Raw genomic sequence first — 48,080 nt, forward strand, 5'->3', positions numbered from 1 at the left:
TGACGAGATTATAAAATCTCATTGTTGATCTCACCCGAAGGCAAGATCGCTTTAACTCACTCGTTGTTCAGTTTTCAAAGATCAATTCTCTTCATTCTTCATCGTCGCATCTCTCAGCGGCGACTTTAATAATGTATCACACTTGCTTGCTTTAGGTCAAGAGCTTTTTTTAACTTTTTTTTCAGAAGCTTTTCTCTCAACCGGTTTCTTACTCATTCCCCGTTCAAACGGGCGAGAATTAATGTATCATATTTCCGCCCTCTAAGTCAACACCTAAATAACTATTAATTTTAATGCAACTAATAAGGCAACACCAGGGAGACCCAGCATCATGACTGTACCAACTGTCATCGGGTTTAACGGAATATACACTTCGCTGATGAGACCCGAGAAATTGATCACATATACCCCTAATGCGGACAGCACCAGGTGGGTCCCAAACAGAGTCAGCCATTGAAATCCGAGCTTTTTCCTAAAAATAATAAAAAGCAGTGCTGTCAGGGACAGCACCATAACCGCTGCTATAATGAGCTTCATTCTCCATCCTCCTTCTTAATAGTCCGACTTGTAACGCCGGATCTCCTCCCTGTACATCGCGGCTCCGTTCATATTCAGCTCTTTTGCCTGCTTCAGGTTGATCTGATATTTACGCTCGGCAGCTTCCAGCATGTATATCGCATAATCGATCTGGTCCTGCCCGGCCGCCTCCTGAAACAGCAGATGTGCGCGTTCCCACTCCAGCTGTGAATGCCGGACATCAAGATATGTCTCCCACATCTTTTCTTGTTCTGCTTCTGGATGTTCGGCCCTTTTCTCCTCTTGCCTGCTCCATTTATTCCACCACATTAACGACACGCCCCCTCGATTCTGATCTGTACCGCCTGTACCATACATATCAGCTCAGGGACAAACTTAGAACTAAACGACACTTGCCGTAGCCAAAAAACCATCAAAAAAAGGAGACTTCTCAACTGCCATTGTCACACGGCTGCGGAACACTCCTTAAAACAAAGAAGGGAGCCTCTCGGCCCCCCCTACTCTACAGCTTCCATATTACAGCTCTCGTCTGCCTTCCAGCGCTTTAGACAGCGTGATCTCATCTGCGTACTCCAGATCTCCGCCTACCGGCAGGCCTGCTGCAATACGCGTCACCCGCAGCTCGAAAGGACGAACCAGCCGGGAGATGTACATTGCTGTCGCTTCGCCTTCGATATTCGGATTCGTCGCGAGAATGAGCTCCTTGACCCGCTCGTCGCTAAGCCGCGTCAGCAGCTCCTTTAACCGGATCTCGTCCGGTCCGATGCCCTCCATCGGCGAGATGGCGCCATGCAGCACATGATAATAGCCGTCAAATTCCTTCGTGCGCTCCATGGCTACCAAGTCCTTGGCGTCCTGGACCACACAGATCACGGAAGCATCCCGCTTCTTATCCTGACAAATTCGGCAGGGGTCCGTATCCGTAATGTTACAGCACACGGAGCAGTAGTGCAGATTCCGCTTCACGCTGACCAGCGCTTTTGCGAAATCGATCACATCGTCTTCTTTCATATTTAGGACATGAAAAGCCAGGCGGGCGGCCGTTTTGGGCCCCACACCCGGCAAGCGAGTAAACGCCTCGATCAGCTTGGCGATCGGTTCGGGATAATACAAAGTCGCAACGACTCCTTTTGGACCTAGTAATTAAAACAAGCCCGGGATTTTCATACCGTTCGTGAATTTGCCCATATCATTGTTCGCCAGCTCATCTGCTTTAGATAGCGCATCATTCACCGCAGTCAACACCAGGTCCTGCAGCATTTCTACATCATCAGGATCGACCGCTTCCGGTTTGATGGAAATGGATTGAACCTGCTTGTGACCAGAGACGGTTACGGTAACTACACCGCCGCCTGAAGTGCCTTCAACGGTTTTGGACGCGAGCTCCTCCTGGGCTTTCATCATTTGCTCCTGCATTTTTTTCACTTGCTTCATCATTTGGTTCATATTATTCATGATCATCTCTCCTTCAAATATAATTCCTAATCTTTTATGACAATGAGGTCTTCGCCAAAAAGCTGAATCGCCTCATCGATCCACGGGGTTTCTTGCGCTCCATCCTCTTCATGCTCCAGCTTCAGCTCTTCCGCCTGCGGCTTGCCTGCTCCCTCAACTGCTTCGCTCCAGTCACGCAGCATCATGGTCACCAAGCGGTGCGGTTTGCCCAGCTGTGATTCGAATACCCCTTCAATAACCTGCTTGTTCGCCGGCTTCTCAGTGGTTTCGCGATGAATGTTGTTCTTAAATGCAACGAGAATGTTGTCTTCCCATACGGATACCGGTTCTCCATCCATAAACCAGGCATGGACGGTAACCTTTTCCTCCTTCACACGCTGCAGAATTTGAGCCCACTGTCGCTGAACGGCGTTGAAGCTCTCCTGAGTGCGTGAAGCAATATACTGATCCATGTGCTGCGGGGTTTTCGCGGCTGAAGAGGCCCGGGGCGCGGGTGTTCGGACTGCAGGCTTGGACACTTCCCGTCCACCCTGTGCAGAAATTCCTTGCTGAAGCAGCTGCTCCAGCTTCTTCTCCACAGCAGCCAGCTGCCCTTTCAGACGCTCTACTTCTCCCGAAGGAGCCGCACCAGCCTCCTGAGCGCCTTGCCCACGACGGTCTGACACACTGCAGAGCTTCAGCAGCGCCACCTCAAACAGTGTCTGCGGCTGGGAAGCATACTTCATATCGCTCTGATAGCGATTTAGAGTATCGATGACCGCAAAAAGCTCCTCTTTAGAGAATGCATCGGCCATTTCCTTGAAATCCTCCGGATTCAGGATCCGGTCTGTCATCTGGTCCGCCTGAGGGACCATCTTAATCATGAGCAAATCGCGGAAATAGTATAGCAAATTCTCCATGCACTTGTCCGCACTCTTGCCCTCCTGCATAAGTTGCTCCACCTGCTCCAGCACAGCCCCGGGCTCATTATTACGAACAGCACGGGCCAGACGCCCAAACTGCTCCGAGGCCATACCGCCGGTCATCTCCATAACCTGCTGATAGGATACATGTCCCCCGGTAAAAGATGCAATCTGGTCCAAAATGCTCAGCGCATCGCGCATACCACCATCCGAAAGACGCGCAATGTATTGAAGGGCCTCAGCATCCGCTGTAATGCCTTCTTCTTTACTGATCTGCGCCAGACGTTCCTTCTGTTCCTCCAGGGAAACACGCCGAAAATCAAACCGCTGGCACCTTGAAATAATAGTCGCCGGCAGTTTGTGGGGCTCTGTGGTGGCCAGAATGAACATAACATGCTCCGGAGGCTCCTCCAGCGTCTTCAGCAAAGCGTTAAATGCCTCTGTTGTGAGCATGTGTACTTCATCAATAATATAAACCTTGCGGCGAACCTCAGTGGGAGCATATTTCACTTTTTCCCTGAGGTCCCTGATCTCTTCAACTCCCCGGTTGGAAGCAGCATCGATCTCCTGTACGTCCATTACCGCACCGGACGTAATCCGCCGGCAGGCTTCACATTGGTTACAAGGCTCCTCCGCCGGACCTTTTTCACAGTTCACGGCTTTGGCCAGAATCTTGGCGGCACTGGTCTTCCCCGTACCCCGCGGACCGCTGAACAGGTAGGCATGGGAGACCCGCTGTTCACGGATCGCGTTCTGTAGAGTCTGGATAATATGCTGCTGTCCCACCATGTCTCCAAAAGACTGCGGTCTCCAGGCACGATATAACGCAATATGTTCCACTACGCTTAACCTTCTTTCAACTTCCGCCTTCTACGGTGTGCAGGCCGTTTATCACCTGCATCCCTGTACTTATTATACTACATTTCCATCCAATTTCCTTCGCTTTCCGCAAAACCTTTAGGGCTTCTTGACTTTCAAGCCATCAAAAAAAGCGCCCCTGTCACATCGACAGAAACGCTTCTCGCAGTCGGTATTATGTATACCGTGCACCTGTTATTGATAATTGCGATCCGAGCGGCCACCCTGAGCTACAACTCGGGCTAGGCTACCCTCCGGCACAAGAGCGCTCCTGCTTATGGCTGCTTCCTTCCGGACCTGACCAGGTTCACAGGTGCTCATTGCGGAGGACCCAGCCGTCAACATCGAGCTCAGGGACCAGCCTCACATCGACAATACCTCTAACAGGAATTCAACCTCGCTACAGCGGATTGCGAGTTACAGGGCACCGCTACCTCCCCGTCTAGCACGGCGAAATTAAGTATAGCGCATGCCTGTCCAAAATGCAACCGAAGGCAAAATTTGCACTTCCGTCCGCCGTCTCTTGGGCGAACAGCCTTCATTTATGACATTGACCTGACATGAAGACTGTACAGCAGCTATCGGAGACACCCGCCCCATTCCACCACGCGCCAGAAGCTGTGCGCGGTGGCCATATAAAAACGGCTGTTTCCGAAGGAGAGAATGGACTCTCTTCAGAAACAGCCGTTGAATAATTACATACCGTATTTCTTCTTGAAGCGATCGACACGGCCGCCGGCATCCAGGAATTTCTGCTTTCCTGTGAAGAATGGATGGCAGCTGGAGCAGATCTCTACGCGAAGGTCAGGCTTAACAGAACCTGTTTCAAACGTATTACCGCAAGCGCAAGTTACCGTAGTAACATGATATTTCGGTTGAATATCTTGTTTCATTAGACTTTCACCTTCTTTCCGCCCTGAGCCTCATGCGGGCACAGAGTAAATGGACACATAATCGGATTATAGCATACTACTCGTCTATATGCAATACATCTAATCCATTCATGTGGTATGTGATGAGAGCATCGTCCTCAGAGATCAGCGGGAGGATAAATGACGCTTGGCACGGCGCAGGTTCTCCGGCGGCACATGAGTATACGACCCGATCACAACATCCGGCAGTTCCTCTTGAAAAATCTCGATCGCCTGCTTCATCCCCAAAGTATCTCCGCGAGCAGGAGGAATCAGCTCCAGATAGCTCTCTGGATCAATATTCAGATTGCGCAGCTGAATCAAGCGCAGCCCGGTACGGCGCGCAAATTCCACCATCGCCTCCACCTCTTCCTCCCGATCTGTGACTCCCGGGAATATAAGGTAGTTGATCGAGGTGTATACTCCTTGGTCTGTAGCATATTTCAAGGACTTCTCTACATGGGACAGATTGTAGCCGCGCGGTTTGTAGTACGCATTATAATGATCATCCAGCGCACTGATCGTGCTGACCCGCATCAAATCAAGGCCAGCATCTACGATTCCCCGGATATGGTCTGTAAGCCCGGCATTTGTATTGATATTAATGTAGCCCATATCCGTTATTGAGCGCACCTCGCGCATGGCTTCAATAATAATCTTGGCTTGAGTGGAAGGCTCTCCCTCGCACCCTTGGCCAAAGCTGATGATCGACTCCGGCGTCTTCAGATGCTCCAGCATGATCTGCACCAGCTCATCGGTACGGGGACGGAAGTTCATCCGCGTCTGCGGAGCTACGAACCCGCTGTCATCCGGCTGCTCCGAAATACACCCGAAGCATCCGGCATTGCAGGAATACGAAACCGGCACCGCGCCCTCCCATCGGTTCAGGAAGGTATTCGAGGCAGTGAGACACTCATAGCCCAGCGCGCAATTGGAGAGATGCTGATATAAACGGTTCTCGGGGTATTTCTCCGTCAGCTTCTTTACCCCCAGCTCCAGTTCCTCCACATCACAGTTCATAGGATTCCATTTCTCAGGGTCATCGCTTAACCTGGCCGCGGTATAGAATGCTCCGTCTTTCCACACTACCGCAGAGTATCCGAACAGAGGCAGCTTATATTCCTTATCTGTCTTCATATAGCCGGGAATACACAGCCGGGTAAACCCTTGCGGCAAAAGGGCGCCGACCGCCGTTTGTCCAATTGGCAGAGCCTTCATGTCTCCCGTAGCCGGATCCATGCCAATGGCACGGGTATTCGGCAGTCCGACCAGCGTAGCTCCTTCCGGCAACGGAATCAGCTCTTCTTCTAGAATTTCTACATACATCTCGCCGCTGCGGGCAAGTCCAAACCACTCTTGATGATCAAAGACGTTGCCCTGTTCATCTGCATACACCAAATACATGTTGTTCTCCTGTTCTTTTCGTGAATTTGGGATTATAGCAAAAGGGCCTTAGCTTTGGGAAGCTGATGCTGCGGACGGACGGGAGGTCCGTCTCGGCGCCGAGGTGCCGGAGGAAGAGCTGCCGCTACCGCCGGAGGAAGCTCCCGAAGCACTGACATCAAAGGAAGCCAAGAATTCGGCATTGGTTTTGCTGTCCCGCATTTTTTTGAGGAAGCCTTCCACAAAGTCTGCACTATCATTCATATTCTTGCGAATCGACCAGATCGTATCAAGCTCCTCTTTGCTCAGGAGCACTTCCTCCCGGCGCGTTCCGGAGCGACGAATGTCGATCGCTGGAAAAATGCGGCGTTCTGCAAATTTACGGTCCAGATGCAGCTCCATATTACCGGTGCCCTTAAATTCTTCGTAAATAATATCATCCATTCTGGAGCCGGTATCCACCAGCGCAGTAGCCAGGATCGTCAGGCTGCCGCCTTCCTCCACGTTACGGGCTGAGCCAAAAAACCGCTTCGGCCGATGAAAGGCCGCCGGATCAATACCACCGCTCAATGTACGTCCCGATGGAGGAATGACCAGATTGTAGGCACGCGCCAATCGTGTGATGCTGTCCAGCAAAATCACTACGTCTTTTTTGTGCTCGACCAGTCTTAATGCCCGCTCAAGCACCAGCTCAGCCACCTTGATATGGTTCTCAGGCAGCTCATCAAAGGTGGAGGCTACGACTTCACCCTTCACCGAGCGCTGCATGTCCGTCACCTCTTCAGGACGTTCATCGATCAGGAGCACAAACAGTTCAATATCGGGATGGTTGGTTGAGATGCTGTTAGCCAATTCTTTCAAGAGGAGAGTCTTTCCTGCTTTAGGCGGAGCCACAATCAAACCGCGTTGTCCAAGGCCTACAGGCGCCAGCAAATCCATAATTCGGGTGGACAACTGATTAGGGGATGTTTCCAGAACCAGCTTATCTTGCGGATAAAGAGGAGTTAAGGCTGGGAAGTGCAGCCGTTCTGAGGCAACTGCCGGGTTCTCGCCATTGACCGCGTTAACCTGCAGCAGCCCGAAATATCTTTCATTCTCTTTCGGCGTCCGGCATTTGCCGGATACCAGGTCTCCGGTTCTCAGATCAAATTTGCGGATCTGCGAGGCTGAAATATAAATATCCTCGGTGCTTGGAAGATAGTTGATAGGCCGCAGAAAGCCATAGCCCTCCGACAGCACCTCGAGTACGCCTTCCATAAACATCAGGCCGCTTTGTTCAGCCTGCGCGCGGAGTATTGCAAAAATCAGTTCTTTTTTCTTCAGTTGACCGTAGTACGGGATTTGATGCTTCTTGGCCAGCTTGTAAAGGTCGGTCAGCTTCATTCCTTCCAAGTCGGATATCTGTAGATCCATTCCATAACCACCTATTCCATTGTGTTCTCAATATACATTGCTTCTATACTAACTCTATCATTCTATGAGGATATCACTAGATAAGGATTACCCAATCTGGAGGGAGATATGCAGACATAAAAGGTTTTTATGGAATATATTTCATTCCTCCTTCCACGATGCCTGCTGCTCTCAGCCTCTGAGGGTAATCCTTGCCATGAACCCGCTATTCAGTTTCCCGCCATACGTCAGCGCCAAGCTGCCGGAGATTGGTGACCAAATGGTCATACCCCCGGTCGATAAACTCAACACCGGTAATTTCTGTTACCCCTTCGGGCACCGTGAGTCCGGCAATGACTAGCGCTGCACCGGCACGCAAATCAGCAGCCTTCACCTTTGCTGCGTTCAAAGCAGCGCCTTCCACGATGGCAGAGCGGCCTTCAACGCGAATCTTCGCGCCCATGCGAATCAGCTCCGGCACATGCTTGAACCGGCTGCTATATATAAAATCACTGAGGACGCTTACGCCGTCAGCCTGTGTCAGCAGGCTCGTCATCGGTGACTGCAAATCCGTAGGAAATCCGGGATACACAAGAGCCTTGACGTCTACATGCTCATAACGATCCTTGCCGATGACCCGGATGCTTTCATCATGCTCCTGAATGCCGACGCCCATCTCGATCAGCTTCGCGGTTAGAGCCTCCAGATGCTTTGGAATGACGTTATCCACCAGCACGTTTCCGCGCGTGGCCGCTGCTGCAATCATATAGGTCCCTGCTTGAATCCGGTCCGGGATAATAGAATGCCTGCAGCCATGCAGAGAGGACACGCCTTCAATCCGGATTGTCTCTGTGCCCGCTCCTTTAATGACGGCTCCCATGGAATTTAACAATGTTGCTACGTCTATAATTTCAGGCTCTTTCGCCGCATTTTCAATCGTTGTGGAGCCTTTGGCCTTAGCAGCCGCCAGCATGATATTTATGGTTGCCCCAACACTGCTCACGTCCAGGTAAATCTTAGCGCCGCGCAGCTCCTTGGCGTGCAGGTGAATGGCACCGTGCTCATTCGTTACGGTTGCACCCAGCGCTTCAAAGCCCTTGATATGCTGGTCAATAGGACGGGGCTCAAAATTACAGCCGCCCGGCAGGCCGATGACAGCCTCATTGAAACGACCCAGCATCGCACCCATCATGTAATAGGAAGCTCTCAGCTTCTTGACAGGCCCGTTGGGCATCGGTATGGACTTAATATCAGAAGGGTTGATGTTCATCTGTTGACCGTCCCAGGATACCTGTCCGCCCAAGGCTTCCAGAATTTCCGCATAAACGGCAACATCACTAAGTAAAGGCAGATTATCCAGCACGACTTCACTATCCGCCAGGATGGCGGCAGGAATCAAAGCAATTGCACTGTTCTTGGCACCACTGATGGTTACAGTGCCCTGCAGCGGGCGTCCACCGCTGATCATCAATTTTTCCATATGCTTAAGGGTCCCCCTAGATCACATTGCTGCATAAATGGGTCTGATCGCCAACCAGCATGGCGTAAATTGCAGAAGATTGTCACACCTGATTAAAATGGAAAAACACCGGCAAGCGGTGTGAGATTCCAATAAAGACAAGTATTAAAGCAGACGGCCCGGTGGGCCGCCGCTTGATATTACTAAAGCTTACTCATTAAGCCTTGTTGTTGGATCCAAACTCACGCATTTTGCCAATGACGGTTTGCTTGATTGCTTCACGACCTGGCTTCAGGAATACGCGTGGGTCATAAGCTTCCGGCTTGTCGGCAAGCACCTCACGAACGACCTTGCTGAAGGAGATCTGGTTCTCGGTGTTTACGTTGATCTTGGACGTACCCAGGGAGATGGCCTTCTTGATGTCATGAGTAGGAATGCCTGTCCCGCCATGAAGCACGAGCGGAAGGTTCACAGCATCACGAATTTCTTCCATCTCTTTAAAGCCCAGGTTAGGCTCGCCTTTGTAAGGTCCGTGTACAGATCCAAGAGCCGGCGCCAGCGTGTCGATACCCGTTTCGTTAACGATCCGTACGCAGTCGTCCAGCTTCGCATACATAACGTCACCAATAACGTCATCTTCTTGACCGCCAACCATGCCGACTTCTGCTTCAACAGAAACACCTTTGGCATGTGCGTACTCTACAACTTCCTTCGTAGTAGCAATGTTCTGGTCAATCGGGCTGTGGGAATCGTCAATCATAACGGAAGTGAAGCCAGCATCAATCGCTGCTTTACACTTCTCCACACTGGAGCCGTGGTCGAGGTGAATGGCAACCGGAACGGTAACCTTCAGGTCCTCCATCAAACCTTGAACCATCTTCACGACGGTGTTGAACCCGCCCATATAACGTGCCGCACCTTCAGAAACACCCAGAATGACCGGGGATTGCTCTTCCTGTGCTGCCTCGAGAATAGCATGAGTCCACTCCAGATTGTTAATGTTGTACTGGCCCACGGCGTACTTTCCTTCAAGGGCGTTGTTAAGCATGTCTTTCATTGATACTAATGGCATGGTCCATCCTCCTATTGTGGGTATATCTAATATATAGCCGAAGTTCGCATACACATCGTATTATACCACATTGAAGAATAAATACTAACTCCCCAAATGGTGAAAATCGGGCCTGCATGATGGTAAAAATAATGCTGTCCGCGCGCCTCGCTCCAAACCACCTGAGGAAAGCAAGCATTCTGCTACATCGCATTGGTGCGCAGCTGCATATTCACAGCCATTCGCATTTCATCAATATCAAAAGGCTTCGTAAAATGCATTAAAGCGCCAAGATCGGTCGCTTCCTTGATCATATCCAGTTCCCCATAGGCGGTCATCATAATGACCTTGATCTCGGGATTCATCTGCTTGATGTGCTTCAGTATTTCAAGACCGTCCATGCCGGGAATTTTCATATCCAGCAGCACCAGGTCAGGAACCTGACTCTTCACAATGTCGAGCGCAATGCGGCCATTGGCAGCCTGAAAGGTCTCATACCCTTCGCTGCTGAACACCTCCATTAAAAGAATACGGATTCCATTTTGATCATCGACGATCAGGACCTTGTGTTTAATCATGTAACACCTTCCCATTCTGTTTCATGTTTGGCTTATCGACGAACCGGCACTCCCCCTGAACTTTCCGGAACATACTGCATGGTCCTAACAGTATTCGCCCGGAGAAGGTGGAAATCCTGCATTTTAACCAAAAAACACCAAGAAAAATAAGATCTCGCAGAAGGAATGCTCTCATGAACAATATAAGCCGGGGGCAGATCTATATATAAAAAAGCCCCCCATAGGTGGGAGGCTTAAACGTTATGCCAGATGCTTCAAGGATGCTTTAACAAATTCACGGAACAGCGGCTGTGGACGATTCGGACGGGAGGTAAACTCCGGATGGAACTGAACAGCCAGGAACCATGGATGGTCTGGAAGCTCAACAATCTCCACCAATCTTCCGTCCGGTGACGTACCAGAGAAACGGAAGCCCGCCTTTTCCATAGCCTCGCGATATTGATTATTGAACTCATACCGGTGACGGTGTCTCTCATAGACGAGCTCATCCTGGTAGCAGGCTTCAGCCAGCGAGCCGGGAACCAGCTTGCAAGGGTACAGTCCCAAACGCATGGTGCCGCCAAGATCCTCAATATCCTTCTGCTCTGGAAGCAGGTCAATGACCGGATATTCCGAAGCCGGGTTAATCTCGGAGCTGTTCGCGCCTTCCATGCCTGCCATCGAGCGAGCATATTCGATGACCGACACCTGCATACCCAGGCAGATGCCGAAGAACGGAATATGGTTCTCCCGCGCATAGCGGATGGCTGAGATTTTGCCCTCGATGCCGCGGTCACCGAAACCGCCGGGAACGAGAATACCGCCTATGCCGCCCAGCATGTCCTTCACATTCTGATCGGTAATCTCCTCGGCGTTCACCCAGCGGATCTTCACTTCCGCGTTGGCGTCAAAGCCAGCATGGGACAGAGATTCAACCACACTCAAGTAAGCATCATGAAGCGCGACATACTTGCCGACAATCGCAATTTCCACGGTCTTCTCCAGCTTGGACACGCGGTCAACCAAGGCCTCCCACTCCGTCATATCGGGCTCTGGAGTATCCAGCTTCAGATGGTTGACTACGATTTCGTCGAGGCCTTCCTGACGAAGGTTCAGCGGAACCTCATACAGGGTTGAGGCATCGCGGCATTCCACGACTGCATTGGCATCAATGTCACAGAACAGGGCAATCTTCGCCTTCATTTCAGTGGAGAGCTCGTGCTCGGTACGGCATACAATCACATTCGGCTGGATGCCGATGCTGCGCAGCTCCTTCACGCTGTGCTGGGTCGGCTTGGTCTTCACCTCGCCGGCAGCCTTGATGTAAGGAATGAGCGTTACATGAATGTACATAACATTATCGCGCCCTACCTCGCTCTTGATCTGACGAATCGCTTCCAGGAAAGGAAGGCTTTCGATGTCGCCTACCGTGCCGCCGATTTCAGTAATGACAACGTCAGAGCCCGCTTCACGGCCGGCGCGGAATACGCGCTCCTTAATTTCATTCGTAATATGAGGGATAACCTGCACCGTGCCGCCCAAATATTCTCCGCGCCGTTCCTTGCTGATCACAGAGGAATACACTTTACCGGTGGTCACATTGCTGTTCTTCGACAGGTTAATGTCAATGAACCGCTCGTAGTGACCCAGATCGAGGTCCGTTTCGGCGCCGTCATCCGTAACAAACACCTCACCGTGCTGGTAAGGGCTCATGGTGCCGGGATCTATGTTAATGTAAGGATCAAATTTCTGGATCGTCACCTTCAGCCCTCGGTTCTTCAGCAGTCTGCCTAGCGAAGCGGCCGTAATTCCTTTGCCCAGGGAAGACACGACCCCGCCCGTTACGAAAATGTACTTTGTCACAGTAATACCCTCCTAAATAAATTCGAAAAATCAGGCGACATATGATGTTTATGGTAACCCTATTCCTAGAGATTCATCATCAAAAGGACATAAAAATAAACGGTGCCCGCTTTACGGATAAAGCGAGCCGACCGATTTCTCATCTCATCATTTCTTCGTGAAATGACCTCTTTCACCACTAAAAAAACCCAATAAAAACAAAAAAAGTGACCCGCAGTACGGGGCACTTCAATTCTCACTTATAAACCTTGATCATAAGCCCAAGCAATAGTTTACTCTGCGGCTGCTCTCCTTGTCAAGAGAGGAAGAAGCCTTAAATCTCTGAACAAGCGCAGGGCGCAGCGAGGGAGAAAGGACGAGGCTGCAGGCAGCCCTACAGGTCGTCCTCGTCCAGGTCGTCGTCCTCGGAATCGCTCTCTTCCTCTTCGTCCTGGGAATCGTCATCGTCCAGATCCTCATCGTCCAGCTCGACGTCCTCATCCACCTCATCCTCGGAATGATCCTCATCGCCGTACATATCATCCTCGTCATCATCGTGGTCATCTTCATCCGCGCTATCGTAATCTTCATCAGATTCATCACCGCTGTAGGTATCTTCCTCCTCGGTGAAATCATCCTCCAGATCATCATCTTCATCATTGATAATACGCGGACGCTTCGCATTGGCTACTGGATCATCAGAACGCTCCAGCGGATACCAGCGCTTCAAGCCCCACAGGTTCGTGCCCACACAAGCAAAACGACCATCAATGTTAATTTCTGTATATAACTGGGCAATCGTTTCGTTAATTTCTTCTTCGGTGAAGCCGCGAAGCTTAGCGACCTCATTCATTAAGTCACGGTAATAGTACGGCGTATTTGCCGCCTTTAATACCATAAAAGCCAGGTCAACCATGGGAACCTCATGGATTTTTTCCGGGTCGATTTTTAAATTGAGCGGATTACTCACTAACGACACTTCCTCTCATGCAATCTTCGCTTTGCACTGCCATGATTTCAAACATATCCATAACAAACCTAAGTAAAACCTATTTGCTGTCAAAAATCAAGTTTTTATCATGCTGCTCAGCACAGGCTTTTACGAAAAAAGAGAAAGCATCCTCCGCGATGAAGCCATAAGAAAAAGCGAAGAGCAGGCTGCTCTCCGCCTTCCGACTGTATCCGCCCCAAGGATGAACTCCTTGCTGGATGGTGAGAGAGCGCGCGAGCTCTCTCCACTTATCTTATGTTTCAGGTCAGCATTTGACACGGCCTACACGCCTATTTGAAACAAAAAAGGCTCTCTCCCATTCGGGCTAACGGGATAGCTCATACAATACTGAAGCAACGGTTGATCCGAAAAGGGGGATGCCTGGCATGAATTTCACCCGGATCGTACACACACTGCACCCGCCGTGTCATGGCGACAGGCTTCAGCAGCAAGACACCCGGCATATCCTGACGTTTCATGACCCCGGGCTGTATGCAGCACTACGGCAGCAATGGCTCACCTCAGCACGTGCGGGAGCTGCCTCGCAGGTCCTCTGGGCTCCACTTGCCCAATGTATCATCGCTCCTTCACCACTAGCAGAGCAAATCGAGAAAAAGTGGCGTCATGAGGCTGTCACGGAAGAAGACAGCACTATTCATCTCAGCGGCTTATCCAGCCGTACGGGAGGAGGACCCGGCATTCCATGGGGCGTAAAAGCCATCAAAGCTCCACAGGCCTGGTCTATATCGACGGGATACGGCATCAAGGTCGGCGTCATCGATACCGGCATTGATGTTGGCCATCCCGATTTGCAGCACTCTCTCGGACGGGGGATCAATCTCGTTCACCGGGGCCTGCCGCCCTTTGATGATAACGGGCACGGAACCCATATCTCCGGAACGATCGCTGCCGCAAACAGCACTCGGGGCATGATAGGCGTTGCCCCCAGATCCATCATCTATCCGGTTAAGGCATTCGATGCCAATGGCTCGGCCTATGTATCAGACATCATCGCCGGAATTGACTGGTGTGTCCGGTCAGGGGCAGATCTGATTAATATGAGCTTCGGAATGCAGACCCGCAGCCGGTCTCTGCTGGATATTGTCAACCGAGCAGGCCAGGCTGGCATCGTCGTGGTCGCTTCCTCCGGCAATGACGGCAAACGCCGCGCCATCGACTACCCTGCACGCTACCCCCAGACGATCTCCGTAGGTGCCACAGACCGCAAGCGAAAAATCGCCTCCTTCAGCAACCGCGGCCAGTACGTCGACATCTATGCTCCCGGAGACAAGATTATGTCTGCCTGGCTGCATGGCAAGTACCATGAAATGAGCGGCACCTCCATGGCAACCTCTCATGTGAGCGGTACCATAGCCCTCTTGCTCGCCCAAAGGCCTGGCCTGAAGCCGGCCGCGATTAAAGCGCTGCTCCAGCGAACCGCGGTTCCGCTCCGTCTGCAGCGAGGCATTTCCTCCTCTGAAGGAGAGATCAATACACTAAAATTCATACGCGAAGGCCTGAGGGGCTGAGCCGCTGATGTTCCATGAAGCCATAAGGCATGAAGCAGCATATTGTGACACCCTAACCCAAACAGCCGCCTCTACCGAAAGAGAGGGCGGCTGTGATTTCAAATCTTGTGATCCATCTGTGCAGCAGTGACTACATACGCTCCGGCGCCGAAACACCCATCAAGCGCAGTACGTTTGCAATTGTAATGCGGACCGCTGACAGCAGGGCAAACCGGGCCTGCGTCTGATCCTGCTCCTCTGTAATGACACGCTCTGCCTTGTAGTAGCTGTGGAACAGGGAGGAGAGCTCGTAGACATAACGGATCAGCCGATGCGGCGCATAATGGTCAGCAGCGGCAGCTACCTCCTGCGGGAGCTCACCGATTTTGCGAAGCAGATCATACTCATGCTCGGTCGTAAGCAGGCTCAGGTTCACCTCAGACAGCGGCAGCAGTGCAATAGCCTGCTCCTCTGCCTGACGGAAGACGCTGCAAATCCGCGCATGGGCGTACTGGACATAGAACACCGGGTTCTCATTCGAAGTGGAAACCGCAAGGTCCATGTCAAAGTCGAGATGGGAATCCATGCTTCGCATGGTGAAGAAGTAGCGGATCGCATCCACGCCGACCTCATCCATCAAATCCTCCATGGTCACGGCTTTGCCGGTACGCTTGGACATCTTGACCTTCTCGCCGTTCTGGAACAGGCTGACCATCTGGGCAATCAGCACGGTCAGCTTGGCAGGATCATTGCCAAGAGCCTCCATTGCGGCCTTCATGCGGGGTACATACCCGTGATGATCCGCTCCCCAGATGTTAATCATCTCATCGTAGCCGCGCTCATATTTGTTGAGGTGGTAGGCGATATCCGGGGTCAGATAGGTGTAGGAGCCGTCATTTTTCACCAAAACGCGGTCCTTGTCGTCACCATAATCCGTGGTGCGCAGCCAGGTTGCTCCCTCCTGCTCATAGCTTTGTCCCTTCTGATCCAGCGCTTCCAGCGCTTTAATAACGAGACCGTTCTCGTACAGGGAGGTTTCGCTGAACCATTCGTCAAAATTCACCCGGAAACGAGCCAGGTCGCGCTTGATCTTGCCAAGCTCCTTCTGAAGGCCGTAGGTCCGGAAAAAGGCAGTCCGCTCGCCTGGTGTCAGGGACAGCAGAGAGTCTCCTTTTTCAGCTACCAGCTCCTTGGCGAAGCCCTTGATGTCCTCGCCGTGGTATCCGTCCTCCGGCATTTCAGCCGGTTGGCCCAGCTCCTGAAGATAACGGGCCTCAATAGATTTGCACAGATTCATAACCTGATTGCCCGCATCATTAATGTAGTACTCCCGGGTCACTTCATGTCCGGCAAAATCCAGCACGTTACAGAGCGCATCGCCCACAGCAGCTCCCCGGGCATGTCCAAGGTGAAGGCTTCCGGTGGGATTGGCGCTTACAAACTCCATCTGAATGCGGCGGCTGTCGCCGCGGCTCACGCGGCCATAATTCTCGCCCTGCTCCTGCACGAGGCCAATGACCGGATACAGATAGCTCTTGTTGAGCGTGAAGTTGATGAAGCCGGGTCCGGCAATCTCTGCCTTTTCAATGGATGCCTTGCCTGTCTCCAGATGGGCTACAATATCCTCGGCAATCTGACGCGGGTTCTTCTTGGCAATACGGGTCAGCTGCATCGCTGCGTTCGTGGCGAGATCGCCATGGGATTTATCCTTCGGCACCTCCAGCGTAATCGCCGGCAGCTCCTCGCGGGTAACCAGGCCGGCCGTGACTGCCGCATCCGCGACCGCCTCTGCAACGAGCTGGTGAATGTGGTCAAGTGGATTCATATTCATGCTTCCTGTGCCTCCTGAATAGTCAAACTGATTGCAAAATGTCCTGAGCATTCTTCAAATACATATAAATCATATTCCCAGGCTGCGCGGCCGGACATTCCCTCCAGCTGAAGCTCCATGCGCTGGGTATGCGTTGAAAGCTGAAAGGAAGTGAACGGAGATCGGTAATACCCGGGCATCTGCTGCCCGAGCCGAAACGCCTGCTCCGACTGCACTTCACCGTGGCGGATAATCTTGAACTCGTCCGGCGACAGCTTCACGGTCGCCCGTGTACTGCCCTGGTGCGGACCGAGCTTCGGCTCCTCGTAACGGACGTATAGAGCCTGTCCTTTGGCAAACACCTCTGCCGACAGCTCCTGCACCGTACGCTCTCCCTCATGCTGACTGGAAAGCGTAATGACGGTTTGTATGCGGTGTGACATGATGCGCCCCTTTCCTTACCTATTGTACTACTATATCCAGTATAGAGCGCCAATTCAATTCTCATTTTCAAAAGCAGCCTGATCCGTGGTCAAGGATCAGGCTGCTGTCGTTTACAGCGGCAAAAGCGCTACAGTATCCCGCTTCTCCAGCTCGGCCACCATGTCACTCCAGGCCTGCGGCTTCTGCGGCAGCACCGCATAGTACCGCTTCAGGAAGCTTGCGATCAGCTCTGCCGGGAGCGTGTCCAGTGCATCGTCCGTCGGCATGAAGCAGAAGTCCAGCCCGCTGACGGCCTCCCCGTCGTTATTCCAGGACGGATGCACATACGCCAGATCTGTCCGCTTGTATCCCAGATGTGAGAGCACCTCGCGGCGCACGAACGGATCCATCGGCTTGACGCCGCCAAATGCATGATCCTCTACGCGGTACGGATCGTATATTTCTGCGAACATGCCCAGCAGCTCCTGACCGCCGTTTCCTTGGGCCAATGACATCAGGTCCTTCATCCGATTCTGTGCCAGGAAGCGGCCAATGGACAGCCCTTCGCGGCCGATAATGGTGAAGTCTGTCATAGCGACATTCCAGTCCTCGTAGTAGCGGTACTCTGTCGTGCCTACGACCTCCCCTTCATGCAGCGCCACGAATACGCGAATGCCAGGATCCTCCAGCGGCTCCTTCCACAGGCTGTATTCCAGCACCTCCTCCGGTGGGAATACCTCCTTCATCAGGTCGTGCATTTTGCGAAACAGCGGGTCCTCAATATGGGTAATACGGATATATTCCATCATGCGTTAAGCCTCCTCTATAGATGGTTTATGTATCTTATGCCTTCAGCCCGTCAGCTCTTAAACGGGTTCTTCCATTCCATTAACACGGCGTACCCGCAGGATTCCTCATCCTCCAGATAATCTGCAGCAATGCCGGCCGGAGTCCGTCCGCACCGCAGCAAAAAGGTGATGACCGGGTCCTTGATTCGCCCCGACACCACTTCATCGACGTACTGGGCAGCCGTCAAGTCTGCGGCATGCTCCTGATAGCCCGGCATCCGCCCGCCGCCGAGCAGGCGGTCCAGGTCCAGCTCCACGGTAACATGATACAGCGCCTGCAGCAGCCATTTGCCGAGACCGAGCTTGCGAAATCTGGGCCGTACACAAATGTCGGCGATATACAGTGTATTGCCTTCACGGCAATGGGTCCGGATATATCCATGATCCGTGACCTGGCTCCAGGAGCGAGGAGCTTCCCCGGGCTTCTCGTTCACAATGAGGGACGTGATGGACCCCGCCAGAACGCCGTCCACCTCTACACAAAGCGCCCCTTCGGGAAAGAGCTCCACATGGTTGTGGAGCTGCTCCTCATTCCACCACTGCTCCGCCGGATACGGCGGCGGAAAGGCCTCAGACTGGATCACAATCAGTTCTTCAAAATCCTCCGGCGTATAGCTTCGGATCAAAGCCGGAACGGGTGTACTGCCGTCAAACACATAAAAGGCTTGACGGTAAGCTGGTTGTGGCATCGTACACTGCACCTCCTGAGCGTGATGAGTATGAGCTTACTATCATGCAATAAAAGCTATTCCCAATCCGGGTAAAGATCCGTTCGGCGATCGCGCCAGGTCGTCACCGACCCTTTTTCCCGCACCTGGTACAGCAGCTCCAGATCCAGATCTGCGGTAATGATCATATCGTTGTTTAGCTCGCCCTCGGCCAGCAGACCCTGCGGCGGGAACGGAATATCATTCGGCGTAATCACGGCAGCCTGGCCGAAATTGGCACGCATTAAATCTACCGTAGGCAGTGATCCCACCGTGCCTGTCAGCACGACATAGACCTGGTTCTCGATCGCGCGGGCGTGGCTCGTATAGCGAACACGGTGGAAGCCATGCCGATCATCAGTACAGGACGGACAGAAGATGACATCAGCCCCCTTCGCTTTCGCCATCCGTACAATTTCCGGGAATTCAATGTCGTAGCAGGTCAGCATCGCAATGGTTCCTTTTTCCGTCTGAAATACCTGCAGTCCCTCGCCTGCACCCATATTCCAGCCCGTCACCTCGGACGGAGTAATATGAAGCTTCGCCTGCTCAGCCACCCTGCCATCAGGGTAGAACAGGTGAGCGACATTGTACAGCCTGCCCTCGCGGCGGATGACATGGGTTCCTCCGATAATGTGGATTCCATATTTCTGCGCGAAGCCCTGAAACAGCTCCCGATAGCGCTCCGTGAAGCCTGGCAGGTCATTGATGCTCAGTGCCTGGCCCTGCATATCGCCAATGGACATCAGCTGCGTGGTAAAGAATTCGGGAAACAGGACAAAATCAGCCTCAAATTCCTCAGCAGTCCGTATATAATGCTCGCATTGGGCAGCAAACTCCTCAAAGGAAGAGATGGTATGTAAATGATATTGAACGGCGGATACACGAAATTTCATAGTGCGCCTCCTTGGGTCTAATGGATTCAGATGTCTTCATTATAGCAATTTCCGCCCTGACCCACGCAAGTTTCCTATCAATGAAAAAAACCAGGCCCCTTCCTTATTCAGCTTGAATCGCTGAATAAGGAAAGGCTTGGTTTTATGAATAAAAGCCTGCGCCTAGCGCACGAATCCGAGCAGCATTTCGCGGATCAGCTTCGCGGCCACAATCTGCGTCTGCTCGCTAGGATCATAAATCGGAGCGACCTCCACCAGGTCACAGCCCACAACGTTCACATCGGAGTTCGCGATCAGGTGCACGGCCTCCAGCAGCTCCTTGGAGGTGATGCCGCCCGCTTCAGCCGTACCGGTGCCCGGCGCAGCCGATGGATCGAGCACGTCAATATCAATGGTCACGTACACGGGACGATTGCCCATGGAAGGCAATGCTTCCTTCAAGGGCTTGGCCACCTCGAACGGATGGAAGTGAATATGCTCACGTCCGTACTGAAACTCTTCACGCGATCCGGAACGAATGCCGAATTGATAAATGCTGCTGCCGCCCATCATCTCGGCCGCCTTACGTACCGGTGTGGAGTGAGACAGCGGCTCACCCTCATAATGCTCGCGCAGGTCTGCGTGGGCATCAATATGGATGAGAATCAGGTCGGGATATTTCGCGTACATCTTCTGGATGATTGGCCAGGTTACGAGATGCTCGCCGCCGAGACCGACCGGAAACTTGCCGTCATCCAGCAGCTTGCCAATGTAATCTCCAATGACGTCAAGGCTGCGTGCTGCATTGCCGAAGGGCAGCATCAGGTCCCCTGCGTCAAAATAGGTCATGTCCTCGATGCTCTTGTCCAGATAAGGGCTGTACTCCTCCAGGCCGACCGAGGCCTGACGGATTCGCGCCGGGCCGAAGCGGGAGCCGGGACGGTAGCTGACGGTAAAGTCCATCGGCATCCCGTAGATCACCGCTTTGGAGGCCTCATAGTTATCGGAGCTCAAAATAAACACATTGCCGGAATATCCTTGTTCCAGTTTCATTCGCTGTGTGCTCCTCTCCTATTTCACCAGGTCTTCCACGAACTTAGGCAGAACGAATGCCGCCTTGTGCAGGCGAGGTGAATAGTACTTGGTATCCAGGTCAGCAATACTGGACTCGTCCACTTCCAGCGGATCATGCTTCTTGCTGCCCATCGTGAAGGTCCATAGACCGCTTGGGTAGGTTGGAATGTTCGCGCCGTACACCCGTACGATCGGGAAAATTTCCTTGACGTCGTTGTTCACCTTTTGGATCAGGTCTGCTTTGAACCAAGGGTTGTCGGTTTGGGCTACAAAAATGCCATCTTCCTTCAACGCCTCATAAATCCCTTGATAAAAGCCGCGCTCAAACAGCGGAGCAGCAGGGCCTACCGGCTCGGTGGAGTCCACCATAATGACATCATATTCATTCTTGTGCTCATGGATATGCATGAAGCCGTCATTGACCAGCACCTCGACCTTTGGGTCGTCCAGCTTGCCGGCAATTTCCGGCAGGTACTGCTTGGAGTATTCGATAACCTTGCCGTCAATTTCGACGAGCACCGCTTTCTCAACGTCCGGATGCTTGATGACTTCCCGAATGACGCCGCCGTCTCCGCCGCCCACAACGAGCACCTTTTTCGGATTCGGATGCGTATTCAGAGCGGGGTGAGCGACCATCTCATGATAGACGAATTCATCCTTTACCGTCGTCATGACCATACCGTCCAGTACGAGCATCCGCCCGAATTCCTCCGTGTCGATCATATCCAGCTGTTGAAACTCCGTCTTCTCATGTACAAACGTTTCCCGAATCTTCGCTGTAATGCCGAACGTCGGGGTTTGCTTCTCCGTAAACCATAATTCCATCGTCTCTACCTTCTTTCCGCTAGAATAAATGTTCAGCCGTCCAGATCCAGGCCGCAAAACTTGATGCCGGCAGGTGCCGCGTATTGTTGTTTCACATCTTTTTCTATTGTACCAAACAAATTGTATTATATTAAATCAAGCCCAAAATGCAACCAAATTATCTAGCCTTTTCCCCGTCTGCCTCAATGCACTCACGTCCCCATGAATATCCTGCCAAGAGAAGCCCCATAATGAATAACAGGATCGGCCTGGAAAAAGCAGTGAACAAACGATAAGTGCACTGAAGTCACACCCAGTCACCGTCCGCAAAAATAACGAAGGAGCTTCCGCGATGAACGGTTCGCAGCCTTTTTCCCGTAAACGCCGCAAGCCCTGGCCCCTCCGGCTCGCCATAAGCTTGGCTGTTGTCTGCCTGCTGGCCGTCCTCGCCGGCGCTGGAGTGCTCGGCTATTTGTATATTACACCCTTGCCAGTTGCCAAGACGGAGCGCGCCTCCCGGCTGCTGGACAGCCAGGGTGAGGTCATTGCCACGTTCTCGCCCGATGGACGCACCTCGGACCGGGTAGAGCTGTCTCACATCTCCCCGCTGCTAATTCAGGCCACGCTCGCCGTGGAGGACCGGAAGTTCTACCAGCATCCCGGGTTCGACCTGAAGGGCATGGCCCGTGCCGTGCTGGTGAATCTCCAGCACTGGAACAGCAAGCAGGGAGCCAGCACGCTGACCCAGCAGCTCGCGCGCAATCTGTATCTCTCCCACGAGAAGACGCTGGAGCGCAAGCTAAAAGAAGCTCGTTATACCGTGCAGCTAGAAATGAAATATTCGAAGGACGACATTCTGGAGATGTACCTGAACGAAATTTACTACGGACACGGCGCCTACGGCATTGAATCGGCTGCCCGTCTGTATTTTGACAAGTCCGCGAAGGAGCTGAATCTGGCCGAAAGCGCGATGCTGGCAGGCATTCCGAAAGGGCCTACGTATTACTCTCCATACAATCACCTGGAGAACGCAATGAACCGGCAGAAGCTGGTGCTGCAGGCGATGGTAGAGTCCGGAGACATTACACAGCAGGAAGCAGAGAAGGCTTCTTCCGCACAGCTTGCCCTGCTGCCTCAGGACCGTCAAGAGAATAAGGCGGTCGCCTCTTACTTTCGGGATTATGTCAAAGGCCTGCTGACCAGCACCTTTCAAATTACGGAGCAGCAGCTCCAGCAGGGCGGACTGGATATTTATACGACACTCGATCCCCGCGCTCAGGCAGCCGCAGAGGCGGCGGTGGCAGCGGAGCTGAAGGGAGACACCGAGCTGGAGACCGCCCTGGTGTCGGTCGATCCGCGGAACGGCCACCTGAAAGCGATGGTCGGCGGCCGGAATTACCGCCAGAATCAGTACAACCATGCCCTGGCTCAAACCCGCCAGCCCGGCTCTGCCTTTAAGCCGATTATGTATCTGGCCGCGCTATCCTCGCGGCAGATGACCAGTGTCACCTTGTTCAACAGCCAGCCCACCCTGTTTCATTATGATGATAACCGCAAAACCTACCAGCCCAGCAATTTCGGGGGCAAATATTGGGGCGAGATCAATATGAAGCAGGCGATCGCGGCCTCGGACAATATTTATGCCGTGAATACGATTATGCAGATCGGTACAGATCAAGTGACGGACATGGCGCGCCGGATGGGCATTACGAGCAGCCTGGAAGAGGTGCCCTCGCTCGCTCTGGGCACCTCTCCAGTCAGCCCGTTGGAGATGGCTTCCGCCTTCTCTACGCTGGCCGGCGGCGGGCGGCGCATGCCGGTGACCGCCATCCTGAGCATTACGGATGCCGCCGGACGCAAGCTGTACACGGCTCCAGAGGCAGCCGGAGAGCAGGTCGTAGAGCCGGCGGCAGCTTATATACTGACCCGCATGATGGAGAGCGTCTTTGAGGATGGCGGAACCGGCCGAAGAGTATCGGCGCTGATGAAGCGTCCCGTTGCTGGCAAAACCGGCACCACCGACACGGACGCCTGGCTGGTCGGGTACACGCCGGAGCTTGCAACGGCCGTTTGGGTCGGTTATGACAAGGGGCGCGAAATTTCAACGAGTGAGGCGCGGCATGCTGCCCCTATTTTTGCCCAGTTTACGGAAGAGGTGCTGGAGAACGTGCCCCCGAAGATTTTTCCGATCCCGGAAGGAGTCGTCAGCTTGTATATCGATCCCACTACCGGTTTGCGGGCCGGACCGGACTGTCCTGCCAAGACGCTCGAGGTATTTCTGCCCGGCACGGAGCCGTCCGAGTATTGCAGCCATGGCGGTGAGCCGGCTTCTGCAGAGAAAGAGGATACCCTTGGAGATGCCGAGAAACAGAAGCAGCAGGAGCATTCCTGGTGGTCTCATTTCAAGCGGTGGTGGGTAGAGTAAAGCGTACAATGGATTGTCAAAAAGGAGCTTCCCTCGGGTTCGGGGAGCTCCTTTTTGGGCGGTGCTATGAGATCAATCAGAATCCTAGTCCGTTACCGATCATGCTCATCAGCGACCTGCCGATAAGCATGATGGTAACGAGCAGGGCCGCATAGACCAGCAGGATACTGTACAGCACATCCATTTTGCCTCGCCCTGCCTGATTGAAGTACACTGTGATGATCAGGGCAGGGACCGTGAAATATGCACCGACCAGACCGATGATGAGCAGCATGCTGCCCAGGCTGGTTCCCATGGAAATCAGCAGTGATGAGATCATCATGAGGGCGATAAACGGCACGAGCAGCGTTCCGTAACGCGCAATGACTTCTTTAATATGTACGTTTGCAGAGCTGGACAGCTTCACCGCGCCCGCAGTGTACACCGCGCTCAACCCCGTTAGCACGAGCAGCCAGAACCATGGCTTGAGGACAATTTCTGTAAAAGGGCTGCGGCCTATGGAGTATTCGATCAAATTCCGTCCGTTACTGCCGATCATAATATAAACCAGCAACGGAATGAGCAGGGTAAATAAAACGATAGAAATGATCCCGTTGACCAGCTGCTCGCTGCCGGTTCTTTGTGCAGCGGCTAAAGGACTTTTCAGAACGTCCAGGGCATAGCTTATGTATATTCGAGAGCCGTCCTTGGCCTGATCCAGGTAAGCAGCCGCCTTGGACGGCTCTGGCTCCTGTTTCGACGAGGAAGAAGTATGTACAACGGGCGCTGGCACCGATGAAGAGGGTGAATAATAGGTCTGGCCTGCCGACAGTTCCCGCTCCGGATGCTCGCTGTGCTCCACGCTGGCAGCCTCCTCCCGGAGCTCAGGCGCTTCAGCTTGTACCGTTTCAGGCTGCACTGCCTCATCCCTGCTGTTCTCCACCTCCGGCGCTGTGCTCAGCATCGCCCCGCATTTCTCACAATACGCTCCTCTGACCAGCTGTTCTTGTCCGCAAATTGGACAATTCATGGTATGCCTCCTTTACCAATTTCTTTGCCCCTCCCTCCAGGCTGTAACCTGACGCTTTGACACGCCGGGCTTTACTTGAAAGCGTAAATTGGGGACGATTCAGGTAATAGTATATAGATGCTTTTCCGGGATGAAAAGTATTTTCTGCCCGGTAAACGATACTTCATTTTATAGGAAAGGAAGGATATTCGTTGATGGACACATTACGCTACAGCAGCCCTGACGGGCCTGAAGATCATGAGCGCGCAGGCAGCGGGACAGCTGCAAACTCCTCAGCTCCCCATGCCCCGGCCTCCCCGCAAGCCTTGTCTCCGGAGCTATACAGCCTTCCGGCATTAAAAGCCGCCCCGCGGCTGCTGAATCAAATTCTGGTGCGGCACACGGAGGACGGTGAAATCCGCTGCCGTATTGTCGAAACCGAGAGCTACGGCGGGGTGGAGGATAAAGGCTCGCATGCTTATGCCGCCCGCCGAACCCCCCGGACAGAAACGATGTTTCATCCGGGGGGAGAAGCCTACGTGTATTTGATATACGGCATGTACCACTGCCTGAATCTTGTGACGGGGCCAGCGGATGATCCTCAGGCCGTTCTGATCCGTGCGGTGGAGCCACTCACCCCGCATGATGCTGCCCTGATGCAGTGCTACCGCGCCCGGATTCCCGGCGGTAAAGCCGTGAATGTAAGCAACGGCCCCGGCAAGCTGTGTCTTGCGCTCCGCATTGATAAGAGCCTGAACGGCTGCTCTCTGATACAGCCTGGCGGTCCCTTGCACCTGGAGCAGGGCGGCGACGTATCCTCCCTGAATATTGTGCAGGCACCGCGCATTAACATTCCTTATGCGGAGGAGTATGCGGAAGAGCCATGGCGTTTTTATATCCAGGACCATCCCTATGTTTCGATCCGGGACAAGAACGCCCGTCCGTTTCATTTTTAACCGCACTTCTCCTTCTCCTGCCCTTTGCGCCCCTGGCGGTCCTGTGATATGTTTAGCTTCAAATGGTTCAAACATTGAACTCAAGGCTGGAGGGGCATGAACGTTGAAGCAATGGATGAAGGATTTTAAGAAATTTGCACTGAAGGGCAATATACTGGAGCTGGCGATCGGGGTCATCATCGGCGGAGCTTTTGGCAAAATTGTAACCTCGCTCGTCAATGACCTGCTGATGCCGGTGCTGGGCTTGCTGCTTGGCGGCCTCGACTTGTCGGCACTGCAGTACACGTTTAATGGCGTGGAGCTGAAATACGGAGCTTTTTTACAGACCGTGCTGGATTTCGTCATCGTGGCGTTCTCCATCTTTATGTTCATTAAAGGACTGAGCATGCTGAAACGCAAAGAGGAGGAAGAGGAAGCGAAGCCTCCTGCACCGCCAGAGCCATCCAAGGAGGAGCTGCTGCTGGCCGAAATCCGCGATATCCTTAAAGAGCAGCAGATCCGTCCATAAAGAAGCAGGGGTCTTCCTTTCTAAAGGCATGACCTATAGGAATAACACTCGCATACAGCATACTAAAAGACGCCGGGCATCCATCACCCCGGCGTCTTGCTGTTATTCCTCGAGAGCCTGCTTCACATATTCCGGTGTAGCATCCCACCACTCTTGATTCTTCTCAATAAGCAGCTGCTTCAGGGCCTGCTTCTCCTGACTTCCCAAGCCTTCGAGCATCACTTTGCGCTTCAGCGAAGCATCCAGCCTGTTCACATGCTCGGCGAGAATTTTCCAGCCGCGCTTGTTCTCCTCGTCAATCAGCATCTCGCAGGCGGTCATGCCGCCGTAGTGCTGTCCTTCCGGCGTCCGGTCTACAGCGACCCATACAATCCACACCTGGCGTCCGTTAGGCACCTCTTCCCGGTCCGTAAAAAATTTAATGCCCCGCTCCACTTTACTCTTGGCGTGCATGGCCCCGATCTCGATCTTGGCTTCCCCGCGGTCAATAATGACCGGCGACACACTATTAAGGTCAATCGACCCTGCTCCGAATCCTTTATGCTTGCTCTTACTGTTTATGATGTTCAAGGCAATCTGCTTCTTGCCCTGCGGCTCCTGATTGTCCATGCTTCTTTAACCCTCCTGTAGGTACAGTGAAGAACACTGTCTTTAGGCTGCAAGGCTGTCGTAGGCCCTGTCCGTAATTAATTTTATTTTAACTAATAATCATCCCATTGCAAACATATACATGCTGTACATGCTTGTCAACGGGAGGTTATTGAAATGGTCCCACCACGTATCCAGGTCTTTCTCTCATCCATGCTCGCGCTCGTCATGCTGGCAGGAGCATTCCTGCTCATTCCCCGATTCAGCGATAAAGACGCCCCCGCTTTCGGTCCGGAGTCCGGGACAGCACCGTCTGCCGTCAAAGCACCGCTGTCCCCGCCCAAGGTGCAGCCCGACCTGCCGGCCCCTGCCCTCAGCAACCGGCTGGTGGAGTATCACATGGATGTGCGCCTGACGCCGGAAGAGAACCAGTTGACCGGAACACAGACCCTGACCTGGACTCATCCGGGAAAAAAAGCCGTCACCGAGCTTTATTTTCACCTTTATCCCAATGCATTTGCTTCCAAAGATACAACCTTTATGAAGGAATCCGGCGGACGTCTCCGTTCGGATACCATGCCACAGGACGGCTTCGGCTCGATGAGCATTACCGAGGTCAAGACGACAGACGGACTCTCATTGCTGCATCGGCTTCAGTACGTACAGCCGGATGACGGCAATATCAACGATCAGACGCTGGTCAAGCTTCGCCTGCCCCGACCGGTAAAAGGCGGGGAGAGCATCACCCTGCATCTTGGATTTCAAGTGGAGCTGCCTAAAATATTCGCGCGAATGGGAAGCGCGGGGGATTTCACGATGGCCGGGCAGTGGTTTCCGAAGCTCAGTGTCTATGAGCCGGCAGGAACGCGGGGAGCCTCTGAGGAGGGCTGGAACCTTCATCAGTATCACGGAAATTCTGAATTTTATGCCGATTTCGGCATCTACAGCGTACGCATCCGCGTACCGGAGCATTATATCGTCGCCGCGACCGGCTTCCCGACCAAATCCGCAGTCACATCAGACGGCGAAAAAATATATCAGTTTTATGCCGATGATGTCCACGATTTCGCCTGGGCGGCATCCCCTGATTTTATCGCTGCCGAGGAAGCTTTTTCAGCACCCGGGGTGCCGGGAGTCAAGATTAAGCTGTATCTTGATCCGCTGCACAAGCATCTGAAGGACCGCTATTTCGATGCAGCCAAAGCGGCTCTGAAATCCTACAGCAAGTGGTATGGGACGTATCCATACTCCACTCTGTCCATTGTCGTGCCTCCCGAAGAGGGCAATGGCGCCGGCGGCATGGAGTACCCGACACTCATCACAGCCTTCGGGGGCAAGGATGATGCCCCTGGCTATGAGCTGGAGCGCACAGTCATTCATGAGATCGGCCACCAGTATTTCTACGGCATGATTGCCAGCAATGAATTTGAAGAAGCCTGGCTCGATGAAGCCTTCACTTCTTACGCGGAGGAAAAGGTGATGGAGCTGGAATACGGCCTCACTCCGAACACGGCAGCCCAGGCTGCGTCCATTGCCAAGCCCTCCTCCCTGACGCAGGAGGCATGGAAATACGGCTCCCACCAGCATTATGCCCAAAACGTGTATACCCGTGGCAAGCTGGTGCTTCAGGACATACAGCGGCATGTCGGTGCGAAGACGATGGAGAGGATCATGAAAGCCTATGCCCAAAAATATCGCTTCAAGCATCCCACTACAGCGGACTTCCAGCAGGCTGTAGAGCAGATCACCGAATCATCATGGCAGAGCTATTTCGACCACTATGTGTATGGCGCACAGATGATGGATGTTGCCGTGGAAAGTATTGAGGGGGCCTCCACCGGTACAGCAGACCATCCTTCCTATACGACCACAGTGACGCTGAGCAGCCGGGGAGGACCGGTACACCAGGTGCCCGTGACGTTCGCTTTTGAGAATGGAGAAACGATCCGCCGGGTGTGGGACGGCAGCGGCGAGGCTGCACGCTTCAAGGTGACCTCCTCCTCCCCGATGATCTGGGCGATGGCTGATCCCGACTACACGATGGTGCTTGAGAACAAGCATGTGAACAACTATTTAAAGGCCGGCATGGAGGCCAAGCAGGTGACACGCTGGAACCTGAGCGTCACCAAGCTGATCGAGACGCTGTACGGAGCGCTGTCATGGTAGGGGGGATTATATGAGAACATACGCGGGTTTAGGATGGGGAAGTGTGAAGGATCAGTTTTATGTCATTATTCTGCTATTTGTATATCGGCTGCTCTGGGGGTACTGCCTGTATCGCCTCATTTCCTCCATCGTCGTGCCGCTGCTGCTGCGATACCCCGATCCCGCTCCGCATGAGCTGAGCAGACTGCTTTATTTTTTTGAAGGAGAGCTGGCATTGACCCGCGGCGGCCTGCTTCCCGGTGCTGTATGGATGCTGATTCTCCTAGCGGCTGTGCATATTCTGCTGACTCCCTGCATTCGGGCCGGAATGATGTATCATCTACACCGGGAAGCCGAGGGGGAGCGGGGGCTGTTTCTTTTTCAAGGCATGCGGAAACTGTGGAAGCCCTTGACGCTGTTCTATATCCTGGAGCTGATCCTGCTGGGGCTGCCCTTGTATTGGTTACTTCCGGAGGCCCTGCCTTCCTTCATGGAAGCAGCCCGTCATCCGCAGGCGCTGCTGCAGCCGGGACTCTGGGTGCTGGGATGGCTTCTGTATGTATGGATCATCCGTCTGGCTTTGCTGTACATGCAGTTTGGATATACCTCCGGCACAGGAACTCCCGCAGCCCTGCTCTTGTTCCTGCGCCGCCTCGGCAGCGCGCTTCCGCTCTCCCTGCTCATTGGCGGTCTGGCCCTGCTGTCCTCGCTACTGATCGGCGGAATGTCCTTATGGTGGTCGGGCCTGATCGGCCTATTGCTGCAGCAGGCTTCCTATTTCCTGAAGAGCCTTTTTCAGGTGTGGGGAATGGCCTCACAGTATCACGTATTTAAATCATCATCTACAAAATAAAGAGTTATCGATCCACTAAAAAAGGAGCTGCCGACAAGATTGAATCTTGTGGCGACAGCTCCTTTTTGCTGCTTCCCGGGACATCCGTTTCTTTTTTTATTAAATATCGTTCCTTTGTTTGCCAAAATGTAAATACTCTGCTAAAATAACGAAAGTGATAGTAACAAATTTGTCATCTTGATGTCATCATTTATGTACCTAGCCATATTGTCGTTGAGTCCAATACTTTAACATTTTTCAGAAAGCCGAATTTCCGATAGGAAAACGGGGGATCCGTCCTGGGTGAATTGACCTTGTAACAGAGGGGTCATAGGTTAACCTTCTCAACCGAACCCTTAAGCTAACCTCGCAGGCTTGGAAGGAGCTTTTCACGTGAAGAAGAAGTTGGCTGCAGTCTCACTTGGTTTAGCGCTCGCGCTCAGCATTACTGCCGGAAGCGCTTTCGCAGATTCGAAGCTTACCAGCACGATTAAGCCGGTCATGGGCGTAAGCTACAAGATGGGTGGAACAACGACGAAAGGCTTTGATTGTTCCGGATTTACAAGTTATGTGTTCAAGAAGCTCGGTGTCACCTTACCGCGTGTTTCTTCCGCTCAATATAAGGTGGGGACCTCTGTGTCCAAGAGCAGCCTGAAGGCCGGTGATCTCGTATTCTTCAATACGACAGGCCGCGGTGTTTCCCACGTTGGGATTTATGTAGGCAACGGCAAGTTTGCTCATTCCTCCAGCTCCAAAGGAGTCACCATTACCAGCCTCAACTCCAGCTATTTCGCCAAGCGTTATGTCGGAGCCAAGCGGGTCATGAGTGAGAGCAAGTACAAGGCCGTCGCCGTGAATTACAACTAATCCAATTCATGTCATTGACTTGCCTCGAAGCAGATGCGCCAACATCTCTTCGGGGCTTTTGTTTGTGCTATACTTCTATAACGCAGGAAGAAGGCAAAAGGTTTTTCATTTTACAAAAAAATATGTAAAAGCCACAACTTTTTATCTTCTCGTGCGTCTTACTGCTTTAATACCCGTATCCCTGAGTATGAAACACATTTTGGAAAATAATATGGTATATATTCTTAAAGCGTAAACAACCCTTTGCCGTGAGGTGCCTCCCATGATTGACTCATACCCTTTATTTCGAGCAGTTCCCATGACCTTTGAGCATGCAATCGACGTATGCAGCTGGCGTTACCCGGAGCCCTACAATATTTATGGATGGCTCCCTTGGGAGCAAATGGTTCAGCTCGGCGTGGAATTCGGCGATCCCCTCATTCGGGAGGAGCAGTATCTTTCTGTGGTGGATGAGCAGGACAGACTATGGGGGTTCGCACAGCTATTTCCCTTGGACCGGGTCATTCGCATCGGTCTCGGGATGCGACCTGATTGGTGCGGACATGGAATGGGTAAGCGATTTGTGGAGGCCATTGTGGACGAGGCCAAGCGGCGTTATCCAAGCGGCCCCTTAGATCTGGAGGTTTTGGCCTGGAACGAGCGCGCGATCCGCACCTACCGCAAGGCCGGCTTTGGCATTACGGATTCATATGAGAAGCTTACGCCTTCAGGGATGGCCGAGTTTTATTGTATGGAATATGTGCCGGGCTAAAGACTGCATTTTGTCACGATTCTGTGATATTATGGCTTTCAGATGAGCATGTCTGTGCTTTTTTTGTCACAACTGCTTTGCTGTCCCGACAGGATCGTCTATAATAGGAATACATGCACATACATAGGAAAGGACGATTTGACGATGCAGAAATGGATCATGAGCGGCATTTTCTTCTTCTCATGCGCGTTGGCTCTTGTATTGTTGTTCACGCTTCCAGGTAAAGAAGAGGCTGCAGAAGAAGCGAAGCCGACCATGCCGGAGGTTACCATGGTTGCAGCAGACGCTGAAGCCGTACTGAAGAGCAGCTGTATCACCTGTCACGGCGACCAGCTTCAAGGCGGAGCAGGCCCAGCCCTGAATCAGGTAGGCAGCCACTTGGATGCTGAAGCCCTCTTCACTGTGATTTCTAAAGGCCGCCCACCAGGTATGCCTTCCTTCAAGGATTCGCTGTCGGAAGAGGAAATTGCTAATGTGGCGATGTACCTTGCCGAGAAGAAATAATAGCTTCACACGAAACACGCTTGGTCTCATGCAGACCCAAGCGTGTTTTTTGATGTATAGGTGGTGACCCCATAGACCCTCGTTATCCGTTCTCCGCGGACCTTCTTTTCTCGTATACCTCGTTAAATTGCTGTGCTTCTTTAATGTCCAGTGCGGTGATGCCGCCCTCATTCCAGGAGGTCAACCGCAGCGTCACCGTCTTGAAATCAATGGTGATATAAGGATGGTGGTCAAACGCTTCCGAGATCGCTGCTACCTCATCCACAAAGGCCATTCCTTTCATGAAAGAAGGAAACGTATATTTTCTTATAATCCACCGCCCCTGCTCCAGCTCCCATCCCTCCAGCTTCTCCAGATGGGCTTCTACTTCCTGCTGTGTGTACAGCATGCTTATCTTCCTCCCCCGTAATTCCTGCTCTACCAATCTCCCGTCAGATCAGCGAGACAACATCCAGCTCTTCCTCACCAATCAGTACATTGATGCGATGCTGCTTCGGATCGTGGATAACGACTCCGCTTCCTACGGGGATTACTGGCTCCGTGCCCAGCGCATAGAATAAATCCTCTGCCAAGGCCTCATGGACCTCATTCTGCTCGGTCGTGTTCAAATGCTCCCAATCGCTCAGGTCCATTTCAAAAAAAACATAGCTGTCCGGAATGCGTCCGACCGCTACCGTAAAGTCAGCAAGAATCTCACCGTAATCTCTACCATGCTTCACACCCATTGACTGTTCACTCCTTTGATAAGCCCTCATCATGCACTTGGTTTTCCCCTGACTTTATTATACCGGAAAATACCGCTAAAAAAAAAAGCCCTTCCTGACGATAAATAGGGTAGTACCCATGCCACCCCTTGTAAGGAGGCGGCCCGCGGGTAAACGAATGGATTCGTTACTTATTTTCTCATGGATGAGGTGTGCTATGGAAATCGCAACAGTCATAGGCTTAGTTTTGGGTTTTCTGTCCGTAATCGTCGGTATGTTTTTGAAAGGTGCCCCCGTTACGTCACTAGTGAACCCGGCAGCCTACCTTATTATTTTTGGAGGAACGGCAGCAACCATTTTTATCGGCTTCCCGATGGCGGAGCTGAAGAAGTTCCCCAAGCTGGTCAAGATGACCTTCTCCAAGCAGAATCTGATGGACAAAGCCGAGCTGATCTCCACGTTCATGGACTGGGCTTCCATCACCCGCCGCGAAGGCCTGCTTGCTCTGGAAGCGAAGGTGGAAGAAATCGACGATGCCTTTCTCCGCAATGGAATGCGGATGATTATTGACGGCAACGATCAGGAATTTGTCAGCGATGTGCTGATGGAGGATATTCATGCAACGGAAGAGCGCCACCGTTCGGGGGCTCTGATCTTTTCACAGGCGGGTATGTACGCGCCCTCGCTCGGGGTATTAGGAGCCGTAATCGGCCTGATTGCCGCGCTGTCGGATATGAGCGATATGAACGAGCTGGCCCACGCCATCGGTGCTGCATTTATTGCGACCCTGCTCGGTATTTTTACCGGTTATGTTATTTGCCACCCGCTGGCCAACAAGCTTAAGCGCATGTCCAAGAGGGAGGTCGAGATCCGCATGATGATGGTTGAAGGACTGCTGTCCATTCAATCTGGCGTATCCACCATCGCGATCAATCAGAAGCTGTCTGTGTTCCTGACTCCGACGGAGCGTCTGCAAATGAGCGAAAAGGAGGCGGGGGCTGGTGAGCAAAAAGACTAGGCATGAGCCCCATGAGGAGCATGCCGATGAATCCTGGCTGCTGCCTTACGCCGATCTACTTACATTGCTGCTTGCCTTGTTCCTCGTGCTTTACGCTATGAGTGCCTCCGATGCCAAGAAGTTTCAGGAGATGAGCGAGGCATTCAGCTCGGTCCTGAACGGCGGCGCCAGCGTGCTGGAGTACAATAATACAAAGCCGAGCCAGGAGCCTGCAGATGTAGGCAAGTTTAACGCAGTCACCAATGTCAAAACAGAGGCGCCTAAGCCTACCGAGCAGGCTGCCCGCGAAGCGCTCATGAAGAAGGAGCAGGAAGAGTTGGAGAAGCTGAAGCAGCAGCTGGATAAATACATCAAGGATAACGGCTTGACGACCGAGCTTAGCACCAAGCTGAACCATTCCCAGCTCATGATCACGATTCGTGACAACGCGTTGTTCGCTTCCGGTGAAGCGGTCATTAAAACAGATTCCCGCAAGCTGGCCGAGGAAATTTCAAAAATGCTGCAGCAGGTTCCGGCCTACGATATTATCGTGTCCGGTCATACGGACAACGTACCGATGAACAGCGCCAAGTACCCTTCCAACTGGGACTTGAGCTCGGACCGCGCCCTGCAGTTCATGAAGATCCTGCTGCTTAATAAATCGCTGGATCCTAAGCGCTTCATGCCGATCGGCTACGGGGAGTACCATCCGATTGCGACCAACGATACATCAGCAGGCCGTGCGAAGAACCGACGCGTTGAGGTGTCCATTATCCGGAAATATCAAGATAATAACGCTTATATTAATGTAACGAATACGAAGGACGAGAAATAATTCAAGGTATGATTGATAAAAGGGGCGACCGGCACATTACAATGCCGATCGCCCCTTTTGGCGATATCGCGTTCATGTATACGGGGAGCAGCGTTCTCAGCTCAGTGAATAGTTCAGCAGCCGTCCCAGCTCTGACTTCTCTTCACCGGTCAGATCCCGCCAGCTGCCGGTTTTCTGGCTACCCAATTCAATATTCATAATGCGGATGCGCTGCAGCTTTCTGACTTCATAGCCGAAAGCACTGCACATGCGCCGGATCTGGCGGTTCTTGCCTTCAGTCAGAATAATCCGGAAGGTCCGCTCCGTCATTCTTGTCACCGTGCAGGGCAGTGTCATCTCACCCAGAATACGTACACCGCTCGACATGCCCTTAAGGAATGACTCTGTAATCGACCGATCCACGGTAACGACGTACTCCTTCTCATGCTTGCCTTCTGAGCGTAAAATCTTGTTTACAATATCACCGTCGCTGGTCAGCAGAATTAATCCTTCGGAGTCCTTATCCAGCCGTCCGATGGGAAAGATTCGCTCTGCATGGCCAACAAAATCAACAATATTTCCTTTGATATGCTGCTCGGTCGTACTCGTAATGCCCGTCGGTTTGTTCAAGGCAATATATACATGCTTCTCCTTCTTGTCCAGAAGCCGTCGTCCGGAGATACGAACATCATCGCCTTCCTCCGCCTGGCTGCCCAAGACTGCCTTTACTCCGTTAATCGTGACCTGTCCGCTCTCGACCAGCTTGTCTGCCTCCCGGCGGGAGCAGTATCCGGTCTCACTAATAAATTTGTTAATTCTCAAGGTTGTATCCTCTCCATTTTAGCTGGTTTCTTCTTCGGTTCCTTCGGGAACAGCTGGAAGCCGAATGGTCACGGTAGTACCAATTCCTTCCTGGCTGTTAATATCCAGCGTACCCTGATGCGATTGAATAATGCGCTGACTGACCATTAAACCCAGCCCCGTGCCTGTTTCCTTGTTCGTAATAAATGGCTCGCCAATATGCGGAAGCAGCTTCTCCGGAATACCGATACCCTGATCGGAAATGATCACAGCCACTTGATTCTGTGCATGCTTGGCAATTTCAATATCCACGGTTCCACCGTCCGGCATCGCCTCTACCGCATTTTTCAATACATTGATAAATACCTGCTTCAGCTGATTCTCTTCACAATATACGAGCATTTCCTGGTCCATTTTCTTCAGCGTAAACATAACCCCATAGAGATGGGCTTGGGTTTCCAGAAGCGACAGCACATCCTTAATTATATAACGGAGCGCCTTTTTTTGATAATGGACGGCCTGAGGCTTGGCCAAAATAAGAAACTCACTCACAATCAGGTTGATCCGCTCCAGCTCCGACAGCATCAGATCAATATGCTTGGGATCATGCTTCTTGGTTTGCTGCTGCAGCTGCAGAAAGCCCTTCAGCGTCGTCAATGGATTGCGGATCTCATGCGCCACTCCGGCAGCAAGCTGACCGACGGTCGTCAGCTTCTCTGATTGCCGTAATAGCTCTTCCATCCGGTTCCGCTCTGTAACATCCCTCGACACACTAACCAGCGATGTGATTTGCCCCGCTTCATCCCGGATTGGAGAGGTGCTGATGCTGACCTCAATCTGACTGCCATCCTTGCGCCTGCGGATCGTTTCGATTGGTGCAAGCGCCTCTCCATTCAGCAGGCGGCGCTGGTGCTTCTCCTCTTCCTCTCGCAGATGCTCGGGCACCATGGGCAGCCGCCGGCCGACTGCCTCCTCCACCTCCCAGCCGTAAAGCTGTTCGAAGGCTTTGTTTACACTGAGAATGCGGCCTGCCTGATCTGTCGTGTGAATCGCATCCGCAGTCTGATTAATGACAGACTCCAGATACTCCTTAACCGATTGGTTCTCGTCAATCATCTGCTCCAGCTGGCGGGTATAGTGCCCCAGATTACGGGTCATGGTATTAATCCGTCCCGAAAGTCTACCGAGCTCATCCCGGCTTGCCACTTCCAGCCGCCGTTCAAAGTTGCCATCGGCCACCTCATTCACAGTCGCCAGAATCGCTTTAATCGGCTTCGTGAAATAAGCGGCCACGATATAGCTGCCAATGACGACAATCTCCAGGAGCACGAGCGAGATCGCCACCAGGCTGATCATCTGCTCGCGAATGACGGACGAAATGACTTCATAATCCATGACCACACTAATAACATAGGATGGTGCGTCCTGGATTTGAATGGGGATAAAGCTTTTCATCACCTTTTTGCCCTCGATTGTACTGACAAATACGACACTATTGCCTGAGCTCTGCGCCTTCCTGACCGCAGCGCGATCCGACGCCAGCGCCCCGTATTGATAGCTTCCGAACTTAATGGGGCGATTATCCAGCTTGAAATGAACGGGATCTGTGCCATCCTCCTCCATCGTCGAGCCGCCGAACGTCTGTGGATTAATACCGGTAATTTCTAGAATATGCTGGTTTGCAACAGTGGTACGATCCACAACACGGTCCGGGCTGGCAATACTGGCAAAATCCTTAATATCAGCTCCACGGAAATAAGGATTAATAATATAGTTGCGCTTGCCATCATAATAATTGCCCCATTTGGCTGTTGTATCGGGACTGGAGGAGGAGAACTCAATAGGGCCGGACCAGAAGTGATTGGCGGTTTGCCCTTGGTCAACCGTCCGCACCTGCGTGTATTTAAACAGTTCCTGCAGTGCTTTATGCCAGTAACCCCAGTTTTTTGTGGATAAGCCCAGCTCTTTCGGATCTGAGGAGCGCTCCACGACAATATCATTCTCCGTCTTTACAAGCAGAGAGATATGATGAACGCCCACTTCTTCAGCCACACGGACCAAATCGCCATTCGAAATGTTCTGGACGTCAGGATCGAGACGTTCCGCTGCAAGTATGGAGGCCTTCCTAAGCAGATCACTATATACACCATCTACGTACTTCGTACTGTACTCTGTCTGCTCTAGAGTAATAGCAATCTGAGTCGCGGCAATGACCATTTTGGCCTCGCTGTCTTTGCGCAGATTTTCCTGTGTTGTATAGAAGCTCAAGGTAATATTCAGAAGCAGAATGAACAGTACCGATACGGTGATGATGGAGGAAAGCTTTGTTTTTATAGACAAAAGAGATGACACCTACTCTCTCGGAGAAACTCAGGTTTCAGGTACAAATTTCCACAGCCTGTCACTTTTATGATAACTTCTGACTTACGGTTTGGAAAGGAATTTCAGCTGACGCTTTAGCTGCTGCTGATTCATTTCGTGGTTTAGACATATATTGCACTTCTTACAGCCATTCTCTAGAATAAAAATGAGTTCATCTGCAGGATCTTCACTCACCAAGATTGTCCACAGATTGCTAACAAATACACAAGCTTTCTGTGGAAAATGTGAATAAGTCTGTGCATAAGTCCTACCTTATCCACAAATATGTCCACACCATGTTAACAACCGAATGAATGTTCGTAGAACAAGCTGTTATTTTAAAGATGAAGGAGGACTATCCACCTTGTTATTGTCTAATGACCCTTCCTCTACTGTGGATCAATATGAGCATGAGCACTGGATGCGCGAAGCGATCTCAGAGGCCCAGAAAGCCGAGGCTTTGGGAGAAGTTCCGATCGGTGCGGTGATCGTCCAGCATGAAAAAATCATCGGGCGCGGCTACAATCTCCGCGAAACGACCTTTGATGGTACAGCGCATGCAGAGATTATCGCCATCCGCGAAGCGAGCCGCCAGCTGCAGGCCTGGAGACTGCTGGATTGTCGTCTTTATGTGACCCTGGAGCCTTGTCCCATGTGTGCCGGAGCCATCGTACAATCGCGCGTACCCATGGTGATCTACGGTACGACCGATCCCAAAGCCGGATGTGCCGGGACGCTCATGAATCTCCTTCAAGAGCCACGCTTCAATCATCGCACGGAGGTGATCCACGGGGTTCTCCAGCCGGAATGTGCGTCCCTGCTCACACAGTTTTTTCGCAAGCTGCGCAGCCGGAAGGATGCTCCCCCGCTTCCTTAAGTGCTGTGCTGCCGCGCAGATACCTCACTTCTCTCGTAGAGAAAGACCAGGCCATAGCGGCCTGGTCTTTCTTGTCGGTACATCTATACATTTATGATTTCGTATTGAAGATAAAGATTACCAGCCCATTTGCTCCAGCTCATCCAGTGTGACTACATTATCACCTTCTGGAATGCCCACAACAAAGGTCTGTGGCTCGTTGATCTTGCTGTACTGTGTGCTGCCCTTCACAGCAATCTTCATGGACTCATCCGTTTCCGGCTCCGTGATCTCAACATTCATCGCCATGTCTTGATACACCGGGAAGTCATCCTTATTCACTGCTGTGTTGATGTTGAAATTATTGATCTTCAGATATTGCTGCATCTCTGTCATAGCTTCCTCGAACTCGCCTTGATCGACGTTGTTCAATTCTTCTTTAGCGATATCAATATCTTCTTGCGTCAGGCCCAGCAATGTGCGGTACTCTTCCTTAGCGGCAATGTCTAGAATCTTCGGAGCAGCCTGGTTCACCAGGGTATCAATGGCTTCCTTGATATTGTCATTGGTGACGAAGAATTGTACCACTTGCTTCGCTTCTACGCCTTCTGGCAGATTGGCATCCTTCACGGCTACTTCCTTGAAATACTTCTCTTGGTCATATTCGCTAAGCAGCGCGTTCATCACTTCTGTTGCGAATTTCTGATTCTTCTCGGCATCCAGCATCGCAGGATCAAACTCTTCACCCGCTTCTTCTGCCAGCTCCTTCAAGTCAATCGCCAGGTACTTCCCAACCAGATCCTCCGGAAGAGGCATTGTTGGAATGTTCGGAACCTTGACATACAGCATATCTGTGGTCATGACCATATCAACATTGAAGGTCATCGCCAAATCACCTTTAAGATTAATGCCCATACGCATTTCCGTTTGCTGCGGTTCAGCCTGATACACTCCGCTCAACGTGAGCTCAGCGTTCTTCAGCATCGTCATCGCTTGCGTCATCGTCGGGTCATCCTCAACCATGCCTACGTTCATCTGCAGATCTTCAATGACGAAGCTACTCTTCATTTCATAAGATTCCATGCTCATCGCTTGCTGTGCTGCCTTAGTCATCGCCGCCTTCGGCTCTTCCTTCTTCGCGCAACCCACGAGCACCACCGTCATCACCATCAGCACGGCCAGCATAAGTGACATAAACTTTCTGTTCATTCGTTTCTCTCCCCTCGGTTCTTCCAAACCAAAAATTACCTCGAAAAAATAACCGACCCTTTCATCATAAACCATTTACACGAAATGAGAAACACTTTATTACATTTTTGTAAATGATGCTGCCCATAACATGATATGATCAATCCCCGTGCTATACCGATGTGTATGATCCTGTCCGATTGGTAATCAATCTAACGCTGGTTGAATCCCAAGGCTTCCGTTATCTTTGATCGAGTCTTACTTCATGCTCCTCTTCTACGTAGAAGGCTGGAGGAAGTTTCGTCTTTATGAATATTTTACATCCCTATTGTTATAAACGTTTTAACCTTTCAAAAAGTTTTATGTACATTCATTTTTATTTCATATATAGCGTTTTCCATGAAAAAAGCCTCCGCCTGCGCGGAAGCTTTCATTCACGTTTTAATGGAGCGTGCTAGCCTTCCGGGTTAAAATGACCCGATTGCTTCGCAATTTTTGCACGATGTGAGCCTGTATTTGGCTCTTGATTGCCGCCATGGTCATTATCCTTGCGCTGTCTGCGGGGCTCCTGCGCCTCTGGCACGGGAATCGCTTTTGGCTTGCTCATGGGAAGGCCTCCTTTTCGAAGCGGTTAGTACGCTTCTGAGATGACTGCAATCTGTATACAGATTACAGCAGCACAGCCGATTACGGATGCGTGATCTGCTGCAGTGCTTGAGCGCATTCATGGATGTGCCGGGTATAATCGCCTGCCATGCCTTGCACATTCTCATTTCGCTCATCCACCACCACACCTGCACGTTCCACGTCTACCAGCTTAACCTGAACTTCCCGTGAATCCACATAACGGCACTCAAAATCAAATGAATAATCCTGCCTGCCTGCCGCTTCAATGTGAATGCGCAGTCCCTGCGGATTCGCCAGATCGGCCGCTACCTGTGCCCGGTCGCCTGGCTTCAGAATGGTCGGCAGACGCTCCTGCCATGCACCAACCAGCACCTCTTGTCCTACATTCAGCTCTGAGTTCATGTTTGCTACACCCCCCTGATCCTTAAGGTGCGGCGACGAACCCTTTTTTATGACATGTAATATATACAAAAAAACGCAACTTATCTCTATCTAGCAGGGTTAGCTGAAGACACGCTATTGACGATATGACTTCTATCATACGAACTGCTGATATCGTAAAATAAAGAAATATACAAGAAGATCTGAACGAATTGCTTGGATTCAAGAAGACAAGAGAATGTACTCTAACGGTGCAGAGTGATACCGTAAGTACCGATGTTCGTCAGGATACAAGGGAACTCATAAGGAAAAAGTTTACTTGTGTTAATACATGGCTAACGGTCACAAACACAAAAAAACGCACCCGACCGCTGTTCAACAGTCAAGTGCGTTTCCGTCATAATTGCCGCAAATCCTTGCGACAAAGATTTAAGTATGTATGGCGGAGAGGATGGGATTCGAACCCATGTGGAGTTGCCCCCTAACGGTTTTCAAGACCGCCCCGTTATGACCGCTTCGGTACCTCTCCAAAAAGATACAACAATTAATCACGTGCATTAATTATTGTATCACACACAGATCCTTTAAATCAACTTAATTCTACTTTCCTTCGCCGCCGATTACGCTCCGGTTGCCCATATAAGGTCTTAATGCCTCCGGAATCACGATGGTGCCATCCTCCTGCTGATAATTCTCCAGAATGGCTGCGACCGTTCTGCCAACAGCCAGTCCGGAACCGTTCAGCGTGTGCACAAACTCTGGCTTTGCCTTCGCGTCCGGACGGAACCGGATGTTTGCACGGCGAGCCTGGAAATCACCGATGTTGGAGCAGGACGAAATCTCGCGGTACATGCCGCTTTCCGGCAGCCATACTTCCAGGTCATAGGTTTTTATCGATCCAAAGCCCATATCGCCCGTACACAGAGCCATTACGCGATAGGGAAGCTCCAGCAGCTGCAGCACGCGCTCGGCATCCTGCGTCATGCTCTCCAGCTCTGCAAAGGATTGATCCGGATGAACCACCTTCACCATCTCGACTTTATTGAACTGATGCTGGCGGATCAGACCCCGGGTATCCCTGCCGGCGGCACCCGCTTCAGAGCGAAAGCAGGAGCTGTAAGCGACATATTTCTTTGGAAGATCGTCGGAGCTAAGAATTTCTTCGCGGTGATAATTCGTGACCGGCACCTCTGCCGTAGGGATCAGATAATAATCCGTATCGCTGATCTTAAACAGGTCCTCTTCGAATTTAGGAAGCTGACCGGTACCGTAGAGGCTGTCCCGGTTCACGATATACGGAGGTAGCATCTCCTCATAGCCATGATCACTGTGTAGATCCATCATCAGGTTAATAAGAGCACGCTCCAGCCTGGCTCCCAGTCCCTTATAGAACGTAAAGCGAGAGCCCGTAACCTTCGCTCCAGCTTCAAAATCCAGGATCCCCAGCTCCTGCGCCAAGTCCCAGTGCGCCTTCGGTGTAAACTCAAAGCTTCTCGGCTCAGACCAGCGGCGCAGCTCTACATTCTCCTCTTCAGAAGATCCGACGGGCACACTTTCATGCGGTATATTAGGAATAGCGAGCGTGAGCTCGGCAATGTCAGCTTCAACGAGCCGTACCTCTTCATCCAGGCTCTTGATCCGGTCCGACACCTCTCGCATTTCCAGAATGAGATCATCGGCATTCTCCCGATTCTTCTTCAGCCTGGCGACCTCGGCGGACACCGTGTTGCGTCGGTTCTTCAGCGTTTCGCTCTCCTGCAGCAGCTCCCTGCGGCGTGTGTCCAGCTTGGGGAAATCAGCAATCAAATCCAGGGATTTGCCGCGGTTCTTCAAGGCTTCCTCCACACGTCCGAACTCGCTGCGCAATATCTTCACGTCTAACACAGTAACCCTCCTAAGTAAAAAAACATCGTATCCACGTCATTCTACTTATTTTATTGAATATTTGCCAAAAAAACAACAATCCTGGCCCTTAAAAAGAGCCAAGATTGTAATTTCAGCCTATTTATAGCTTTACCGCAGCCTGAGTGTCCTTTACCATGTCGGCAAAGTACTGATGCAGTGCGTAATCCTCAGTCAGCTCCGGGTGGTAGGAGGCCGCGAGCAAATGGCCCTGACGAGCTGTAACGATCTCATTCTTATATGTGGACAGCACCTCTACGCCCTCGCCGGTTTCCAGAATCAGCGGCGCTCGAATGAACACTGCCCGCACCGGCTTCTCCATTCCCTTCACCGGCAGATCGGTTTCAAAGCTCTCCCGCTGCCGTCCAAAAGCATTCCGTGCCACCTGAATGTCCATCAGCGCGAGATGCGGCTCCTCGCCGCCTGCGATGTCCTTCGCCAGCACGATCAAGCCGGCACAGGTTCCAAATATCGGCTTGCCTTGTGCTGAGAAATTACGAATGGGCTCGATGAAGCTGTATTTTCTCATCAGCTTGCCAATCGTTGTGCTCTCGCCACCCGGAATAATCAGTCCGTCGAGTTCCTCAAGCTGCTCCACCTTCTTGACGGGGACGCCCTCTGCCCCTGTCTGATTAATGCTCCGAATGTGCTCAGCTACAGCGCCCTGCAGCGCCAATACTCCGATCTTCATGAAGCTTTCCTTCTCTCTTACCAGCCGCGATCCGACATCCGCTCGGCCGCAGTCAGCTTGGAAATTTCGATGCCTTTCATCGGGGTGCCCAGGTTCTTCGACACTTCCGCAATCAGCTTGTAATCTTCAAAATGGGTCGTTGCCTCTACAATAGCGCGCGCAAACTTCTCCGGATTGTCAGATTTGAAAATACCGGAGCCGACGAATACGCCGTCAGCACCCAGGTGCATCATCAACGCTGCGTCAGATGGGGTAGCGATACCGCCGGCTGCAAAGTTTACTACCGGAAGCTTGCCGGTTTCCTGAATCCCTTTCAGCAGCTCATACGAAACACCCAGGTTCTTGGCTTCAGCATACAGCTCGTCCTTGGAAAGGTTCTGTACCTTCCGAATCTGACTGTTGATCAGACGCATATGGCGAACCGCTTCGACAATGTTGCCGGTTCCCGGCTCACCCTTCGTGCGAAGCATGGAAGCTCCTTCACCAATACGGCGCAGCGCTTCTCCCAGATCCTTGGCTCCGCAGACAAAAGGAACCGTGAACTGCCATTTATCAATATGGAACACTTCATCAGCTGGCGTAAGCACTTCACTCTCGTCCAGGTAGTCTACACCCAGAGACTCCAGTACCTTAGCTTCTACATAGTGTCCAATACGAGCCTTCGCCATAACAGGAATGGAAACCACCTTCATGACTTCCTCAATAATGGTCGGATCTGCCATACGGGCAACGCCGCCGGCTGCACGAATATCGGAAGGCACGCGCTCCAGCGCCATGACTGCAGTAGCTCCGGCCGCTTCAGCGACTTTAGCCTGTTCTGCGTTCATGACGTCCATAATGACGCCGCCTTTTTGCATTTCTGCCATGCCTCTTTTTACTCTGGATGTTCCCGTTTCCATGTTAACTAGCCTCCCGATCAATATCAAAATATGTTAATCCGTCATCAATTACGGTATGATTCTAACTTCAAATTTTACTCTACACCCGGGAAATATACAACCCATTTACTCGGGATTTCAATGATTTAGAACAGATTCTTGATGGATTGAAACAAATCTGCAAAAAATTGCTGAATTGCTCGCAAAAACAGCTTGAACCAGCCGGCCTTTTCCGCTTCCTCTGCTGCAATAAGATCGACAGTAGCCTTTTGAATATTTTTCACGCCTTCAATATGGTAGCTGTAGGTAACCGTCCCTACCTTGGTCCCCTTCTGAACCGGAGCGGTCAGCGTCGAGTTGTCCAGCTTCGCTTCCACAGTGTAGCTCTTGCCCTCCGAATTCTTTGGCACCATGAAGGATACCGACTTGTCAATGGCAAGCGGAAGAGACTGCTCCTTGCCCTTGTTCACCGGAATGGTTTCGAAGCCTTCAATGATTGAGCCTGCATCAATGACCTGTTTCACCTCGAAGTTGTTAAATCCGTAATCCAGCACCTTTCGGGTTTCTGTAAAACGGGACGCCTTTGTTTCTGCACCCATTACCACACTAATGAGACGCAATCCATCACGCTCGGCCGTCCCGGCGAACGTATTCAAAGCCTCTTCCGTAAAGCCGGTCTTCATACCGTCCAGACCATCATACGCGAAGGCGCGAAAGTTCGGCACGTCCTTATTGGCTTCCAGCATCCAGTTCAGGTTCACGATTGGGGCCTGATCACGCTCGCGGAATTGATACGTTTGAATCGTTGTATACTTCGAGAAGTCCGGATGCTCCTGGACGATGTACTTTACGAGTTTGGCTGTATCCATGGCGGACAGCACCGTTTCTCGGGTATCTGCTGGACGGTATTTCTCGGGCATATCCTTGATGCTCAGTCCCGTCGCATTGGCAAAATATGCAGTTTCCATCCCCATTTTTTGAGCGTAGTCGTTCATCATCTTCACAAATTCTTCTTCAGAGCCAGCAATATACTCCGCCAGCGCGACCGTCGCATCATTGGCCGAGCCTACAGCCATCGCAATATATAGCTCTTCTACAGTATGCTGGTCCCCTTGGGCCAAAAATATCCGGGAGCCTTGGCTTAAAGAAGCATTTTCCTGCACTGTTACTATCGTGTCCCATGTCAGGTTTCCCTGTTTGATCTCATGCTGGACGATATACTCCGTCATCATCTTGGTCATGCTTGCCGGAGGGAGCGCATTATCGGAATTAAGAGACATCAACACTTGTCCGGTAGTTGGTTCCATGAGCACAGCTGATCTGACCTGCAGGCCCAGTGAATCTACACCCGCCACTTTATCAAGCTTCTCGGGTTTTGCTGTTTCTGCCGGACTAGCCGTCGTTTCTGTTGTTGTAGCCGCCGGTGCAGGTTCAGCTAGTGCAGCCGCGGCTGGTATAGCCGAGAAGCATAATATATTCAGTAACATGACCGATGCCAGCGTTCTCTGAATGATCGGACGTTTGGTTACAGGCTTTACGTTGTGTTTCATCTTATAGGAGATTTGCTCTTTCATTTTGGACTCTTTCAAGGTAATACTCCTCTCTCGCACTCTTTTTGCTTGTTCTATTCTATCAGAAAAAAGACAAGCCGGATACCTTTCAACCGGCTTGTCTCTGTAAGCATGATTAGAGTCGAGAATGTGCCCCGAATCTTCCCCTTACAGGGAGTAGTTTGGTGCTTCCTTCGTAATTTGGATATCATGTGGATGGCTCTCGCGCAGGCCTGCCCCTGTGATCCGGATAAACTGGGTCTCGTTGCGGAGCTCTTCCAGGTTACCTGTCCCGCAATAGCCCATACCGGAGCGAAGTCCGCCAATCAGCTGATGAATAGTATCCGCCAAAGGACCTTTGTAAGCAACACGGCCCTCGATGCCTTCTGGAACCAGCTTCTTGTCATCGTCCTGGAAGTAACGGTCTTTACTGCCTTGCTTCATGGCCGCCATGGAGCCCATACCGCGGTATGCTTTGAAACGTCGTCCCTGATAAATCTCGGATTCGCCCGGGCTCTCTTCCGTTCCGGCAAACATGCTGCCCAGCATGACTGCGCTGGCACCTGCCGCAAGAGCTTTCGTAATTTCTCCGGAGTATTTAATGCCGCCGTCTGCAATAATCGGAACATTATATTCTTTAGCGACGCTGGCGCAATCGTACACCGCAGTAACCTGTGGTACGCCGATCCCGGCGATCACGCGAGTTGTACAGATCGAGCCTGGGCCGATACCGACCTTGACTACAGATGCACCGGCTTCGATCAGATCACGGGTAGCTTCTCCTGTAGCCACGTTGCCCGCGATGATGGTGAGGTCCGGGTAAAGCTTGCGCAGCTTGCTGACCGCTTCAATAATGTTAATATGATGTCCATGGGCAGAGTCTACAGTAATAACGTCTACACCCGCTTTGACAAGCGCCTCTGCACGATCAAAGGTATCCTTTGAGATCCCAATCGCTGCGCCGACCAGAAGGCGTCCTTGCTTGTCCTTGGCTGCGTTAGGGAATTGAATCGCTTTCTCAATATCTTTAATGGTAATAAGACCCTTTAGGACATTATTCTCATCCACCAATGGCAGCTTCTCAATCTTATGCTTCTGCAAAATGGTTTCTGCATCTGTCAGCGTCGTGCCAACTGGAGCAGTAACGAGGTTCTCGCTAGTCATGACTTCGCTGATTGGAGTAGAATAGTCATGAACAAAACGAAGATCCCGATTTGTCAAAATCCCGATCAGCTTATGCAGCTCGTCCACAATTGGAACACCGGAAATCCGGAATTTAGACATTACCTTCTCCGCGTCAGACACCAAATGATCTGCCTGTAAGGAGAATGGATTAGTAATAACGCCGCTTTCCGAACGTTTCACACGGTCAACCTCTTCTGCCTGCTGCTCTACACTCATATTTTTATGAATAATGCCGATTCCGCCTTCTCTGGCAATAGCAATGGCCAAAGGTGCTTCCGTGACCGTATCCATCCCCGCACTGATCAGAGGGATATTCAGCTTTACGGACTCACTCAATTTTGTGGAAACATCCACTTCCTTCGGCAGAACTGCCGATTTTCTAGGAACCAACAGTACATCGTCAAATGTGAAGCCCTCTTTACTAAATTTATCTTCCCACACTCGGGTTATTCCTCCTTTTGTCGTCTTCCTGCGGACTACATACAAGCTGTCTGAGCGGCGCGGGACGGCGTTTACATATGATTTTCAGAAATATATTATTGCAATCTTAGCAAAGGGCATATGGGCTGTCAAGGCGCAAGCTTACCTTTTTACGCGGCCTCGTTTAACGTGCTCTTAAATCCTTAACCCGTGTATATCTGTCCTTATAGGGTGGACAAGAACCTCTGAAATTTTATGCTATATAAATAAATAGAGTCACAATGGATACCCATTGTGACTCTATAGGTTGTTCGCTTGGCGGCGTCCTACTCTCCCGGGACCCTGCGGTCCAAGTACCATTGGCGCTGGAAGGCTTAACGTTCGTGTTCGGGATGGGTACGCGTGGAACCCTTCCGCCATCACCACCAAACATGATTTTTCGGAGCATAGCTCCTCAAAAATCGCTGCGAGAAAATATCAAACCTTGATATTCACCCTCAGTGTGCTCAGATGTTTGATCACCTGAAAACTAGATACGAAACGAATGTGCGTTATTAGAGAATGATCCATCTCCGTAGCTGCTTTACTTCGTGGCTACTCCATTGAAGCATAATGCTTCCGAAGCTAGCTTTACTTCGTAAAGCTTTTAGGATAAGCCCTCGACCGATTAGTATTGGTCAGCTCCATGCATTGCTGCACTTCCACCTCCAACCTATCTACCTCGTGGTCTTCAAGGGGTCTTACGTATTGGGAAATCTCATCTTGAGGGGGGCT

46 protein-coding genes, 1 tRNA gene, 2 rRNA genes, 1 other RNA gene and 1 riboswitch are annotated in these 48,080 nt (G+C 51.8%); of the genes, 12 read left to right on the forward strand and 38 right to left on the reverse strand.

Features of this window, described 5'->3' with window-relative positions; translation table 11 throughout:
• Positions 1-273: 273 nt before the first annotated feature.
• The 14 genes from ACH6EH_RS18970 to rpoE form a co-directional block, all read right to left on the reverse strand.
• Complete coding sequence (locus ACH6EH_RS18970; RefSeq protein WP_397333425.1) at positions 274-537, reverse strand: pro-sigmaK processing inhibitor BofA family protein; 264 nt, start codon at positions 535-537, stop codon at positions 274-276.
• 15 nt (positions 538-552) lie between these two features.
• Entirely contained in the window at positions 553-777 is a 225-nt protein-coding gene (locus ACH6EH_RS18975) for a DUF2508 family protein (RefSeq protein WP_138227557.1), read from the reverse strand.
• 276 nt (positions 778-1,053) lie between these two features.
• Positions 1,054-1,650, reverse strand: coding sequence for a recombination mediator RecR (gene recR / locus ACH6EH_RS18980; RefSeq protein ID WP_138223999.1), 597 nt, complete (start codon positions 1,648-1,650; stop codon positions 1,054-1,056).
• Between the two features lie 30 nt (positions 1,651-1,680).
• Complete coding sequence (locus tag ACH6EH_RS18985) at positions 1,681-1,992, reverse strand: YbaB/EbfC family nucleoid-associated protein (RefSeq protein WP_397333426.1); 312 nt, start codon at positions 1,990-1,992, stop codon at positions 1,681-1,683.
• Between the two features lie 26 nt (positions 1,993-2,018).
• The gene (dnaX, locus tag ACH6EH_RS18990) at positions 2,019-3,734 is read right to left on the reverse strand and encodes a DNA polymerase III subunit gamma/tau (protein WP_397333427.1); all 1,716 of its coding nucleotides are present in this window, start codon (positions 3,732-3,734) and stop codon (positions 2,019-2,021) included.
• 202 nt (positions 3,735-3,936) lie between these two features.
• Positions 3,937-4,203: signal recognition particle sRNA large type (gene ffs / locus ACH6EH_RS18995), an RNA gene on the reverse strand.
• Positions 4,204-4,447: 244 nt separating this feature from the next.
• The gene (gene rpmE / locus ACH6EH_RS19000; protein WP_138223996.1) at positions 4,448-4,645 is read right to left on the reverse strand and encodes a 50S ribosomal protein L31; all 198 of its coding nucleotides are present in this window, start codon (positions 4,643-4,645) and stop codon (positions 4,448-4,450) included.
• 144 nt (positions 4,646-4,789) lie between these two features.
• On the reverse strand, positions 4,790-6,067 hold the full coding sequence (locus ACH6EH_RS19005; protein ID WP_397333428.1) for a radical SAM family protein: 1,278 nt from the start codon (positions 6,065-6,067) through the stop codon (positions 4,790-4,792).
• Positions 6,068-6,115: 48 nt separating this feature from the next.
• Entirely contained in the window at positions 6,116-7,459 is a 1,344-nt protein-coding gene (gene rho, locus ACH6EH_RS19010) for a transcription termination factor Rho (RefSeq protein WP_397333429.1), read from the reverse strand.
• A gap of 205 nt (positions 7,460-7,664) precedes the next feature.
• Complete coding sequence (locus ACH6EH_RS19015; RefSeq protein ID WP_397333430.1) at positions 7,665-8,918, reverse strand: UDP-N-acetylglucosamine 1-carboxyvinyltransferase; 1,254 nt, start codon at positions 8,916-8,918, stop codon at positions 7,665-7,667.
• A gap of 196 nt (positions 8,919-9,114) precedes the next feature.
• The gene (fba, locus tag ACH6EH_RS19020) at positions 9,115-9,969 is read right to left on the reverse strand and encodes a class II fructose-1,6-bisphosphate aldolase (protein ID WP_138223992.1); all 855 of its coding nucleotides are present in this window, start codon (positions 9,967-9,969) and stop codon (positions 9,115-9,117) included.
• A gap of 182 nt (positions 9,970-10,151) precedes the next feature.
• The gene (locus tag ACH6EH_RS19025; protein WP_397333431.1) at positions 10,152-10,526 is read right to left on the reverse strand and encodes a response regulator; all 375 of its coding nucleotides are present in this window, start codon (positions 10,524-10,526) and stop codon (positions 10,152-10,154) included.
• Between the two features lie 240 nt (positions 10,527-10,766).
• Positions 10,767-12,368 (reverse strand): CTP synthase, encoded by a 1,602-nt coding sequence (locus tag ACH6EH_RS19030; RefSeq protein ID WP_397333432.1) that lies wholly within the window; start codon positions 12,366-12,368, stop codon positions 10,767-10,769.
• A 373-nt stretch (positions 12,369-12,741) separates the two neighbouring features.
• Entirely contained in the window at positions 12,742-13,317 is a 576-nt protein-coding gene (gene rpoE / locus ACH6EH_RS19035; protein ID WP_397333433.1) for a DNA-directed RNA polymerase subunit delta, read from the reverse strand.
• Between the two features lie 407 nt (positions 13,318-13,724).
• Between rpoE and ACH6EH_RS19040 the strand changes: the two genes are divergently transcribed.
• Entirely contained in the window at positions 13,725-14,867 is a 1,143-nt protein-coding gene (locus ACH6EH_RS19040) for a S8 family peptidase (RefSeq protein WP_397333434.1), read from the forward strand.
• Between the two features lie 130 nt (positions 14,868-14,997).
• On the opposite strand, the gene argS is transcribed toward ACH6EH_RS19040, so the two are convergent.
• The 7 genes from argS to speE form a co-directional block, all read right to left on the reverse strand.
• Entirely contained in the window at positions 14,998-16,677 is a 1,680-nt protein-coding gene (argS, locus tag ACH6EH_RS19045; RefSeq protein ID WP_397333435.1) for an arginine--tRNA ligase, read from the reverse strand.
• Entirely contained in the window at positions 16,674-17,099 is a 426-nt protein-coding gene (locus tag ACH6EH_RS19050; protein ID WP_208204628.1) for a YwiB family protein, read from the reverse strand. The genes argS and ACH6EH_RS19050 overlap by 4 nt, the downstream gene beginning before the upstream one ends.
• A 111-nt stretch (positions 17,100-17,210) precedes the next feature.
• Positions 17,211-17,885 carry a GNAT family N-acetyltransferase gene (locus ACH6EH_RS19055; protein ID WP_138227556.1) on the reverse strand — a complete coding sequence of 225 codons (675 nt, stop codon included), beginning with the start codon at positions 17,883-17,885 and terminating at the stop codon, positions 17,211-17,213.
• Positions 17,886-17,938: 53 nt separating this feature from the next.
• Positions 17,939-18,616, reverse strand: coding sequence for a GNAT family N-acetyltransferase (locus tag ACH6EH_RS19060; protein ID WP_397333436.1), 678 nt, complete (start codon positions 18,614-18,616; stop codon positions 17,939-17,941).
• Positions 18,617-18,672: 56 nt separating this feature from the next.
• The gene (locus ACH6EH_RS19065) at positions 18,673-19,530 is read right to left on the reverse strand and encodes a carbon-nitrogen hydrolase family protein (protein ID WP_397333437.1); all 858 of its coding nucleotides are present in this window, start codon (positions 19,528-19,530) and stop codon (positions 18,673-18,675) included.
• A gap of 162 nt (positions 19,531-19,692) precedes the next feature.
• On the reverse strand, positions 19,693-20,562 hold the full coding sequence (gene speB / locus ACH6EH_RS19070; protein WP_138223983.1) for an agmatinase: 870 nt from the start codon (positions 20,560-20,562) through the stop codon (positions 19,693-19,695).
• Between the two features lie 18 nt (positions 20,563-20,580).
• A complete protein-coding gene (gene speE / locus ACH6EH_RS19075) occupies positions 20,581-21,408 on the reverse strand; it encodes a polyamine aminopropyltransferase (RefSeq protein WP_138223982.1) in 828 nt (275 codons plus the stop codon).
• A gap of 331 nt (positions 21,409-21,739) precedes the next feature.
• Here speE and ACH6EH_RS19080 point away from each other — a divergent pair, with 331 nt between their 5' ends.
• On the forward strand, positions 21,740-23,812 hold the full coding sequence (locus tag ACH6EH_RS19080) for a transglycosylase domain-containing protein (protein WP_397333438.1): 2,073 nt from the start codon (positions 21,740-21,742) through the stop codon (positions 23,810-23,812).
• Positions 23,813-23,888: 76 nt separating this feature from the next.
• Here the strand turns inward: ACH6EH_RS19080 and ACH6EH_RS19085 are convergent, their stop codons facing one another.
• Positions 23,889-24,821 carry a hypothetical protein gene (locus ACH6EH_RS19085; protein ID WP_397333439.1) on the reverse strand — a complete coding sequence of 311 codons (933 nt, stop codon included), beginning with the start codon at positions 24,819-24,821 and terminating at the stop codon, positions 23,889-23,891.
• A 194-nt stretch (positions 24,822-25,015) separates the two neighbouring features.
• Here ACH6EH_RS19085 and ACH6EH_RS19090 point away from each other — a divergent pair, with 194 nt between their 5' ends.
• Positions 25,016-25,756 (forward strand): DNA-3-methyladenine glycosylase, encoded by a 741-nt coding sequence (locus ACH6EH_RS19090; RefSeq protein ID WP_397333452.1) that lies wholly within the window; start codon positions 25,016-25,018, stop codon positions 25,754-25,756.
• A 115-nt stretch (positions 25,757-25,871) separates the two neighbouring features.
• Complete coding sequence (gene mscL / locus ACH6EH_RS19095) at positions 25,872-26,264, forward strand: large-conductance mechanosensitive channel protein MscL (RefSeq protein WP_138227554.1); 393 nt, start codon at positions 25,872-25,874, stop codon at positions 26,262-26,264.
• A 102-nt stretch (positions 26,265-26,366) separates the two neighbouring features.
• Here the strand turns inward: mscL and ACH6EH_RS19100 are convergent, their stop codons facing one another.
• Positions 26,367-26,873, reverse strand: coding sequence for a YwhD family protein (locus ACH6EH_RS19100; protein ID WP_138223978.1), 507 nt, complete (start codon positions 26,871-26,873; stop codon positions 26,367-26,369).
• 156 nt (positions 26,874-27,029) lie between these two features.
• Here ACH6EH_RS19100 and ACH6EH_RS19105 point away from each other — a divergent pair, with 156 nt between their 5' ends.
• From ACH6EH_RS19105 to ACH6EH_RS19125, 5 genes are all read left to right on the forward strand, one after another.
• Positions 27,030-29,018 (forward strand): M1 family metallopeptidase, encoded by a 1,989-nt coding sequence (locus ACH6EH_RS19105; RefSeq protein WP_397333440.1) that lies wholly within the window; start codon positions 27,030-27,032, stop codon positions 29,016-29,018.
• 10 nt (positions 29,019-29,028) lie between these two features.
• On the forward strand, positions 29,029-29,850 hold the full coding sequence (locus ACH6EH_RS19110; protein WP_397333441.1) for a hypothetical protein: 822 nt from the start codon (positions 29,029-29,031) through the stop codon (positions 29,848-29,850).
• 233 nt (positions 29,851-30,083) lie between these two features.
• Positions 30,084-30,219, forward strand: a riboswitch (cyclic di-AMP (ydaO/yuaA leader).
• A gap of 3 nt (positions 30,220-30,222) precedes the next feature.
• The gene (locus ACH6EH_RS19115) at positions 30,223-30,696 is read left to right on the forward strand and encodes a C40 family peptidase (protein WP_138223975.1); all 474 of its coding nucleotides are present in this window, start codon (positions 30,223-30,225) and stop codon (positions 30,694-30,696) included.
• A gap of 262 nt (positions 30,697-30,958) precedes the next feature.
• Positions 30,959-31,447: a GNAT family N-acetyltransferase gene (locus ACH6EH_RS19120; protein ID WP_175415117.1), complete on the forward strand. Its 489-nt coding sequence runs from the start codon at positions 30,959-30,961 to the stop codon at positions 31,445-31,447.
• Positions 31,448-31,591: 144 nt separating this feature from the next.
• Positions 31,592-31,951 (forward strand): c-type cytochrome, encoded by a 360-nt coding sequence (locus tag ACH6EH_RS19125; RefSeq protein ID WP_397333442.1) that lies wholly within the window; start codon positions 31,592-31,594, stop codon positions 31,949-31,951.
• Between the two features lie 82 nt (positions 31,952-32,033).
• On the opposite strand, the gene ACH6EH_RS19130 is transcribed toward ACH6EH_RS19125, so the two are convergent.
• Both ACH6EH_RS19130 and ACH6EH_RS19135 read right to left on the reverse strand, forming a co-directional pair.
• A complete protein-coding gene (locus tag ACH6EH_RS19130; protein ID WP_397333443.1) occupies positions 32,034-32,339 on the reverse strand; it encodes a 4a-hydroxytetrahydrobiopterin dehydratase in 306 nt (101 codons plus the stop codon).
• Positions 32,340-32,382: 43 nt separating this feature from the next.
• Positions 32,383-32,676, reverse strand: a complete 294-nt coding sequence (locus ACH6EH_RS19135; RefSeq protein WP_208204616.1) for a hypothetical protein — start codon at positions 32,674-32,676, stop codon at positions 32,383-32,385.
• A gap of 196 nt (positions 32,677-32,872) precedes the next feature.
• Here ACH6EH_RS19135 and motA point away from each other — a divergent pair, with 196 nt between their 5' ends.
• Together motA and motB are read left to right on the forward strand one after the other, a co-directional pair.
• Complete coding sequence (gene motA / locus ACH6EH_RS19140; RefSeq protein WP_138223971.1) at positions 32,873-33,673, forward strand: flagellar motor stator protein MotA; 801 nt, start codon at positions 32,873-32,875, stop codon at positions 33,671-33,673.
• The gene (gene motB / locus ACH6EH_RS19145) at positions 33,657-34,487 is read left to right on the forward strand and encodes a flagellar motor protein MotB (RefSeq protein WP_138223970.1); all 831 of its coding nucleotides are present in this window, start codon (positions 33,657-33,659) and stop codon (positions 34,485-34,487) included. Before motA ends, motB begins: the two co-directional genes overlap by 17 nt.
• A gap of 96 nt (positions 34,488-34,583) precedes the next feature.
• Here the strand turns inward: motB and rluF are convergent, their stop codons facing one another.
• Positions 34,584-35,288, reverse strand: a complete 705-nt coding sequence (gene rluF, locus ACH6EH_RS19150) for a 23S rRNA pseudouridine(2604) synthase RluF (RefSeq protein ID WP_397333444.1) — start codon at positions 35,286-35,288, stop codon at positions 34,584-34,586.
• An 18-nt stretch (positions 35,289-35,306) separates the two neighbouring features.
• A complete protein-coding gene (locus ACH6EH_RS19155) occupies positions 35,307-37,607 on the reverse strand; it encodes an ATP-binding protein (RefSeq protein ID WP_397333445.1) in 2,301 nt (766 codons plus the stop codon).
• A 385-nt stretch (positions 37,608-37,992) separates the two neighbouring features.
• Between ACH6EH_RS19155 and tadA the strand changes: the two genes are divergently transcribed.
• Complete coding sequence (tadA, locus tag ACH6EH_RS19160) at positions 37,993-38,505, forward strand: tRNA adenosine(34) deaminase TadA (protein ID WP_397333446.1); 513 nt, start codon at positions 37,993-37,995, stop codon at positions 38,503-38,505.
• A 117-nt stretch (positions 38,506-38,622) separates the two neighbouring features.
• Here tadA and ACH6EH_RS19165 read toward each other — a convergent pair whose 3' ends face one another.
• From ACH6EH_RS19165 to ACH6EH_RS19215, 11 genes are all read right to left on the reverse strand, one after another.
• Positions 38,623-39,693: a hypothetical protein gene (locus ACH6EH_RS19165; protein ID WP_397333447.1), complete on the reverse strand. Its 1,071-nt coding sequence runs from the start codon at positions 39,691-39,693 to the stop codon at positions 38,623-38,625.
• A 433-nt stretch (positions 39,694-40,126) separates the two neighbouring features.
• On the reverse strand, positions 40,127-40,279 hold the full coding sequence (locus tag ACH6EH_RS19170; RefSeq protein ID WP_138223965.1) for a small acid-soluble spore protein P: 153 nt from the start codon (positions 40,277-40,279) through the stop codon (positions 40,127-40,129).
• An 80-nt stretch (positions 40,280-40,359) separates the two neighbouring features.
• Positions 40,360-40,701, reverse strand: a complete 342-nt coding sequence (locus ACH6EH_RS19175; RefSeq protein ID WP_138223964.1) for a hypothetical protein — start codon at positions 40,699-40,701, stop codon at positions 40,360-40,362.
• Between the two features lie 419 nt (positions 40,702-41,120).
• A tRNA-Ser gene (locus ACH6EH_RS19180) sits at positions 41,121-41,209 on the reverse strand.
• Positions 41,210-41,280: 71 nt separating this feature from the next.
• Positions 41,281-42,564: a serine--tRNA ligase gene (gene serS, locus ACH6EH_RS19185; RefSeq protein WP_397333448.1), complete on the reverse strand. Its 1,284-nt coding sequence runs from the start codon at positions 42,562-42,564 to the stop codon at positions 41,281-41,283.
• Between the two features lie 121 nt (positions 42,565-42,685).
• Positions 42,686-43,273 carry a pyridoxal 5'-phosphate synthase glutaminase subunit PdxT gene (gene pdxT, locus ACH6EH_RS19190; RefSeq protein ID WP_397333449.1) on the reverse strand — a complete coding sequence of 196 codons (588 nt, stop codon included), beginning with the start codon at positions 43,271-43,273 and terminating at the stop codon, positions 42,686-42,688.
• Positions 43,274-43,290: 17 nt separating this feature from the next.
• A complete protein-coding gene (gene pdxS / locus ACH6EH_RS19195) occupies positions 43,291-44,172 on the reverse strand; it encodes a pyridoxal 5'-phosphate synthase lyase subunit PdxS (RefSeq protein WP_138223960.1) in 882 nt (293 codons plus the stop codon).
• Positions 44,173-44,297: 125 nt separating this feature from the next.
• Positions 44,298-45,701: a D-alanyl-D-alanine carboxypeptidase family protein gene (locus ACH6EH_RS19200; protein WP_397333450.1), complete on the reverse strand. Its 1,404-nt coding sequence runs from the start codon at positions 45,699-45,701 to the stop codon at positions 44,298-44,300.
• A gap of 168 nt (positions 45,702-45,869) precedes the next feature.
• Positions 45,870-47,327, reverse strand: a complete 1,458-nt coding sequence (gene guaB / locus ACH6EH_RS19205) for an IMP dehydrogenase (protein ID WP_397333451.1) — start codon at positions 47,325-47,327, stop codon at positions 45,870-45,872.
• 292 nt (positions 47,328-47,619) lie between these two features.
• Positions 47,620-47,736, reverse strand: a 5S ribosomal RNA gene (rrf, locus tag ACH6EH_RS19210).
• Between the two features lie 217 nt (positions 47,737-47,953).
• Positions 47,954-48,080 (reverse strand): 23S ribosomal RNA (locus ACH6EH_RS19215); the annotation flags it as partial.

The organism is Paenibacillus sp. JSM ZJ436, assembly GCF_044383795.1.
Taxonomy (GTDB): domain Bacteria; phylum Bacillota; class Bacilli; order Paenibacillales; family Paenibacillaceae; genus Paenibacillus_AQ; species Paenibacillus_AQ algicola.

Excerpts from the sequence above, each read along its gene's own strand:
- rpmE (WP_138223996.1), bottom strand. The coding sequence starts at position 4,645 with ATGAAACAAGATATTCAACCGAAATATCATGTTACTACGGTAACTTGC.
- ACH6EH_RS19110 (WP_397333441.1), top strand. The coding sequence starts at position 29,029 with ATGAGAACATACGCGGGTTTAGGATGGGGAAGTGTGAAGGATCAGTTT.
- ACH6EH_RS19025 (WP_397333431.1), bottom strand. The coding sequence starts at position 10,526 with ATGATTAAACACAAGGTCCTGATCGTCGATGATCAAAATGGAATCCGT.
- ACH6EH_RS19015 (WP_397333430.1), bottom strand. The coding sequence starts at position 8,918 with ATGGAAAAATTGATGATCAGCGGTGGACGCCCGCTGCAGGGCACTGTA.
- mscL (WP_138227554.1), top strand. The coding sequence starts at position 25,872 with ATGAAGGATTTTAAGAAATTTGCACTGAAGGGCAATATACTGGAGCTG.
- ACH6EH_RS19120 (WP_175415117.1), top strand. The coding sequence starts at position 30,959 with ATGATTGACTCATACCCTTTATTTCGAGCAGTTCCCATGACCTTTGAG.
- ACH6EH_RS19085 (WP_397333439.1), bottom strand. The coding sequence starts at position 24,821 with ATGAATTGTCCAATTTGCGGACAAGAACAGCTGGTCAGAGGAGCGTAT.
- rho (WP_397333429.1), bottom strand. The coding sequence starts at position 7,459 with ATGGATCTACAGATATCCGACTTGGAAGGAATGAAGCTGACCGACCTT.
- fba (WP_138223992.1), bottom strand. The coding sequence starts at position 9,969 with ATGCCATTAGTATCAATGAAAGACATGCTTAACAACGCCCTTGAAGGA.
- pdxT (WP_397333449.1), bottom strand. The coding sequence starts at position 43,273 with ATGAAGATCGGAGTATTGGCGCTGCAGGGCGCTGTAGCTGAGCACATT.
- ACH6EH_RS19060 (WP_397333436.1), bottom strand. The coding sequence starts at position 18,616 with ATGCCACAACCAGCTTACCGTCAAGCCTTTTATGTGTTTGACGGCAGT.
- ACH6EH_RS18985 (WP_397333426.1), bottom strand. The coding sequence starts at position 1,992 with ATGAATAATATGAACCAAATGATGAAGCAAGTGAAAAAAATGCAGGAG.
- ACH6EH_RS19165 (WP_397333447.1), bottom strand. The coding sequence starts at position 39,693 with ATGAACAGAAAGTTTATGTCACTTATGCTGGCCGTGCTGATGGTGATG.
- ACH6EH_RS19200 (WP_397333450.1), bottom strand. The coding sequence starts at position 45,701 with ATGAAACACAACGTAAAGCCTGTAACCAAACGTCCGATCATTCAGAGA.
- ACH6EH_RS19130 (WP_397333443.1), bottom strand. The coding sequence starts at position 32,339 with ATGCTGTACACACAGCAGGAAGTAGAAGCCCATCTGGAGAAGCTGGAG.
- ACH6EH_RS18970 (WP_397333425.1), bottom strand. The coding sequence starts at position 537 with ATGAAGCTCATTATAGCAGCGGTTATGGTGCTGTCCCTGACAGCACTG.
- ACH6EH_RS19040 (WP_397333434.1), top strand. The coding sequence starts at position 13,725 with ATGAATTTCACCCGGATCGTACACACACTGCACCCGCCGTGTCATGGC.
- ACH6EH_RS19175 (WP_138223964.1), bottom strand. The coding sequence starts at position 40,701 with ATGAACTCAGAGCTGAATGTAGGACAAGAGGTGCTGGTTGGTGCATGG.
- ACH6EH_RS19005 (WP_397333428.1), bottom strand. The coding sequence starts at position 6,067 with ATGTATTTGGTGTATGCAGATGAACAGGGCAACGTCTTTGATCATCAA.
- ACH6EH_RS19125 (WP_397333442.1), top strand. The coding sequence starts at position 31,592 with ATGCAGAAATGGATCATGAGCGGCATTTTCTTCTTCTCATGCGCGTTG.
- motA (WP_138223971.1), top strand. The coding sequence starts at position 32,873 with ATGGAAATCGCAACAGTCATAGGCTTAGTTTTGGGTTTTCTGTCCGTA.
- speB (WP_138223983.1), bottom strand. The coding sequence starts at position 20,562 with ATGAAACTGGAACAAGGATATTCCGGCAATGTGTTTATTTTGAGCTCC.
- ACH6EH_RS19080 (WP_397333438.1), top strand. The coding sequence starts at position 21,740 with ATGAACGGTTCGCAGCCTTTTTCCCGTAAACGCCGCAAGCCCTGGCCC.
- ACH6EH_RS19050 (WP_208204628.1), bottom strand. The coding sequence starts at position 17,099 with ATGTCACACCGCATACAAACCGTCATTACGCTTTCCAGTCAGCATGAG.
- ACH6EH_RS19170 (WP_138223965.1), bottom strand. The coding sequence starts at position 40,279 with ATGAGCAAGCCAAAAGCGATTCCCGTGCCAGAGGCGCAGGAGCCCCGC.
- ACH6EH_RS19090 (WP_397333452.1), top strand. The coding sequence starts at position 25,016 with ATGGACACATTACGCTACAGCAGCCCTGACGGGCCTGAAGATCATGAG.
- ACH6EH_RS19065 (WP_397333437.1), bottom strand. The coding sequence starts at position 19,530 with ATGAAATTTCGTGTATCCGCCGTTCAATATCATTTACATACCATCTCT.
- speE (WP_138223982.1), bottom strand. The coding sequence starts at position 21,408 with ATGGAATTATGGTTTACGGAGAAGCAAACCCCGACGTTCGGCATTACA.
- argS (WP_397333435.1), bottom strand. The coding sequence starts at position 16,677 with ATGAATATGAATCCACTTGACCACATTCACCAGCTCGTTGCAGAGGCG.
- ACH6EH_RS19105 (WP_397333440.1), top strand. The coding sequence starts at position 27,030 with ATGGTCCCACCACGTATCCAGGTCTTTCTCTCATCCATGCTCGCGCTC.
- ACH6EH_RS18975 (WP_138227557.1), bottom strand. The coding sequence starts at position 777 with ATGTGGGAGACATATCTTGATGTCCGGCATTCACAGCTGGAGTGGGAA.
- ACH6EH_RS19055 (WP_138227556.1), bottom strand. The coding sequence starts at position 17,885 with ATGGAATATATCCGTATTACCCATATTGAGGACCCGCTGTTTCGCAAA.
- ACH6EH_RS19100 (WP_138223978.1), bottom strand. The coding sequence starts at position 26,873 with ATGGACAATCAGGAGCCGCAGGGCAAGAAGCAGATTGCCTTGAACATC.
- pdxS (WP_138223960.1), bottom strand. The coding sequence starts at position 44,172 with ATGGAAACGGGAACATCCAGAGTAAAAAGAGGCATGGCAGAAATGCAA.
- ACH6EH_RS19135 (WP_208204616.1), bottom strand. The coding sequence starts at position 32,676 with ATGGGTGTGAAGCATGGTAGAGATTACGGTGAGATTCTTGCTGACTTT.